The organism is Georgenia subflava, assembly GCF_009193155.1.
Lineage (GTDB): Bacteria > Actinomycetota > Actinomycetes > Actinomycetales > Actinomycetaceae > Georgenia > Georgenia subflava.
In genome coordinates this window covers 572,470-630,140 of record NZ_VUKD01000002.1, presented here as the reverse complement: position 1 = coordinate 630,140, position 57,671 = coordinate 572,470, and the positions used below count along the sequence as shown (strand labels likewise).

The window sequence follows — 57,671 nt, the reverse complement described above, 5'->3', positions numbered from 1 at the left end:
ACCGCTGCCCGCCCAGTGACACGAAGCGCGCAACTTCCCGGCGCCGAGGTGCGCCGGAACGTGCCACTGGGCGTCAGTGGTCCGCCGAGTGACACGAACCGCGCGGCTTCCGCACGGCAGACACGCCCGGAACGTGTCACTCGGCGGGCTGGGCAACGGTGTGGCAACGCGAGTGGGGACAGCGGTGCTGGCGCAGCAGCACGAAGGGACGGCGGTGCTGGGGCAGCAGCGCGTTGGCGCGGCCGGGGCTGTGTCGACAGCAGCTGGCGGCGCGCTGGGTTCGTCAGCCGGTGTTCTGCAGACCGGCCGCGACGCCCTTGAGGGTGAGGAGCAGCAGCCGCTGCTGGTCCGCCGTCTCCGCCTCGCTCAGCTCTGCCGAGCTGTCCCGCAGGGCGCGCAGCGCCCGCAGCTGCAGCAGGGAGAGCGCATCGACGTAGGGGTTGCGCAGCTGGACGGCACGGCCGAGCACCCGGTGACTCTCGAGGAGGCGGCTGTGGTCGGTGATCGCGAGGATCCACCGCGTGGTCAGGTCGAGCTCCGCCAGGACCATCTCCGCGAGCTCGGTCCGGTCGCCGAGCTCGAGGTAGCGCTCGGCGATACGGCGGTCCGTCTTCGCCAGCGACATCTCGACGTTGTCGACCATCGCCGCGAGCAGCGGCCACTCCCGGTACGCCTCCCGCAGCAGCTCGAGGTCACCGACCTCCTCCAGCGCGGACCCCAGCCCGAACCAACCGGTGAGGTTGATGCGCGCCTGGGTCCAGGCGAAGTTCCACGGGATCGCGCGGAGGTCCTCGAGGGACTCGACGCTCAGGCCGCGCCGGGCCGGGCGCGAGCCGATGGCCAGCAGCCCGATCTCCTCCTGCGGGGTCACCTCCGCGAACCACGGGGCGAACCCGTCCGCGTGGATCAGCTCGTAGAAGCGCTTCCGAGAGACGGCGTCCATCCGCGCGGCGAGCGCGGCGTATCGCTCGGCCGCGTCGGCGTTGCGCCGCTCGACCGAGGGCGCGGAGGACATCAGCGTCGCGGCGGCGACCTGCTCGATGTGACGCAGGGCGATGTCGGGGTTGCCGTACCGGGCGGAGATGACCTCGCCCTGCTCGGTGACCTTGAAGCGCAGGTCCACCGAGTGCGGCGGCTGGGCCAGGATCGCGCGGTTGGCCGGGCCGCCACCGCGCCCGAGCGCGCCGCCGCGGCCGTGGAACTGGGTCAGGCGGATGTCGTTGTCCTTCGCCCACGCGGCGATGCGCGCCTGAGCCTCGTACAGCGCCAGCGTGGCCGAGACGGGGCCGACGTCCTTGGCGGAGTCGGAGTAGCCCAGCATGACCTCGATGCGGCGCCCGGTCTGCTCGAGCCGACGCTGGACGGCCGGCAGCCGGAGCATCTCGTCGAGGATCCCGGGTGCTGCCTGGAGGTCGTCGAAGGTCTCGAAGAGCGGGATGACGTCCAGGACCGGGGCGGCCTCGGCCGAGCCGAGCGCTCGCTCGGCCAGGGTGTACACGTCGGCGAGGTTCTGTGCCGACTGGGTGAAGGAGACGATGTAGCGCCGGCAGGCCTCCACCCCGTGACGCTTCTGGACGGCGGCGATCGCCCGGAAGGTCTCCAGCACCTCCTCGGGCGGCACGGCGGGCGCCGGGACGGCGTCCGGGTCGTCGAGCCACGCGAGGGTCTGCACGTGGACCTTGGAGTGCTGGCGCACCTCGAGCTCGGAGAGGTGGAAGCCGAACGTCTCGACCTGCCAGACGAGCCGCTGCAGGTCCCCGAAGGCGGCGCGCGCGGCGCCGGCGGCCACCAGGGACTCCTGGACGCAGGCGAGGTCGTCGCGCAGCTCCGCGGCGCCGCCGTAGGCGAGGTCGGCGTCGCGACGACGCGTGGCTCCGATGCGGCCGGCGACGACGAGGAGCACCCGGCGGTGCGTCTCGCCCGGCGAGTGTGCCGCCGCCTGCTCGGTCAGCTCCTGCGAGAGCTGGCGCTGGCGGGCCCACAGGGTCGTGAGCTCGGGGCTCGGTGGCGTGAACCGGTCGTCCAGCGTCAGGCTCAGCGCGACCTCGCGGGCGACGCGCTCGAGCGCCTCGAGCACCCGCTCGGCAGACTGTGCGGCGGCCTGACGCGTGATGGTGGCCGTGACGTTGGGGTTGCCGTCGCGGTCGCCGCCGATCCAGGTGCCCAGCCGCACGAACGCCGGCGCCTTCGGGGCGCGCAGACCGCGGTCGTCACCCTGGATCCAGTCGTCCAGGCGCCGGTAGGCGGCGGCGAAGACCTCGAAGAGCGAGGAGTCGAACATCGCCAGCGAGGTGCGGACCTCGTCCAGCGGGGACGGGTTGGCCGGGCGCAGCTGCGCGGTGCGCCAGAGGTTGTCGACCTCCTCCAGGAGCCGACGCCGGTTCTCCTCCAGGGCGCCCGGTCCCATCCGGGGGTCGTCGCGCTCGTCCAGGAGCAACCCCAGGCGCCGCACCGACGAGGCGACGGCGTTGCGGCGGGCCTCGGTGGGGTGGGCGGTGAGGACCGGGTGGAACTCGAGCTCCGACAGGCGGCGCTCGGCCTCCTCGTGACCGACCTCCGCGGCCAGGTGCGTGAACGCGGCGGCGATGGAGTCCGACGGCTTCTGGTCGGCGAGGGACACCTCGCCGTCGCGGGCGCGCAGGGTGCGGACCCGGTGCTGCTCCTCGGCGAGGTTGGTCAGGTGGAAGTAGCAGGTGAAGGCCCTGGCGACCTCCTCGGCGCGCTCGGTGGAGAACCCGGCCACGAGCTCCTCGGCCTGGGCGAGCGCCTCGCCGTCGGGCTGGTCGAGCGCCGTGATGGCCAGCTCACGCAGCCGCTCGACGTCGTCGAACAGGCCGTCGCCGGCGTACTCGGTCAGCACCTGCCCCAGCAGTGCGCCGAGCAGCCGGACGTCGTCACGCATCGTGTCGGGGATCTCGTGCTTGGCCGCGCCGCGGGTGTGCTCGCGGGCAGGGGCGGAGTCGTGCTGGGGTGCATCGCTCATGGACGGCAGGCTACCCACGCCGCCGGTAGGTGAGACATCCGGACCACGTTCTGGTCGACGGGCGTCGCGAGCAGGGTCGCGAGCAGGACCGTCGAGGCGCGCGCGGGCGCGAGGCGGACAGGTACCGCCAACCCGCGGGTGCGCGTCCGGTCAGAGCGTCCAGACGGCGCCGGCGGCCGCGATGTCCACCGGCCCGCGGTACGCGCCCTGCGCCTCCGCGCGCACGACCTCGGGGTCGGTCCACGGCTGGAGGTGGGTGAGGACGAGACGACGCACCCCGCCGGACGCGGCCACCTCCCCGGCGCGCCGGCCGGTCAGGTGCACCCCGCGCACGGTGTCGCGGCCCTCCTGGAAGGCGGCCTCGCTCAGCAGCAGGTCCACGCCCGAGGCGAGCGCGACGACACCGTCGCAGGCGTCGGTGTCGCCGGTGTACGCCAGGCTGACCTCGGCCGGGCCACCGGGCCGCGAGCTCGGCCCGCTGACCCGGATGCCGTAGGCGGGGACCGGGTGGTTGACGGGGAAGGACTCGATGCGCAGCGGACCCACCTGCACGGCGGTCCCCGGCACGTGCTCGGAGAAGGTGAACTCGCCGGCGTAGTCCTCTGCCTCGTCGTCGCCGCCGACACCGCGCACCCGGGCGAGCGCGCCCGACGGCGCCAGCACCGGCAGGGGAGCGAGCCCGCCGTCGGGGTGCCACCGCCGGTAGACCTGCATGCCGATGAGGTCGACCATGTGGTCGGCGTGCAGGTGCGAGATGGCCACGAGGTCGAGCGCCGCCGGGTCCACGTGGTTCAGCAGCGCGCCCATCGCCCCCGGACCGAGGTCGAGCAGCACCGAGTACGTCCGCCGGCGGCCGCCGGGGTCGACGCCGTCGGCCTGCACGAGGTAGCACGAGGCCGGGGAGGCCGGACCGGACATCGAGCCGGAGCAGCCCACGACGGTGAGCCTCATCGGGCTCCCGCCAGCTCGTCGGCAGCGTGGACGTCGGTGACCTCGGGGCCGAGGAAGCGGCGAGCCAGCCGGGCGAACGAGTCGGGGTCGCCGGTGGCCAGGAAGCGGTGCTCCGGTGGGGCGGCGTCAGGGCCGCGGAGGAGATCGTGCGCCACCAGGGTGCGGTAGACGTCCTTGGCGGTCTCCTCGGCGGAGGAGACGAGGGTGACCTGCTCGCCCATGACGTAGGAGATCGGCCCCGTGAGCAGCGGGTAGTGCGTGCAGCCCAGGACGAGGGTGTCGACGTCGGCCTCCCGCACGGGGGCGAGGTACTCCTCGGCGGCGTCGAGCACCTCGGGGCCGGAGGTCACGCCGCGCTCGACGAGCTCGACGAACCGTGGGGCCGCCGCCATCGTGAGCTCGAGGTGCGGGGCTGCCGCGAACGCGTCCCGGTAGGCCTCGGACTCGATGGTTGCGCGGGTGCCGATGACGCCGACCCGGCCGGACCGGGTGGCGGCGACGGCGCGGCGCACGGCCGGCTGGATCACCTCGACCACGGGCACCCCGGCGTCGATGGCGTAGCGCTCGCGCGCGTCGCGCAGGACCGCCGCCGAGGCCGAGTTGCAGGCGATGACCAGGAGCTTGACGCCCGAGGTGACGAGGCGGTCCATGACCTCCAGGGCGAGCGCGCGCACCTGCGCGATGGGCTTCGGCCCGTACGGGGTGTTGGCCGTGTCGCCGAGGTAGAGGACCGACTCGCCGGGCAGCTGGTCGATCACCGCACGTGCCACGGTGAGCCCGCCCACGCCCGAGTCGAAGATGCCGATAGGTGCGTCGTCCACAGCCGTCGAGCCTAACGGCCGCGCCGCTTGCGCAACATGGCCTCGAGGAGTGACTCCTGCCACCACGTCAGGGCGGCGTACATGGTGGCGAGCGCGTCGTCGACCTCGTCGCGGTCCTCGTCCGCGTCCCGGTCGCGGCCCGGCCGGGAGCGCGCGTAGACCTCCTCGGCGTCGGCCTCGTCCTCGATGCCCAGCCGGGCGGCGAGGACCAGGCGCACGTCCGTCAGCGCGGCGAGCCACGCGCCTTCCTGGCCGGCACGGACCACGACGGCGCCCTGCGCCCCGGCCGGTACGCGCAGCTCGCGCCACACGGTCTCGAGCCGGCTCACCTTCCCGGCACGGAGCGAGGACTCGGTCAGCGCCCGCAGCTCGGCCGAGAGCTTGGGGTCGTCGTGGCTCATGGGCGGCAGCAACCGCGCCAGTGCCGGGTCGGCGGGTGCGTCCGGGACCGCGTCGGCGGCCGGCTCGAAGTCGAGCGCGGCGAGCACGGCGTCGTCGCCGTTCTGCGGGCCGTCGGCCGGGCCCGGGACCTCGGGCAGGTCGGGGCCGCCCTCCGCCGCGCCGGCTCCCGACCCCGCGTCGGTCAGCCGGGTACCGAGCAGCTCGGCGGTGTCGGCCACCAGCCGGGAGAGCACCGTGCGCTCGGCCTGCTCGAGCCTCGCGGCGAAGCCGCCGCGCACCGGGACGAAGGCGTGCACCTACTCGCCCTCCTGCTCGAGGGTCGCCCACAACCCGTAGGAGTGCATGGCCTGCACGTCGACCTCCATCTGCTCGCGGTGGCCCGAGGACACCACGGCCCGACCCCTGGTGTGCACCTGCATCATGAGCCGGGTCGCCGTCGCCTCGTCGTAGCCGAAGTAGGTCTGGAAGACGTACGTCACGTAGCTCATGAGGTTGACCGGGTCGTCCCAGACGATCGTGCGCCAGGGACGCTCGACGGCGGCCTCGGGGGCCTCGGACCGTGACTCCTGCTCCGCGGGGGCGGACGCGAGTCGCACGCTGCTCACGTCCTCCACCCTACGAGGTGCGAACCGGCGCCCGCGCCGGCGGAGATGGCGCGCCATCGCGCGCGCACTAGCGTGTGGCCATGCGGACCACCACGGCACTGCTCACCGACATGTACGAGCTGACCATGATCGAGGCCTCGCTGCGCTCGGGCACCGCCCAGCGGCGCAGCGTCTTCGAGGTCTTCGGCCGGCGGCTCCCCGCCGGCCGGCGCTACGGCGTCGTGGCCGGGATCGCCCGCGTGATCGACGCGGTGGAGCGCTTCCGCTTCGGCAGCGACGAGATCGACTACCTCTCGAGCGCCGGCGTGGTGGGCGACGAGACCCTCGACCTGCTGCGCGAGTACCGCTTCCGCGGCTCGATCAGCGGCTACGGCGAGGGCGAGTGCTTCTTCCCCGGCTCCCCCATCCTCACCGTCGAGGGCACCTTCGCCGACGCCGTCGTCCTGGAGACGGTCGTCCTGTCGATCCTCAACCACGACTGCGCGGTCGCCGCGGCCGCCTCCCGCATGACGACGGCGGCCCACGGCCGGCCGTGCCTGGAGATGGGCGCCCGGCGCACCCACGAGCAGGCCGCCGTCGCCGCGGCGCGCGCGGCCGTCGTCGGCGGCTTCGTGGGCACCTCGGTCCTCGAGGCCGGCCGTTCCTACGGCATCCGCGCGATCGGCACCGCGGCCCACTCCTTCACCCTGCTGCACGACGACGAGGAGTCCGCGTTCGCCGCGCAGGTCGCCGCCCTCGGCCCCGGCACCACCCTGCTGGTCGACACCTACGACGTGACCCGGGGCGTGGAGCGCGCGGTCGCCGCCGCACGGGCGGCCGGCGGCGAGCTCGGCGCGGTGCGGCTCGACTCCGGCGACCTCGTCGCGCAGGCGTTCACGGTCCGTGAGCAGCTGGACGCGCTCGGCGCGACGACGACGCGGATCACCGTCACCTCGGACCTGGACGAGTACGCCATCGCCGCTCTCAACGCGGCACCGGTGGACTCCTACGGCGTGGGGACGAAGCTGGTGACCGGATCGGGGCACCCGACGGCGGAGCTCGTCTACAAGCTGGTGTCGCGCGAGGGCGCCGACGGCCGGATGCAGGAGGTGGCGAAGGCGTCGGCCTCGAAGATGTCGGTGGGCGGGCTCAAGGTGGCGGGGCGGGTGCTGGACGCCGGCGGACGCGCCAGCGAGGAGCTGGTGGTGGCGTGCGGGACCCACGATGCGGGCCGTGCGGAGGTCGAGCGACAAGGTGCCCGTCCGCTCCAGCTCCCGCTGGTGCGCGACGGGGTGCCGGTCGAGGAGCACCGGGGACCGGACGCGCTGACCGCTGCGGCCGAGCGGCACCTCGCCTCGCGCGCCGAGCTGCCCTACGCCGCGTGGCGCCTGAGCGAGGGCGAGCCGGGGATCCCCACCAGGCACATCGACATCGAGGCTGACGACGACTTCCCCCGCATCTGAACGTCGACCCGCAGTCCACCGGAAACCGCCGAGGCCGTCCCCGCACACGGCAGAGGACGCACACGAAAAGAGTGCCGACCCAGCACACGGCCGAGGCCGACCCCGCACACGGCGGAGGCCCTCCCGCCCACGGCGGAGGCGGACCCCGCACACGGCAGAGGCCGTCCCCGCGCGGGGACGGCCTCTGTCGGCGGTGGGACGAGTCAGACGCGCGTGCGGCCCCTCGAGACGAAGGTCATGATCAGGGAGACCACGAGGACGATCACGCCGAGCCAGATGAGGAACGAACCGATCTCCGTCGCGACGCCCAGGATGAGCATCACGACACCGACGATGATGAGGATGAGCCAGAGGGACATGACACGTCCTTCCTGTTGAGGGCCGGAGCTTGGTGCCGGCCGGTTGCTCCGAGCGTCCCAGCGGCCCAGTCGGTCCGCATCTTGAAACGGCGACCGTAGGCCCTGGTAGCAGCCCCGTCGGACCCTCAGCCGCGCCCGACGAACCACTTGCGCAGCATCGCGATGCGCGCCTCGATCTCCTCGGTCCGGGCGAGCGCCACCTCCGGCCCGCCGCACCGGCTGCGCAGCTCGGTGTGCACCACCCCGTGCGGCTTGCCCGAGCGACGTGACCACGCCGAGACGAGCGACGAGAGCTCCTTGCGTGCGGCGGCGCGGCGGCGGTGGTCGTCGACGCCGGAGTTCGCGTGCTTCACGGCGTCGGCGCGGGCCTGCCGCTTCTGCGTCTTGATCTGCTCCGCCTGCCGGGCGCGCAGCAGCGACGTCACCTGCTCGGGCTCGAGGAGCCCGGGGAGCCCGAGGTACTCCTGCTCCTCGATCGACCCGACGGCCGCGCCGGTGCCGAACTCGCCACCGTCGAACAGGACCTTGTCGAAGGTGGCCTGCGCCTCGAGGGCCTCGAAGCCGGGCAGCAGGTCGGCGCTCGCCTGCTCGCTGCGGTTGGCCTGGGCGAGCAGGTTGTCCTCGGGCGTGAAGAAGGTCCCCTTCTCCTCGGCGGTGAGCACCCGGTCCAGCGCGTGGTCGCGCTCGATCTCGAGCTCGTTCGCCAGGCCGAGCAGGTGGCCGACCGAGGGCAGGAACACCGAGGCGGTCTCGCCGCGCCGGCGCGCCCGGACGAACCGGCCGACCGCCTGGGCGAAGAACAGGGGCGTGGCCGTCGCGGTAGCGTACACACCGACCGCGAGCCGGGGCACGTCCACACCCTCGGAGACCATCCGCACCGCGACCATCCAGCGCTGCTCCCCGGCGGCGAACTCCTCGATGCGGGCCGAGGCGCCGTCGTCGTCGGACAGGACCGTCACGGCCGGCTCGCCGGTGATCTGACCGAGGATCTTCGCGTAGGCGCGAGCGGCGCTCTGGTCGGTGGCGATGACCAGGCCGCCGGCGTCGGGGACGCTGCGCCGCACCTCGCTGAGGCGCTGGTCGGCCGCCGCGAGGACCTGCGGGACCCACTCCCCCTTGGGGTCGAGGGCGGTGCGCCACGCCTGGGCGGTCATGTCCTTGGTCAGCGGCTCGCCGAGGGTCGCGGAGACCTCGTCGCCGGCCTTGGTGCGCCAGCGCATCTGGCCGGAGTAGCTGAGGAAGATCACGGGACGGACGACGCCGTCGCGCAGGGCGTCGCCGTAGTTGTAGGAGTAGTCAGCGCGGGAGCGGCGGATCCCGTCGGAGTCCCGGGCGTACTCCACGAACGGGATCGCGGCGGTGTCCGAACGGAACGGGGTGCCGGTCAGGGACAGCCGCCGGCGGGCCGGCTCGAACGCCTCGCGCACCGCGTCGCCCCAGCTCAGGGCGTCGCCGCCGTGGTGGACCTCGTCGAGGATCACGAGCGTCGGCTCGGCGGTGGTGCGGGCGCGGTGCAGCGCGGCGTTGGCCGCCACCTGGGCGTACGTCAGCGCCACCCCGTCGAAGCCGGCGCCGTGCCGCCCCTGAGAGTTCTTGAAGCTGGGGTCGAGGTGCACGCCGACCCGGCCGGCCGCGTCGGCCCACTGGCTCTTGAGGTGCTCCGTGGGACACACGACGGCGATGCGGCGCACGACGCCGCGGGCGAGGAGCTCGGTGGCGATGCGCAGGGCGAAGGTGGTCTTGCCGGCGCCGGGGGTGGCGACGGCGAGGAAGTCACGAGGCTCGGTGGTGAGGTAGGTCTCCAGCGCCTCGGCCTGCCAGGCGCGCAGCCGCGAGGCCGTCCCCCACGCCGCGCGCGCCGGGTAGGCGGGCGGCAGCTGCTCGGCCGCGACCGTGGAGACGGCTGCGGGCCCGGCAGGGTGGGTCGGCGACGACCGGCGCTGGTGCGGGGCGGTCACTCCCCGCTTCCCGAGGCGTCGCCGCCCTTGCGGCCGAAGGGCCAGCCGCGGCCCTTGCCGGACCCGGCGCCTTCGTTCATGCCCTCGTAGATGGCCTTGCAGGTGGGGCACACGGGGTACTTCTTGGGGTCGCGACCGGGTGTCCAGACCTTGCCGCACAGGGCGATCACCGGCTGGCCGGAGACCGCCGACGCCGTGATCTTGTCCTTGCGGACGTAGTGCGCGTAACGCTCGTCGTCCCCCGGGGACACCTGCTCGCGCAGCTCCTCGCGCTCGAGCACACCGGTGCCGCCGGCGGGGCCGGACGGGGAGGCGGGCTGCTGCGGACCGGCGGGGCCGTCGGGGGTCGTCGAGCTCATGCGACCAGTCTAAGCAGACGTCGTCGGTGGTGGTCGTGCGCGACGCGGGTCAGATGCCCTGCCACGCCGGCTTGGCGGCGAAGACCTCGCGGTAGTAGTCGCCGAGCTGCAGGCGCGAGGCCGCTGCGGGGTCCACGAGCACCGTGGCGCGCGGGTGGTGCTGCATGATCGTGGCCGGCCACATGGCGCTCACCGACCCCTCCACGAGGTGATGCACCGCCTCGGCCTTGGCCGACCCGGTGGCCACGAGCACCAGGTGCCGGGCAGACATGATGGTCGCCAGGCCCTGGGTGACGCAGTGGACCGGGACCGCGTCGACGTCGTCGTCGAAGAAGCGGGCGTTGTCGAGCCGGGTCTGGGAGGTGAGCGTCTTGATCCGCGTGCGCGAGCCCAGGGAGGAGCCCGGCTCGTTGAACGCGATGTGCCCGTCCGTGCCGATCCCCAGGATCTGCAGGTCCACTCCGCCGGCGTCGGCGATGGCCTGCTCGTACGCGGCGCACGCGCCGACGAGGTCCTCGGCGTTGCCGTCCGGCCCCTGCACCGCCCCGGGCGCGAAGTCGACCCGCCCGGCGATCTCGCGGTCGATGACGTTGCGGTACCGCTCGGGATGCGCGTCCGGCAGGCCCACGTACTCGTCGAGCATGAAGGCTCGGGCGCGGGCGAAGGAGATCCGGCCGGCCTCGTGTCGGCGGACGAGCTCGTCGTAGATCGCCAGCGGGCTGGACCCGGTGGCGAGCCCGAGCACGGCGTCCGGCCGCGCCGCGAGGAGCCGCTCGATCTCGTCGGCCACCAGCGTCGCGATGGCGCCGGCGTCGGGCTGGATGACGACCTCCACGAGGTTCCCTCCTTGGTGTCCGCACGGCCGCGGGCCGGGCCGCCGCCGCTCACCCTAACGGCACGGCGACGGCGCGACGGGCCGCGTCCCACCGGAGCCGGCGGCCGCGGGCCGACCCGTGCGGACGCACGATGCGGGCAGGCAGCCGCGGGCCGACGCGTGCAGACGCACGAAGCGGGCAGGACCGGCGTCGGTCCTGCCCGCTCCGCGGTGCGCTCAGCGCATCGTCACTTGGCGACGGCCTTCTTCAGGGCCGAGCCGGCGGAGATCTTGACGCCGTAGCCGGCGGGGATCTGGATCTCCTCACCGGTGCGGGGGTTGCGGCCGGTGCGGGCGGCGCGCTCGACACGCTCCACGCTCAGCAGACCGGTGACCTTGACGGCCTCGCCCTTGCCGAGGGAGTCCACGAGGACCTCCTGGAGAGCCGACAGCGCAGCGTCGGCCTGGGTCTTGGTGAGCGAGGAACGCTCGGCGACGGCGGCGACGAGCTCGGTGCGGTTGACGGACATGAAATCCCTCTCATCGTTCGGTTCCGGGCACCTGTTGCCGGTGCCGCTGCGCCGACATTACGCACACGCGGGTGCCGTTGTCGCATCTAACGCGCCGATTTTCCGCGTGTCTGCGCGGTTCCTGCCCCGTGCGACGCCGATACGGAGTAACCACAGCCTCGTCAGTCACATCTGTCACAGTCTCTGGCGTGGCCGCGCATGTGCCCACAACGGCTGAGCTTCCTTGGTGAGGAATCGGTGCAGCTGGCGCACCGAATCCTCACCAAAGCCGCAACGGGGTCCGGTGTTCCGGGAGCGCCGGTCCTGCCACCACCGCCGGGAACGGGCAGGATGGACCGACGCGAGAGTGAGGAGGCGGACGGCATGGAGGAGCGCACGCTCGGCGGGACGGGCCGGCAGGTCTCGGTGGTCGGGCTGGGGACCTGGCAGCTCGGCACGGAGTGGGGCGAGGTCGACGAGAGCCAGGCGATGGGGGTGCTCGCCGCAGCCGTCGACTCCGGCGTCACCTTCCTCGACACCGCCGACGTCTACGGGGACGGCCGCAGCGAGCAGCTCATCGGAGCCTTCCTCGGGCAGAACCCGGGCGCCGACCTGACGGTGGCGACGAAGATGGGTCGCCGGGTCGAGCAGGTCCCCGAGAGCTACCGGCTCGAGGCCTTCCGGGCGTGGACGGACCGGTCGCGCGCCAACCTGGGGGTGGACCGGCTGGACCTGGTGCAGCTCCACTGCCCGCCGTCGGCCGTGCTGACCAGCCCGGAGGTGTCCGACGCGCTGGAGACGCTGGTCGCGGAGGAGCGCATCGCCGCCTACGGCGTGAGCGTGGAGACGTGCGACCAGGCACTGGACGCCATCGAGTCGCTGCACCCGGTGAGCGTCCAGATCGTCCTCAACGCGTTCCGGCGCAAGCCGCTGGAGCAGGTGCTGCCGGCCGCGGCCGAGGCCGGGGTGGGCATCATCGCCCGGGTGCCGGTCGCCTCGGGACTGCTCGCCGGCCGCTACACCCGCGAGAGCACGTTCGCCGAGACCGACCACCGCACGTACAACCGCCACGGCGAGAGCTTCGACATCGGCGAGACCTTCTCCGGCGTCGACTTCGCCACGGGCGTCGACGCGGCCGCGGCGTTCACCGAGATGGCCGCGGAGCTCGGGCCCGCCGGTGCGACGCCCGCGCAGGTGGCGCTGCGGTGGGTCGTCCAGCAGGAGGGTGTCACCACCGTCATCCCGGGCGCACGCTCCGCCGAGCAGGCGCGTGCCAACGCCGCGGCGGCCGAGCTGCCCGAGCTGGGCGAGGAGCTGCTGGTCGCCGTCGAGCGCCTCTACGACGAGCGGATCCGCGAGCAGGTACACGCCCGCTGGTAGCGGCGGGACGTTGCGGCGTCCCGGCACAGGTCCACGGCCGCTGGTAGCGGCAGGACGTTGCGGCGTCCCGGCACCGGTCAACGCCCGCTGGTAGCGGCGGCCCTGGCGACGTCAGCGCACCAGGGCGTCGGCGAACCAGCCGGTGATCGTCGTCGGGTGGGTGATGGCGGTGCCCACGCAGACCGCGAAGGCCCCGTGCGCCAGCGCCTCGGCGGCCTGGGCAGGGGTGTGCACCCGCCCCTCCACCATCACCGGGAGCGTGCAGGAGGCGACCAGCTGGTCGACGAGCTCGAGGTCCGGGCCGTCCGTGCGCGGCCGCTCGCCGCTGTACCCGGACAGGGTCGTGCCGAGGATGTCCACGCCGGCGTCCTGCGCGGCCAGGGCGTCGTCGAGGGAGCCGCAGTCGGCCATGACGAGGGCGTCCGCGCGCTCGCGCAGCCCGGCGACGGTCTGCGCGAGGGTGCGCCCGTCGGGCCGCGGCCGTCGGGTGCCGTCCAGGGCGACGACGTGCGCCCCCGCCTCGGCGACGGCGACGGCGTGGTCGAGCGTGGGGGTGATGAACACGCCGTCGTCACCGTCCTTCCACAGGCCGATGACGGGCACGTCGACCGTTGCGACGACCTGCCGGATGTCCGCGATGCCCTGGGCGCGCACGGCAGCCGCACCGCCGGCGACGACGGCGGCAGCCACCTGCGCCATGGTGCGCGGGTCCCGCATGGGCTCGCCCGGGTAGGCCTGGCACGAGACGACGAGCGTGCCGCGCAGGCTCTCGATGATGGGGTTCACTCTCTCCCTCTCCCCCGGCCGGCGGCCGGGACGGGCTGCTGCTCGGTGACCGCCAGGAGCTGCCAGGCCCCGCGCGCGGCGCCGACGACGGCGGCCGAGCCGCCCAGTGCCGCCGGCACGACCGGCAGGTCGGCGAGCGGCGCGATGAGCTCCGCGCGCAGGGACTCCTCCATCGCCGTCCACCACATGGGCCCGGCGCCGGCCATCCCGCCGCCGACGACGACGACGGCCGGGTCGAGGACGGTGACGACGGCGGCGGCGGCCCGGCCGACGGCGGCCGCCGACTCACGGACGGCACGCGCGGCGAGCTCGTCACCGCCTCCGGCACGGGCGACCACGTCCCGGGTGTCCGGGCTGGCCGGGTCGCCGCCCAGGGCAAGGTAGTGCCGGTGCAGGGCTGGTCCGGCACCGAGGGCCTCGAGGTGCCCCGTCCGTCCGCACGTGCAGCGCAGCCCCTCCGCACCGGGGGTGGGCACGTGGCCGATCTCTCCGGCCACGTGGTGCGCGCCACGCAGCGGCCGGCCGTCGAGGACCACTGCCCCGCCGACGCCGGTGCCGACGGCGACCATGAGGACGATGTCCCGCCCGGCGCCGGCCCCGAGCCACGCCTCGCCCGCCGCGTGGGCGTCGACGTCGTTCTCGACGAACACCGGTACCTCGCCGAGGGTGGCCGTCAGCCGGCGCCGCAGGCCGGCGGCCACGGCGGTCCCTGTCCAGCCGGTGATCGCGTCGGTGGCCGAGACGATGGTGCCGGTGGTGACGTCGACGACGCCCGCCGTGCCCACCCCCACGGCGCGGACGGCGGCCGGGGCGTCGACGGCGACCGTGCGCACGAGCTCGGCGACGGCGTCGAGGATCGCCTCGGGGCCGGCGTGCGCGGGTGTCGGCACGGTCCGCACGGGTCCGACCCGGCCCTCGGGGTCGACGACCGCGGCGGCCGTCTTGGTCCCGCCGAGGTCGACCCCCACCACCGCGCTCATGGACACATCATCGCGGCCCGGGAGCCGTACACGGCAGAGGTGCCGGGCGTCGGTGTGTCCCAGTCCCTCAGAGCCAGACGGGCGCGGCGCCCGCGTAGGGCTGGGGCGGGCCGGGGAAGCCCAGCGGCCGGCCTCCCACGCCGAGCGGCGGGGGCACGTGCTCGACGGGGCCGTACGCCGACGGCACCGTCGCGGTGCGGACGGGAGGCCGTTCGTGCTCGGCGGGTCCGGTCGGGACCGGCAGGCGGAGGAGCTCGTGGGCGACCCGGGCGAGACTGATGCGGGCCGAGGCCCCGCCGTCCTGCTCGCGCCGGGTGAGGGACCGCATGGCGGTGGCGGCCGCGAGGTAGCCGGCCGCGTGGTCGAGCGCCTGGACCGGCAGCGCACCGGGCCGCCAGCTCTCGTCGTCCGTCCCGTAGCGGTGGGCGATGCCGGTGGCCACCTGCACGATGGAGTCGAAGCCGCGCTCGCGCCCCCAGGGACCGACGGTCCCCCAGGCCGACAGCTCGACCACCACGAGGTGCGGGTGCCGCTCGCGCAGGGCGGCCGCGTCGAGGCCCAGACGCGCGAGCGCTCCGGGCCGGTAGGAGCTGAGGACCAGGTCTGCCCTCGGCAGGAGCTGCTCGATGCGGTCGCGCTCGGCCGGGTCGTGCAGGTCGGCCGCGGCGGAACGCTTCGCGAACCCGGTGTCGAGGTACTGGTCGAGCAGCTCAGGGTTGTCGGGCGGGTCGATCCGCAGCACGTCCGCACCGAGTGCGCCGAGCATGCGGGTGGCGGTCGGGCCGGCGATCACCCGGGTCAGGTCGAGCACCCGCAGCCCGGACATCGGCAGGGCGGCGCCGCGGGGCAGCGCGGCCGTGCCGCCTGCGACCCGGTCGAGGCCGTGCTGCACGAGCGGTGCCTGCGCGACGGCGTGGCCCTGCGCGTGCGCGAGCCACTCCTGCGGCGTGCGCAGGGCGGCCGCGACGCCGCCCCGTTCCCGCACCCGGGCCTCGAGCGGCTCCGCCGGCATCGCGGCGACCACGGCCGCCACGCGGTCCGGCAGGTCGGCGCCGTCGTCGTCGGGCACGTCGAGCGCCGCCAGGAGCGCGGCGCGGTGGTGGGGGTAGTTGGCGTGGAAGCGGACCCAGCGGTCCGCCGTCGGGAAGAACCGCGAGAGCGGCGCGAAGCCGACAGCGGTCCGGCCGTCGACGCGCAGGTGCCGGAAGGACTCGACCGCCGCGGCCACGTCCCGGACGTCCACCGACAGCTCGACCGGTGCCCCGCGCTCGGCCCCGAGCGCCGCCGCCGCGGCGGCGCAGCTGCGCACGGCGGCGACGACCAGGCCCTCGACATCGAGCGGGCCCGCCCACCACCGTCGCGGCCCGGTCACCGGAACCTCCGGGGCGCCGCCGGGGACCAGCTCCGGCCAGAGTTCCTGGGTGCCCATGCCGCACACGCTACGCGCCGGCCGCCGCGCAGCCGTCAGGCGGCGTCGCGACGGCGGAACACGAGCGCCCCGACCACCACGACGACCGCCGCGGAGATCAGGACGTACGCGGTGCTGTGCCCGAAGCTGAGGCTGCGTTCCACGTAGTCGCACATCGTCCCGGAGGAGTCGGTGGTGCACTCCGGCACGTAGTAGACGGTCCCGTGGTTGACCCAGCCCTCGATGTTCCTGGCCACCAGCCACGGCTGGAACCGGCCGAGGGCGCCGGCGAACATCGTCTCGACGACCACGACGTAGCCGACGACGACGCCGAGGACCGCCGCGGTGTGCCGCAGCAGGACGCCGAGCGCCGAGCCGACCATGGCGGCGAGGACGACGAGGACGAGGATCCGCAGCGCCATCGCCGCGAGGGACGACCACGCCGAGCCGTCCATCGAGCCCGCGAGACCGAAGCTGCGGGCGATCACCCAGCCGCCGGTCACCAGGATCGCGACCGCGAGCACGGCCACGGGCACGACCCCCAGCCCCGTGGCGAGCACCTTGGAGGCGTAGACCCGGAGCCGTCGCGGCTCGAACGTCAGCCAGCTGCTGATCGAACCAGTGCTCATCTCCGCCGCGGTGAACGTCGCGCCGACGAGCAGCGCTAGCGCCACCAGCAGGTAGGACTGACCGGCGAGCACCATGGGGAACGAGTCCTCCATGGGCGGGGACTCCCAGATGAACCACTCCCGCTGCGGCTCCATCTGCTCGCAGCCGAAGTCGACGTCCGTGCCGGTGAGCTCGGCCTCACGCGCCTCGTCCTCCAGGCACTGGGCGACCCACTCCTCGCCGTTCTCCTCCCAGTCGGCCAGCTGGCGCTCGTACTCGGCCTCGGCACGCTCCAGGTCCGCGGCGGACATGGGCTGCGAGGACTGCCACACCCCCACGAGGAAGAGGGCGGACACGACCAGCCCACCGATCATCGCCAGCACGACGAGCCGGCGCGAGAACAGCCGGCGCAGCTCCACGCGGGACAGTCGCATCATCGGACCGCACCGCCGTCCGGGGCGTCGCCGGTTCCCCACGGGGTGCCTGGCGGGTCCTGGGGTGGGGCAGCCACCCCGACGGCGGCCGCACCAGCGCCGGCCGTACCACTGCCGGCCGTACCACCGGCGTGCACGTCGGGGGCAGCCGCACGGGCGTCGGCGCCGCCGGCGCCCGCGCCGTCGGCGTGGCGCCCGTTGCGCGGCGCCGACGCCTCGCCGAGCCCCTCGCCGGACGTCAGGTCCAGGAACACCGACTCCAGGTCGGCCCGCACCGGGGCCAGCTCGTGGACGTACAGCTCACGCTGGGCGAGCAGGTAGGTGATCCGCGCCGGGTCGTCCGTGCCACGCACCCGCAGGATCGGCCCGTCGGCGCGCACCCGCAGGCCGGCGGCCGTGAGCACCTCGGTGGCCGCCTGCGGGTCGGCGACCCCCACCCGCACCGCGGTGATGCCTCGCTCGCCGATGACCTCGGCCACCGGGCCGGACGCCAGCAGGCGCCCACGGCCGATGATGGAGACGGTGTCCGCGACCTGCTCGACCTCGGCGAGGATGTGGCTCGAGACCAGGACGGTGCGGCCCTCGTCGCCCAGGCGGCGCATGGTGTCGCGGATCTCCCGGATTCCTGCGGGGTCGAGCCCGTTGGTCGGCTCGTCGAAGATCAGCAGGTCCGGGGACTTCAGGAGCGTCGCGGCGATCGCGAGGCGCTGCTTCATGCCGAGGGAGTAGCCCTTGTAGCGGTCACCGGCGCGCGCGGTCAGGCCGGTGGCCTCGAGCACCTCGGGCACGCTCGAGCGGGGGGCGCCGATGGCCTCGGCGAGCAGGGAGAGGTTCTTGCGTCCGGTGAACGTGGGGAAGAACTTCGGCGACTCCACGATCGCCCCGACGCGCCCGATGACCTCGGGGAGCTGCCGGGGCACCTCGTGGTCGAAGATCCTCATGGTGCCGGCGTCCGCACGGATCAGCCCGAGGAGCATCCGGATCGTGGTGGTCTTGCCCGACCCGTTGGGACCGAGGAAGCCGTGGACGCCGCCGGCGGGGACCTTCAGGTCGAGGCCCTCCACACCCACGCGCCGGCCACCGTGGCCCCGGTAGGTCTTGCGCAGGCCGGAGGTGTCGATCGCGAGCGCTGTCATGCCGGTGCTCCTGGGGCAGGCGACGGTCGGGAACCACCGACCTTGGCGGCCGGAGCGCCTCCGACCTGGCCGGATGCTATCGGGTCACCGGACCGTCCACGGCCGGAACACGCACGCCGGTGCGGGCGGCCTCGAGAACCTCCCAGGTGCCCGGCACCCCGTGCAGCTCGTGGGTGCCGCGGGGCGTCAGCATGACGCCGGAGCCCAGCACGAGGTCCCGGACGGTGCCGCTGACCAGCACCTCCCCCGCCCCGCCGAGGGCGGCGACCCGCGCCGCGACGTGCACGGCGACCCCGCGGACGGCCGTGCCGGCCCGGACGACCTCGCCGGTGTGGAGCCCCGCCCGGACGCCGAGGCGGTGGCCCGCCAGGTGGTCCGAGAGCGCCAGGGCGCAGGAGATCGCCCGGCTGGGCAGGTCGAAGACGGCGAGGAACCCGTCCCCCGCGGTGTCGATCTCGGTCCCGCCGTACCGGGCGAGCAGACGCCGGACCTCCTGGTGGTGCCAGTCCAGCAGCTCGCGCCAGCGCCGGTCGCCGAGGGCCGCGGCCTGCGCGGTGGAGCCGACGAGGTCGGTGACGAGCATGGTGGCCAGGGCCCGGTCGACGTCCGCGCCCGTGCGGGTGCCCGAGACGAAGTCCTCGATCTCGTCCATGAGGGTGTCCGTGTCACCGAAGAACGCGGCCAGGTCAGTCCCCTCGAGCTCCGTGTAGCGGGCGTCCGGGAGCGCGTCGGCGAGCCACCGCACGGCTGCGGCCGGGACCAGCGCGGTCCCGGCGCGGTGGATCAGCAGGGTCCGCGCCCGCACCCGGGGCAGGAGCGCGCGCACGTCCACGTCGAGCAGGAGCCGCAGCAGGCCGGCCGCCGTGTTGGGGGTGGCCGACATGCGCTCCCAGCGGCGCCACCACGCGGCGATGCGGGGCTCGTCGGCGACCGACGGCGCGATCCACGGCAGGAGCGCACCGGTTCCCCACGAGCCGGACTCGACCGCCGAGGCGAGGGTCTCGAGCACGGCGGGCTCGAGCCCGTCGGGGTGGCCGGGGCGCGCGACGGTGCTCGCCATCGGCTCGCCGAGGACCAGTGCCTCGACCCGCTCGGGATGGGTGGCCGCGAGCGCGAGGGCCAGCGCGGCCTTGTCGAGCCAGCCGACGACGACGGCGCGGGTGCTGCCGGCGGCATCGAGGACGGCGACGAGGTCGGGGACGAGGTCGTGGACCTCCGGTGCGCCGCCCGGCCGGTCGGACAGACCCGTGCCGCGGGCGTCGTACAGGATCAGGCGGCCGAGGCCGGCGAGGCGCTCGAGGAAGTGCACCGACTCGGGCAGCTCCCACAGCAGCTCCAGGTGGGAGACCCAGCCGATACCGACGACGACGTCGCGCTGCCCCGCCCCGACCACCTGGTAGGCGATGTCCACCTCGCCCGAACGCACGAACCGCGTCTCGCCCGGTCTCAGCACCGGTGCACCGCCCGAGTCATGGCGTCAGCGTGCCAGAGGCGGGGCCTGACGCGGCGGTGAACGGCACCAGCTCAGCCGAGGTGCCGGGCAAGCTCGGCGACGAGCGCGTCCACGTCCTCCTCTGTGGTGTCGAAGGAGGCGACCGCGCGCACGACGCCGGCCGTGCGGTCCCAGGCCAGGACAGGTGCCGCGGCCACCACGGCGGGCAGCCTCTCCGGCGGGACGGGGATGAACACGGCGTTGGCCTCGACCGGGTGGACCGGGGTGACCCCGAGCCCGCGCAGGCGGGCGGCGAGCAGGTCGGCGGCGGCGTTGGCGCGGCGGGCGTTCTCCCGCCACAGGTCGTCGCCGAGAAGGGCGAGGAGCTGGGCGGAGACGAAGCGCATCTTCGACGCCAGCTGGGTGGAGGCCTTGCGCAGCCGGTCCACCGGCTCGGCGAGCTCGGGTTGGAGCGTGACGACGGCGTCGCCGAAGAGGGTGCCGTTCTTGGTGGCGCCGAAGGAGAGCACGTCGACCCCGACGTCCGTGGTGAGCGCGCGCAGGGTGGTGCCGAGCCGGGCGGCGGCGTTGGCGAGACGGGCGCCGTCGAGGTGCACGCGCGCACCACGTGTGTGGGCGAGGTGGGTGATAGCACTGAGCTCGGCCACGGAGTAGGTGGTGCCCAGCTCGGTGCTCTGCGCCAGGGAGACCGCCGCCGGCCGCGCGTGGTGGACCGTGCCGTCGTAGCCGTCGAACACCGGCGCGATCACGTCGGTGGTGAGCTTGCCGCCGCGGGAGGCGACGGTGAGGATGCGCGTGCCGCCGACGAGCTGCGGGGCCGTGGACTCGTCGTTGACCATGTGCGACTCGTCGGTCGCGACGACGGCATCCCATCGCTGCAGGAGCGCCTGGACGGCGACGACGTTGGCGCCCGTGCCGTTGAAGACGGGGAAGATCCGCGCGTCGTCGCCGAAGACCTCGGCCGCCCGCTCGTCGAGGGCGGCCGTGAGCGGGTCCGCGCCGTAGGAGGGCACGTGCCCGGAGTTGGCGTCGGCGATGGCGGCGAGGACGGCGGGGTGGGCGCCGGACGCGTTGTCGGAGGTGAAGCCTCGTGCTCTGCTCATGGTTCCCATTCTCCGACGGTGACTGGCGTGCGGGAGCACGCGTCCGCCGTCGTGAGCGGTGTGACCTCGCCGGCCCGTGGCGGATTCCTCGGACGAACGTGGCTGTGGATGACCGCGGCGCAGTCGGGCGAGCAGCAGGACATTGGCGGGATGTGTACCGGTGACACGAGCCGGCCGAGGGAGGACCATGGCCATCATGACGGTGATGCCCCGTGAGTCGCGGGACTGGACGGTCGACGACCTCGACCGACTCCCGGACGACGGCCTGCAGTACGAGCTGCTCGACGGGTTGCTGCTGGTGACCCCGGCTCCGGTGATGGTTCACCAGCGCGCGATCGGCAACCTGTACCTCCTGCTGCGGGCGGCGTGCCCTGCGGGGTTCGAGGTGTTTTTCGCACCCGTGGACTGGCGTCCCGACCGACGCACCTCGCTCCAGCCGGACCTGCTGGTGATGCGCAACGAGGACGTGGGCGTGAAGAACGTGAGTGCCCCGATGGCGCTGGCTGTCGAGGTGCTCTCCCCGTCGACCAGGCGCAAGGACCAGGTGCTCAAGCGGTCGAAGTACGAGGACGCCGGCGTGGGGTCGTACTGGCTGGTCGACCCGGCGCAGCCCTCGATCGAGGCGCTCGACCTGGTCGACGGAGCGTTCCGCACCGCCGCCACGGCCACGGGGACCGAGGCGGCCGACATCGCCGTGCCGTTCCCTGTGCGGGTCGTCCCGCAGGAGCTCGTGCTTCCCCCGGCCTGATCCCGGGACGCAGCAAGGCCGCCCTCGCCGAGGGCGGCCTTGCTGCTGGGGTGATGGTGGAGATGGCGGGAATCGAACCCGCGTCCGACGGCGTGGAACCAGGGCTTCTCCGGGTGCAGTCTGCTGCTGATTTTCTCGGCCCCAGCGATCACGCAGACAAGTCGCTGACGGGCTCAGTTACCTAGAAGTCCCCGACACCCCGGCAACGAGGGTGGCGAGCAGTGGCTTCCTAGATGACGCCAGGAACTGAGTCGGAAGCTAGCTCAGGCTGACGGACTTCGGAACTCGCTCAGGCGGCGAGGGCGAAGTCGGTGCGCTTGGAATCGGCACCTATTGGTTTGCAGAGAGCGTTGACGAGATGACTCTGCATCCTCGACCCGCTTCTCCTGGAACGACGACCATCGTCGAAACCGATCATCCCCTGTGCAGTTGTCCCCGGTCTCGCCCTGACGGGTCCGGCCGGTTGTGTCCATGCTACGTGGTCAACCAGCCCCGTGGCACGTTCATTCCCGACGACGACGGGCGACGTGGGTCACGGGCGCGGGCGGCGCAGCGGTCATGCGCGTGGCTGGCAGCCTCGGCGCGCCCGCACGCGTCACGCGTGGCCGCTGGCCTCGGCGCACCGCGCGCCTTACGCGTGGCCGGTGGTCTCGGGGGCGAGCTCGGCATCGACCAGCTCCTTCACCCGGCCCAGCAGCTCGATGGCGCGCAGGGACTCGCGCTGCGGCACCCCGGAGACGTCCATCTGGAAGTTCTGCCGGTCGTGCCCGAGCGAGGTGTGCAGCAGCACGATCTTCTCGGCGACGGTCTCCGGCGAGCCGATGACGTAGGCGCCGTGGCGGCCGGACTGCATCTCGTAGGAGATCCGGTTGGGCAGCGCGAAGCCGCGCTCACGGGCGATCTTGGTGCCGGCGTCGAGCTGATACGGGTAGAAGAACTCCAGCGCCTCGGCGTCGGTCTCGGCCAAGAAGCCGTGCACGGAGACCTCGACGCGGCGCGTCGCCGCCGGGTGGCCGGCCTCGGCGTGGGCGCGGCGGTAGAGCTCGGCCAGCGGGGCGAACCGTCTCGGCTCGCCGCCGATGACGGCGTAGTTGATCGGCAGCCCGAGCTTGCCCGCCCGGACCGAAGACGCCGGGGACCCACCGGTGGCGACACCGATGCGCAGGTGCTCGCCGAGATCCGGCTTGTCCGTGGGGCGCGGCAGGATCTGCGCGTCCCGCAGGGGCGGGCGGTGCTTGCCGGACCAGGTGACCGGGTTGCCGGAGTCCAGTGTCAGGAGCAGGTCGAGCTTCTCCTCGTAGAGCTCGTCGTAGTCCTCCAGGCTCGCGCCGTACAGCGGGAAGGACTCGATGAAGGAGCCGCGGCCGGCGAGCAGCTCCACGCGCCCTCCGGAGTACTGGTCCATGGTGGCGAACTGCTGGAACACGCGCACGGGGTCCTCGGTGGACAGCACGGTGACCGCGGAGCCCACGTGGATCCGTTCGGTCTGGGCCAGCGCGGCGGCGATGACCGTGGCCGGCGCGGAGATCGCGTAGTCGGGCCGGTGGTGCTCCCCGATGCCCGCGTAGTCGAGGCCGACGTCCTCAGCCAGCCGCACCCGCTCGAGGATCTCGTTGATGCGACGCCCCGGCGAGGTCGGCTCGGCGGTGGGCCGGTCGTCGAGGTCGCCGAAGGTGTAGATACCCAGTTCCATGATGGTGCGAACGCACGGAGCCGTGCGGTGCTTCCCGGCCGGCTCAGGCGGACGGCTTGCGGGACGTGAGCTCGTCCAACAGGAGCGTGCCGGCGATGCCGAGCATGAACACGTCCTTCGCGATCCCGGTGCCCTCCTGGGTGGGCTTCACGCTCGAGCCCTCCTCGGTCAGGCCGGGCGTGCGGGTGTACATGTACAGCAAGGAGCTCGCGAAGCCGCCGAGACCGAGCGCGGCGAGCCAGGTCGGCACGAGCGGGACGAGCAGCGCGGCGCCGAGGGTGATCTCGGCGGTGGAGATGAGCTTGCCGAAGTCCTTGGGGGACATCTCCTTCAGCTGCGGGAACGCGTTCGCGGCCATGCCCTGCAGACCGGCCGCCGCCTCGTCCGGAAGCCCGCGCTTGCCCAGTCCGGAGTTCAGGATGAAGGCACCGGCGGCGAGTCGGGCGGGTACATGACGAAGCTTGACGGGCAGACCCATGACAGACCTCCGATTGCGTGCGTGAGTCGTCACGGTAACCCCGCCCGTTCGTGCCCGCATGCGGATGCCGAGCACCGCAGCACGCCGGGCGCCGGGGCGCCGATCCCGTGCGACGACCCGGTGGCGGACCGCGTGGGTCAGAGGCGCTCGCGCAGCCAGGCGATGTCGGCGCCCTGCTCGGTGGCGCCGCCCGGGGTCTCGACGATCGCCGCCGTCCCGGCCTCGCGGACGACGTCGACCATCGCCTCCGGCGGGAGCGTGCCGGAGCCGAGGTTGGCATGGCGGTCCGCCCCGGAGTCGAAGGCGCCCTGGCTGTCGTTGACGTGGACCAGGTCGACCCGGCCGGTGGCCTGACGCACTCGCTCGACCAGCCCGGCCAGCTGCTCCCCGCCTGCCCAGGCGTGGCAGGTGTCCAGGCACAGTCCGACGTCGGCGCCTCCGTCGGCGGCCAGCACCGACTCCCACAGCCGGGTCAGCTTCTCGACGCCGCGTGCCATCGCCTTTGTCCCGCCCGCGGTGTTCTCGATCAGCACCGGCACGGGCATCTCCAGCCCGTCGATGGCCTTGCGCCAGTTGTCGAAGCCCTTCTCGGGGTCGTCGTCCTTGAGCACGTGCCCGCCGTGGACGATCACGCCGAGGGCACCGATCTCGGCCGCGCCCGTCACGGTCTGCTGCAGCAGCTTCCGGCTCGGGATCCGGATCCGGTTGTTCGTCGTCGCCACGTTGATGACGTACGGCGCGTGCACGTACAGACCGATGCCGGCCGCAGCCGCCGCCTGCCGCAGGGCCTCGGCCCCGCCGGGGTAGGCGACCTCGGCCCCCTTCCAGCCCTGGGGGTCACCCAGGAAGATCTGGGCGAGGTCCGCGCCGCGGGCCTTCGCCTCGGCGACGGGGTCCAGCTGGTCGACGTGGGCACCGATGAGAACCATGGTCCGACCCTACCTACCAGCTCCCGCCGCCCATGCCACCGACGCCGCCGCCCACGGACCCGCTGAAGCCGGACGCGCCGCCCGCTCCGCCCGAGGCCGATGTCACGGCCGTCGTGGCGGTGTCGGCGAAGGCACCGACCGTCTCGCCGAACGTCTCGGGCCTGCTCCACAGGGCGGCGGCCGTCACCGTGCCTACGTACCAGTCCGGCTCGGGGACGTCGCGGCCGTGCCGGGCGAGCTCGGCGAAGACGCCGGCCCATCGGTCCGCGAGCCCGAAGACCATCGCGTAGGGCAGGTACCGCGAGAACAGGTCCTCCCCCTCCTCGAAGCGGATCTGCTCGGCCTCCGCGGTCGCGAGGTACTGGCGGAAGCCGAGTGCCTGGGCCAGGACCGCGGTGCCGGCGGCCGTGCGGGCCGGGGCGGCGGACGAGGCGACCATGACGACAACCCCGACGACGATCGGCGGCACCCCGAGGATGACCGGCGCATGCAGGACGAGCAGGACGATCGTGGCGACGGCGCCGAGCGCGAGCAGGCCGGCCCCCCGTCCCAGCCAGCGACGGCGCACCCGCTGCGGATCGCCGCGGAACCAGCGACGATCGGTGACGGTGCGGTACAGGTCGCGCTGAGCGGTGGACATCGTCAGGGCGTAGGTGTCGGCGAGGTCGGTCATCAGGACCGACGGGCCGTCGGCGAAGATGCGCTCGAGCAGACCTCGCTCGTACTCCTCGAGCTGGCCGAGGTCCTCGCGCAGCCGCACCAGCCGCCAGTCCTTGTCGCCGTCGCCCTGCTCGTCACCGCCGCCGCCGTCGCCCTGCTCGTCACCGCCGGCCCCGTCGCCCCGCTCGTCACCGCCGACGTCGTCGACCCTCTCGTCGTCGCCGCCGCTCACGACCTCCTCGATGCGGAGGTAGCCACGCACCGCCAGGTCCACGATGGTCGCTGCGACGTCGTGCGGGTCCGCCACCTCGTCGGCGAGGGTGCCCACCTCGCCCGGCCGGACGCCGTCGGGTGGCGTGAACCGTACTGCGACCGGGTCGCGCCGGCTGCGCCTGCCGACCTGGCCCGCGGCGCCGCCGGCCGGCACGAGTCCGGGGGTCAGCCCGAGGTAGGCCTCGTCGCGTCCCCGGCGCGAGGCGACGGCGACCGCCGCGCCGGCACCGAGCAGCGTGGCGCCCCCGGCGAGCGCGCCCGTCAGTGGCGTCAGCTGGACGGTGTTCGCGAAGGTCCGGCGCGCGACCAGCTCCCGCTCGGCGCCGGTGAACGTGCCGGCGGGCCAGCCGAGTACGACGGTCAACCCTTCGCCGGGGTCCAGCCGGTCCTGCGAGAACCGGTGGGCAGCCGCCTCCGACGCGACACTCGAGTCGCACTCGTGGGTGGATCCGGTGGCACCGACGTAGCACGCGGCGTCGATCGCGCCGGGCGGTCCGGCAACGGTGACCGAGACGTCGCTGAGGACGAGCTCGAAGCCACCGGGCGCCACGACGTTCCAGAACAGCTCGTCGGTACCGTCGACGTCGGGGTTGATCAGTCCGTCCACCGTGTAGGTGATGCGGTAGGTGTGCAGCCCGGTGATCTCGACGTCCTCGTCGCCGACGTAGAGCTGGACCGCACCGTCCTCGCGCTCGACGCGCAGGGCGTCCGGCGCCCCGGTGGTGGAGGTGGCGGTGACGTCACCGACCGTCAGCCGTCGGTAGTGGTCGGGGTCGCCGACGATCTCCTGGAGCTCGGCGAGGACGAGGAACGGTCCGTGCGCCTCCTCCTCGCCCAGGTCGAGATCGAGCTCGACCACCACGTCTGCGCTCCCACCCTCCGGGGTGAGCTCGGCGGTGACGTCCAGTCGGGAGATGCGTCCGGCCTGCTCGTCGTCGGCCCGCGCAGGGGCTGCGCTCAGGACCGCGAGGAGCAGGGCCGTCAGGACGAGGGCGAGAGCCCACGTCGTCGAGCGGACCGTGCGGACCATCTGTACTCCCCCGTCGGCGGTGCGGGCTCAGCCCCACCGAACCTATCGGACCGACGAGGACCGGATGCCGGCCGGGGCCTTTGCGGTGCCGTCACCCGCTCGGAATCGGGCTCGGGCACGGACTCGGCTCGGGCCGCGCTCGGGCTCGCGCTCGGGCTCGGCTCGGCCGCGAGGTATCCGCGCAGGCTCAGAGATGCTTGCGCAGGCTCATCGCGCGCTGCGCCTCTCGTTCGTCCTGCTTCTCCCGCAGGGTCCGGCGCTTGTCCCACTCCTGCTTGCCCCGGGCGAGGGCGATCTCGACCTTGGCCCGCCCCCTGATGAAGTACAGCTCGAGCGGCACGATCGTGTGCCCCTTCTCCCGCGACTTCACGGCGAGCTTCTCGATCTCCTCCCGGTGCAGGAGGAGCTTGCGCTTGCGCCGGGGGCCGTGGTTCGTCCACGACCCTTGGGAGTACTCGGGGATGTGGACGTTGTGCAGCCAGGCCTCGTGGTGGCGGTCGATCTCGATCCAGCCCTCGACGAGCGACGCGCGGCCCATGCGCAGCGCCTTGACCTCGGTGCCCGTCAGGGACAGGCCCGCCTCGTAGGTGGCGTCGATGTGGTAGTCGTGACGGGCCTTCTTGTTGCGCGCGACGACCTTGCGCGCGTCGGCCTCGGCCTTGGCCCGCTGCCCGGGGGTGGGCTTCTTCGCCCCAGGTGCCTTCGTGCCAGCCACCGCCACGACCTCCCTTACGTCCGCACCGGCGCACGGTGCGCACGGCGGAGCACGACCTGGTCGTGCCGACCCTCCAGCCTATGCCAGCGCCGGTGGGCGGATCGACCGGTTTTCCGGACGGCGGACACAGGCTCGGGCCGCCGCGCCGGGACGCCCGACCGGTTGCGGGCGGCTCTCGGGCGAGGAAACCTCCGGCAACCGGATGCCACCGCTATCCCGGCCGGTGCGCGGCGCACTATCTTGGCGGCATGACCTGGTTCCAGCGCGAAGCCCGATTCATCAGCCGGCCCGAGATCGAGGAGATGGTCCAGCGGACCCTGGACGAGGCCAAGGAGCGGCTCGGCATCGCCGAGCTCAAGCGCGTCCTGCTGCTCCCGCCGGACATCACCCGCGCCCACTCCGGCTCCGGCTGGATCACCGAGCGCTTCTACCAGCTGCTGGACGACGCCGGCGCGGAGGTGCACGTCATCCCGACGCTGGGGCAGCACGTGCCGCACACCCCGGAGGACAACCGCTGGATGTTCGGGTCCATCCCGGAGGAGCGGATCCACGCCCACGACTGGAAGGGCGGCGTGACGAACGTGGGCACGGTGCCCGCGGAGTACGTCAAGGAGATGACCGGCGGCGCCGTCGACTGGGAGATGCCGGTCGACCTCAACACCATGACCGTGACCGAGCAGTGGGACCTCATCGTCCACGTCGGCCACGTGGTGCCCCACGAGGTCCTGGGGTTCGCCAACCACAACAAGAACTACTTCATCGGCCTGGGCGGCAAGCGGCTGATCGGCTCCTCGCACATGGCCTCGGCGGTCTACGGCATCGAGAACAACCTGGGCAACCTGGTCACCCCGGTGCGGGCGTGCTTCAACTACGCGGAGGACCACTTCCTCGCCGACCTGCCGGACGTGTACTTCCAGGTGGTCATGGACTACGACGACGACGCCAAGCTCGCGCACACCGGTGTCTACGTCGGTGACGACCTCGAGACCTACCTCGCAGCGGCCAGGGCCAGCGGCGAGCAGAACTTCACCACCTTCGACGAGCCCGTCAAGAAGATCGTCGCCGTCATGCAGGAGGACGAGTTCCGTGCCACCTGGGTGGCGAACAAGGCCGTCTACCGCACGCGCATGGCGATGGCCGACGGCGGCGAGCTGCTCGTGATCGCACCCGGGGTGGAGCGCTTCGGCGAACAGCCCGAGGTCGACGCGCTCATCCGCAAGTACGGCTACATCAGCAAGGACGAGGTCCTCGAGCTGTACAAGACCGAGGCGGACATGCAGGACATCCCGCACGGCACCGCGCACCTCGTGCACGGCTCCTCCGAGGGCCGCTTCACCATCACGTACGCGCCCGGCAAGCTCTCCAAGGAAGAGATCGAGTCGGTCGGCTACCAGTACATGGACCTCCAGGATGCGCTGCGGCGCTACGACCCGGCCGTGATGAAGGACGGCTGGAACACCATGGACGACGGCGAGGAGGTCTTCTACATCTCCACGCCCTCGGCCGGGCTGTGGTCCACCAAGGAGAAGCTCGCCCAGCGCGCGAACCACGAGCTGCACGGCTGACCGGCCGCACCCGCACAGCGACAAGACCCCCGCCCGGTTCACACCGGGCGGGGGTCTTGTCGCTGTGCGGCTCAAAAGCCGGGCATGCCCATCGGGTCGATGGTCGAGCCGTTCTTCCACACCTCGAAGTGCACGTGGCAGCCGGTGACGTTGCCGGTGGCGCCGGTGTAGCCGATGACCTGTCCCTGGGAGACGTGCTGGCCCGGGCTCACCGCGAAGCGGGTGAGGTGGTTGTAGACGGTGATGTAGGAGCTCCCGCCCAGGACTCCGTGGTTGATCATCACCTGGTTGCCGCTGGTGCCCGTGGCCCACGGCGGCTTCGTTGAGATCACCGTCCCGCCGGCCGACGCGTGCTGCGGGTTTCCGCACGCGGAGCGCAGGTCCACCCCGTTGTGCATGAACCACCCGCCGGTGATCGGGTAGACCCGGTAGCCGTAGGAGGACGTCACGTACAGGGTGGGCACCGGCCGGCGCAGCAGCCCGTTGCTCGAGGGCGGGGCGGGGGCCGGCGGTGCGGGCCGGGCGTCGCCCCGGGACGCTGCCGCACGTTCGCGCTCGAGCCGCTGACGCTCGGCCTCGGCGGCCTTGCGGCGGCGCTCCTCCTCGGCCTTGCGGTTCGCCTCGTCGATGGCGGCGATCTCCCGGGCGAGCTCGGCGTTGTCGGCCTCGAGCTCGGCGAGCTGGCCGCTGTACTGGACCTTCTGCTCTTCGAGCTTGTCGGCGAGGACCGTCATGTCGGCCTGGATCTGCTCGATCTCTGTCTTGTGCTCCGCCGCGGCCGCCCGGGCCTCGTCGGCCGCGACGACGGCGTTGTCGGCCTCGACCTTGAGCTCGCCGATCCGCTCCGTCACCGCCACCTGACGCTCGCGCTGGTTGCGTGTGACGGCGGCAGCGGTCTGCAGGTCCTCGAGAACCTGCGTCTGCGAGCGGACCGCGGACTCCATGACGGCGTAGCTCTTGAGGAAGTCGTCGGTGGAGGACGCGTCGAGGACGACTGTGAGCGTGTTGACGGCATTGTCGCCCCGGTAGGTGCTGCGCGCCAGCTCGCCCATGGCCGAGCGGGTGGTGTCGATCTCCTGCTCCCCCTCGGCGATCGCCGTCTCCAGCGAGGCCGCCTCCGCCTCGGCGAGGTCCAGGCGGCCGGCCACCTGCTCCTGCTTGCGCTCGGCGGCGGCAAGCGCCTCCTCGGCGGCGGCGAGCGCCTCCTGGGCGATCGGCAGCTGGGTCTTGGCGTCCTCGAGCGCCAGGTACGTCTCGGCGAGCTCGGTGTCCACGCCCTCGAGGGTCGACTGCAGCTTCTCGCGCTCGGCCTTGTTCTGCTCCTGCTCACGCACGAGGTCGTCCCGCTCGTCCGCCTGCGCGACGGTCCCGACCGCCGTCAGGCTGAGCGCGACGAGCGCGGCGGCCACCGCCCCGCGGAATCTGCGGGACGTCCTGCGGGCAGGGGCGAGGTTGGTGCTCACGTCATACCTTCGTGTAGCGGCCGAGGGTCACGATCGAGCTGATGCCGGCCAGCACGATGGCCGCCAGGACGAGGAAGGGCGCCACCGACCACACGTCGGCGGTGTCGACGAACTGCACCCAGGGGGTCTCCCCCGCGAGCCAGCCCTCGATCAGGTACTTCACCCCGAGGAAGAGCCCGCCGACCGCGAGCCCGGCACCGATCAGCGCGGCGATGGCGCCCTCGAGCATGAAGGGCAGCTGGATGAAGAAGTTCGAGGCGCCGACGAGCCGCATGATGCCGGTCTCGCGGCGCCGCGACATGGCGGAGAGCCGGATGGTGGTGGTGATCAGCAGGACGGCGGTGACGATCATGACGCCCGCCAGGCCCACCGACAGCAGGGTGGTGCGGTTGAGGATCAGGAAGAGCGGCTCGAGCTGCTCGCGCTGGTCGACGACCACCTCGACACCGGGCCGGCCCTCGAGCTCGTCGGCGACGATCTGGTACTGCTCGGGGTCGACGAGCTTCACGCGGTAGGAGACCTGCATCTGCTCCACGGTGAGCGACTGGGCCCAGACGGTGTCCTCCATCTGCTCCTGGAACGCCTCGTAGGCCGCCTCCTTGGACTCGACGTAGATCTCGTCGACGTAGGGCGCCATGGCGTCGGACTCGAGCAGCGCGCCGATCTCGTCGATCTGCTCGGCGGTGGCCTCACCACCCGCGCAGGCCGGCGTCGCGGAGTTCTGCGGGCACATGAAGGCCGAGACCTCGACGCGGTCGTACCAGTCGTTCTTGAGGTTGCCGATCTGGACCTGCAGCAGGGCCGCGGCACCGACGAAGGTCAGCGACACGAAGGTGACGAGGATGACCGAGATCGTCATGGCCAGGTTGCGGGACAGACCCTGGCCGGTCTGGGACAGGACGAAGCGAAGTCGCACGGCTGCCCCCTACCGGCCCGCGCCGTAGACGCCGCGGGACTGGTCGCGCACCATGGTGCCGTTGGCGAGCTCGACGACGCGCTTGCGCATCTGGTCGACGATCTCGTCGTCGTGGGTGGCCATGACGATGGTGGTGCCGGTGCGGTTGATGCGGTCGAGCAGTCGCATGATGCCTATCGAGGTGGTGGGGTCGAGGTTGCCCGTGGGCTCGTCCGCGAGCAGCACCTGCGGCCGGTTGACCATGGCCCGGGCGATGGCCACGCGCTGCTGCTCGCCGCCGGAGAGCTCGTGCGGCAGTCGCTTCTCCTTGCCGTCCAGTCCCACGAGCTCGAGGGTCTCCGGCACCGTGGTGAGGATGTGGTGGCGCGGCTTGCCGATGACCTGCAGCGCGATCGCGACGTTCTCGAAGACGTTCTTGTTGGGCAGCAGCCGGAAGTCCTGGAACACGGTGCCGATCTGGCGGCGCAGGTGCGGGACCTTCCAGCGGGAGAGCTGGGCGAGGTCCCGGCCGAGGGCGAAGATCTGGCCCGACGTCGGGCGCTCCTCGCGCAGGACGAGCCGGAGGAAGGTGGACTTGCCGGAGCCCGAGGCACCGACGAGGAAGACGAACTCGCCGCGCTCGACCTCCATGCTCACCTGGTCCAGCGCCGGGCGCGCGCCGCGGGCGTAGACCTTGGAGACGTTCTCGAATCTGATCATCGTGGCGGCCAGTCTCGGCAATGGGGGAAGGGCAAACCTGGCCACCCCGAGGTTAGGCACGCCGGCGCCCCGGGCAGCCGCCGACACGCCGCGGGCGCGCCGCCACAACAGGTCAGTCGGCGGCGTTCTGCTCGTTCTTGCGCCAGCGGATGCCTGCGTCGATGAAGTCGTCGATCTCGCCGTCGAACACGGACGAGGGGTTGCCGGACTCGTGCTCGGTGCGCAGGTCCTTGACCATCTGGTACGGCTGCAGGACGTAGGAGCGCATCTGGTCGCCCCAGGCGCCCTTGACGTCGCCGGCGAGCGCCTTCTTGGCGGCGTTCTCCTCCTCCTGGCGGACCAGCAGCAGGCGGGACTGCAGCACGCGCAGCGCGGCCGCACGGTTCTGGATCTGGGACTTCTCGTTCTGCATCGAGACGACGATCCCGGTCGGGATGTGGGTCATCCGCACCGCGGAGTCGGTCGTGTTGACGGACTGCCCGCCGGGGCCGGAGGACCGGAAGACGTCGACCTTGATCTCGTGCTCGGGGATGTCGATGCTGTCGGTCTGCTCGATGAGCGGGATGACCTCGACGGCGGCGAAGGACGTCTGCCGCCGGCCCTGGTTGTCGAACGGCGAGATACGCACGAGGCGGTGGGTGCCGGCCTCGACGGACAGCGTGCCGTAGGCGTAGGGCGCCTTGACCTCGAAGGTGACGGACTTCAGCCCGGCCTCCTCGGCGTAGGACGTGTCGAGCACCTGGGTGGGATAGCCGTTGCGCTCCGCCCAGCGCAGGTACATGCGCATGAGCATCTCGGCGAAGTCGGCGGCGTCGACGCCGCCGGCCCCGGCGCGGATGGAGACGACGGCCTCGCGCTGGTCGTACTCGCCGGCGAGCAGGGTGCGGACCTCGAGCTCGCTGAGCGCCTTGCGGATGGCGGTCAGCTCGGCCTCGGCGTCCTCCATGAAGGCGTCCGCGTCCGCGCCGTCCTCCTCCTGGCCGAGCTCGACGAGTGCCGCGAGGTCCTCGATCCGCTCGCCCATCTTCTCCACCCGGTTGAGCTCGGCCTGGGCGTGCGAGAGCTGGGAGGTGACCACCTGGGCGGCGTCGGGGTCGTCCCAGAGGTTCGGGGCGGAGGCCTTCTCTGAGAGGTCGGCGATGGTGGCCCGTAGCGCCTCGGGGTCCGTCACGGCGCGGATGGACTCGTAGGTGGAGCGCAGGTGCTGGATCTCTTGGGAGAAGTCGGTGGCCACGATCGGCAAGGTTACGCGATCGCGCCTAGGGCTGCGTCGGCCGTCATGCTCGCCGCCCAGCGCCGACGACAAGCCGCTCCGACGCCCCCGACCTCCTGCCTGCCAGACGGGCCAGGCCCGCCAGACCGGCCAGGCCCGCCAGACCGGCCGGGCCCGCCACGCCCGGCCGGGCCCGCCACGCCCGGGACCGCGGCCCGCCCGGCCCGGCCCTCAGTCCACCCAGCCCCCGCGCCGGTAGGCCGGGGTGGCGATCGCGAGAACGGCCAGGGCAGCCAGGACGGCACCGAGGATCACCACGGCCATCGCGACGGCGTCCCCGCCCAGCACGCCGACCAGCGGGCTGACCAGACCCGCGACGCCCGCCTGGAACGCCCCGATCATCGCGGCGGCAGCACCGGCCCGCTCACCGTGCCGGGTCAGCGCGAGCGCGGAGGCGTTGGGCGGGACCACGGAGTTGACGGCGAGCAGGAGCCACAGCGGGACGAGCAGCGCGAGCAGCCCACCGACGTCGGCCACCATCAGCGCGAGCAGAGTCACCGCCATCAGGGCCGCCACCGGGATGGCGACCCGAACGACGGAGACGGGCGCGAAGCGGCGCACGAGGGAGGCGTTGACCTGTGCGCCGAGCACGAGCCCGGCACCGTTGACCGCGAACACCAGCGCGAACTGGCTCTCGGTGAGTCCGTACTCCTGCTGCAGCACGAACGGCGAACCGGCCACGTAGCTCATGAGCGCGCCCATGCCGAGGCCGGGCAGGAGGGCGAGGGCCAGGAAGCGCCCGTCGCCCAGCAGGACCCGGTATCCCCTCAGCGCCCCGACGAGTCCCTCCGGCCGCCGCCGCTCGGGCGGCAGCGTCTCGGGCATGGACCGGTGCACGACGACCATGAGGGCCAGCCCCAGGACGGCGAGCACGGCGAAGGTGGCCCGCCAGCCCCACAGGCCGGCGATGAGGCCGCCGGCGGTCGGGGCGAGCAGCGGGGCGACGCCGATGACGAGCATGAGCCGGGACATCAGGATGGAGGCGCCGGCACCGCTGTAGCGGTCGCGGATGACCGCCATCGCGCACACCGTGGCGGCGGCGTTGCCGACGCCTTGGACCACCCGCAGGACGATGAGCGGCCAGATGCCCGGCGTGAGCATGCACAGCACCGATGCGATCACGTGCAGTGCGACACCGACCATCACCGGAGCCTTGCGCCCGTACCTGTCGGAGAGCGGGCCGACGAGCAGCTGGCCGATCGCGCCGCCGAGAAGGACCCCGGTGATGGTTGCCTGTACCAGCGCGTCGGAGGTGTCCAGCTCTGCGGCGACCACCGGGAGCGAGGGCAGGTAGAGGTCGGTGGTGACGGCCGGCAGTGCCGCCATCGAGCCGAGGAGCAGCACGAACGAGAAGCGGGGGCGGGCTGTCGCCGGGAAGCTCACGCGGCAATCGTGGCACCGCTGGGTCCGGCCGCCTCCGGGGACCGGGGTGGCCCTTGGCCGAATTCCGGGCGAGTCAACCCGAAGGGGTGAGGGAGGTCACGCCGGCCGGCTGGGCGTTACGTCGGCTCCAGGCCCGCGGCGACCGCGACCATCTGCTCGAGGACCGCGAGGGTGGCGGCACGCGGCTCGTTCCGGGTCGCCCGGTGGCGAATGAATAGGCGCCGGGTGCCCAGCCCCGGCATGGCGGCCCACTGCACGTTCTCGGGCAGGTGGCGCCGTAGCGCCAGGGAGGGCAGCAGAGCGTTGCCGAGGCCGGCGGCGACCATGGACAGGGCGACGTCGAAGTCGAGGTAGCGGTGGACGGTCCGGGGGGTGAAGGACAGCTCGGTCGCGAGCCGCGCCATCGCCCGGTCGGCCGCGCCGCCGGGCTCCGGCCTGAGCCAGGTGCTGTCGACCAGGTCCAGGAGAGAGGTGGGCTCGGGGTCCGTGGCCGGGAGGACGACGACCCACGGCTCGTCGAGGAACGGCACGTCCCGCGTGCCCTGCGGAGCCGGGGGCGCGGCGATGTCGTGCTCGATGACGAGCAGGTCGAGCTCGCCGCGGCGCAGCGCGCGGCGACCGTGCTCCTCGACGACCTCGTGCACCACGAGCTCCACGCCGGGCAGGGTCTGCTCGAGCTCGGCGAGCAGGGGGACGAGGACGGCGCGGATGGCGGTCTGGAAGGCACCGACCACCACGACGCCGGAGATGTCCCCCTCCAGGGCGGCGAGCGCGCGACGGGTCTCCCCCACCTCCGACTCGATGCGCTCGGCCGTCTCGGCGAGGAGCTTGCCGGCGGGTGTCAGCGTGGCTCCGGTCGGCTGCCGGTCGAGCACCCGGACGCCGGCCTCGGCCTCCAGACGCGCTATTTGCTGAGACACGGCAGAAGGGCTGATCCGCAGCGTGTCGGCGGCCGCCAGGACACCTCCAGCCCTGCTCACGGCCAAGAGAAAACCAAGTCGGCGTGGGTCGATCTCCATGAAGCAGAACTGTATACCGGATGCTCAAACCTTCGATTGATCTTTACGAGAATCGGCCGCACGATTGTGTCTATGAACGACGTCCTGCTCACCGTGATCGCCACCCTCGGGTGGGTCGGTGTCCTCGCGCAGCTGATCGCCTACGCCCTGCTCACCCGCGGGCGCCTCGAGGCGGTCTCGGTGCGTTATCAGGGGCTGAACGTCGTCGGCGCCATGGCGGTGGGTCTGAGCTCCGCGAGCAGCGGCGCGTGGCCGTCCGCTGTCGCCAACCTCATCTGGATCGCCATCGGCGTGCTCGCGCTGCTGTCGCTGCGCCGCCTGGCCCTGGTGATGATCCTGCGCCGCCAGGTCGCCAAGCGCCGCGAGGCCATGGCGGCGGCGCGGGCCCGCGTGGCCGCCCGGCGCACCCGGGTCCTGGACCGCGAGGCCGAGACGGCGCCGCACCTCGCCGGCGAGGAGTCCGACGTGCTGCAGGGCCGTCCGCTCCAGCCGGGCTCGACCCGCCCGGCCGGCCGCTCCCCGCGGGGACCGCGCGGGCGCAACGAGAGCCGTCGCAAGGCGTCGGTCGCCGCCTGACAGCTCCGGCCGGCCTGTCGAGGGGCGACGGCTCGGCCGGCGCAGTACCGCCCGAGACCCAAGCAGCGGCTCGGCGAGCGCGGTCACCCACGGGTGCGTGCAGGCTCAGCGAGTGGGCTCCCCTGCACGCGCGTGCAGGCTCGACGAGCGCGCTCCCCCGCGAGCGCATGCAGGCTCGGCGCACCCCGTCCCGTTCAGCCGGCTCGTGCGTTCGAGGTGACCCGCAGGGTGATCCCGTCGCTCCACGGCACGAGCACCCACGGCACGAGCGCCGGCCGTGCGAGCGCCGTCAGGGTGACCTCGGCGGTCGTCCCGTCCGGCGTCCCGGTCGGTTCGGCCACCCGGAGCCGGGCGAACTCGCCGGTCACCGGCGCCGGGGCGGCAGCGAGGTAATCCTCGACCGCGGCTCTCACCGAGGCGTCCGAGAGCGGGAGCCGGGTCGGGCCGTCCGGGTCAGCCCCAGCCTCGTGGCCAGTCCCGTAGTAGGTGGCCTCGTCGACGGCATCGGCCGCGTCGGCCGCAACCGCATCGGCCAGCGCGAGGAGCCGCTTGCGCTCGATGTGGACGGCCGATGCGCTGGCGACCACCAGGACGAGCGCGATCACCAGGGACGTGAAGGCCAGCGTCAGCAGCATGATCTGCCCCTCTTCGGGGTCACGCATCCTCCGGCCCCCGCCCCACCCGTGCCGAGCCCAGCTGCGGGTCTGCCCGCTCACGGCGCCTCCCGGAACTCCGGCACCACGACGAGGTGACTCGCGCTGACCGGGACGTGCGCCGGCACCGCGTCGGTGAGGAACGACGGCACGAGAGGTAGCGGCACCTCGGTCGCCACCTCGACGAGCACCTGCGCACCGGGGGTCAGGCACGGCTCGGCGGAGCACTCGGCGCGCAGCAGGTCCGCGCCGTCGACGTCGAAGCCCTGGTCTCCGAAGGCGAGCTCGACGGCGGCCTCGGCCCCGACCGTGGCCTCTTCGAGGGACTGCGCCTGGGCCACGATCCGCCCTGCCTCGCGCGCGGCCCCCTCGGCGGCGAAGGAGGCGGCCTGGACCCTGGAGAGTGTCAGGACGAGGTAGAGGGCGGGAACGAGGAGGAGCAGGCTCACGCCGAGGAACTCCACGACGGCGCTGCCGCGGTCGCGCGTGTCGGTCAGGTCCCGGATGCGGGCTCCGATCGCCGAACGCACGCGCGGCGCACAGTGCAGGACGGCGATCACGGCACCTGGTCCACGAGCTGTTCCTCGACCACCGCGTGGCCGTTGACCGAGACGACGGCCGACGGGCCGAGCAGCCCGATCACGGGGAGCGGGGCGTGGACCTCGATGCGCACGAGAGTGAGGTCCCCGCGCTGGACGGTCCTCGCGGAGACGCGGTCGGCGTAGCGCGGCGAGATCGTCAGGCCGATCAGCTCACGAGTCCGCTCGGCGCCGTCGGCAGGGCTGGAACCGACGAGGGCCCCGAGGCGAGCCCCCTCGGAGGCTGCGTCGATGAGAGTGTTCCGCACGTGCAGGGCCAGGGTGAGCTGGACGAGCGCCATCACGAGCACCACGACCAGGATCGAGACGAGCACGAAGTCCACGACGGCGGAGCCCCGCTCGGCCTCGGCGCGGAGCGCCTGCCACCGTGGCCGCACGCGGGCGGTCAGCACCGTCTCCACAGCTGCCCGACGGGAGCGACCCACCGCCGCTCCTGGGCTCGTGGGAGGTCTCCCACCGCCGTCGGCCGTCCACCTCAGAAGGTGAGCACCCGGTTCATGGCCGTCTCGAAGACCTCGGCCAGCGCCGGCCCGGCGAGAGCCCAGATCGCGATCACCAGACCTGCTGTCATCAGCGTCACCAGCACCCAGCCCGGCACGTCTCCGCGCTCCGGGTCCTCGAGGGCGTCTGGTGGGAGGAGTCGGGCGGCGAGGAGTGTGAGCAGGGTGGTCAACATGGGTCTTTCCTCCGGAGTGCTGAGGCGGTTCGGGTTCGTCGGGACGGGACAGCCGAGGCGTCGTCGGCGCTGGTGCCGGCCGGCTCACAGGCCCACCGCCAATACGGCGAGGCCGGGGAAGATCGCGAAGATGTCGGCTGCCAATAGAAGAGGGAGTGCGGGGAACCACTGACCTGCAGCGTTGCCGGACGACGTGGGGGCGACGCCCAAGGAGTTGCCCGTGAATATGAGAGCGTGCGCGCTGGCTAGACGTGAGCCATCTCTACGTTGTATCTCGGCCACTGCTACGGGTAATCGTCTGCCGGTTCACGCTGAGGAGGCAAGTCGGTGTGGTTCCCCAGGGCCTTGGCGCGGTGACCCTGAACCGGTTTTCGTTGCGGGCCGCCGTGGCAGTCCCTGGGGCGGTCTCTGCGCCGACTCGTCGTCATTTCCGTCGCACTGTGATTGGATCTGCCGTTGGCGGTTTGAATACCTGTCTGCAGGGAGATCCGTGTCGGCTGCTGCGAGCGTGGAGCGCTTCTGGTGCCCACGCGACGGCGCTTACTCGGTCGATGATGACGGCTTCCTCCGAGACCCCGACGCGACCTGGCTCGGCACGCAGTCTGCGAACCCAGCCGCGGTGCGCGTCGATGAGTTCCGCGAGCATCGATGTCTGGTGCTGCTCGGAGAGCCCGGGGCGGGCAAGTCGACCGCGGTCGCCGCGCCGGCTCGATTGGCTGCCAGCGGGGTGCCGGTCGTGTCCTTCGACCTCGCGTCTTACGGCTCCGAGGACCGACTGGTGCGCGAAGTGTTCGACGACCCGTCGATCCTCGCCTGGTCCGTTGGGTCCTATCAGCTGTGTCTAGTCCTTGACTCGCTGGACGAGGCACGGGCTCGCGTTCCGCAGATCGGCGCGATCATTGCCGACTGTGTCCGCCGGCTCCCGTACGACCGGCTGTTCCTGCGCATCGCCTGCCGAACGGCGGACTGGCCGGCGGGCCTCGAGCAGTCGCTGACGGAGCTTTTCGGGGCGGTTCACGTCGTCGAGATCCTGCCCCTTCGCCGAGTCGATGCATCGGCGATCGCGGCCCTTTGGTGCGATCCGTCCCGACTTCTCGACGAGGTTGCGCGGGCCGGCGCCGGCCCACTCGCGGCGCGGCCTCTGACGTTGCGATTCCTTGCCCGCAGCTTCGGCCAGTCAGGGAGGCTGCCCGAGCAGGGCGCCGCATTGTACGCCGCCGGGGTCCGCTCCCTCTGTGCGGAGCAGAATGCTGCCCGCCTCGACGCTGGGCTGGGCGGTGACGTTCCGCTCGATACGCGCGTCGCGGTCGCTCGCCGCATCGCTGCGGCGACGGTCTTCGGTGGCGCTTCCGCGCTCTGGACCGGCCCTGAGATTGACGCCGGCGGCGAAGACATCGCCGTCGAGCATCTCGCCGGGGGCTCCGAACCGTCTCCCATGGGGTCGGTGGACGTCACCGTCTCCTTGGTGCTCGAGGCGGCACGGACAGGGCTTTTCACGAGCCGGGGTGGACAGCGTCTCGGCTGGGCCCATGCGACATTCGCCGACTTCCTCGCTGCCGAGTGGGTGGTCGCCAACGATCTATCGGCGGCGCAGGTACGGCCGTTGTTCCTGGGTCCCGATGGCCGGTGCTGGCCGCAGACCCGCCTGGCCGCGGCCTGGACGGTCGCGATCGCACCGGACCGGTTCGAGTTCCTCATCGCAGCCGATCCGGCGGCGTTCCAGGGCGAGGTGGAACTGCCGGGAGACAGCCTGCGTGCCGCCGTGATCGACGGGCTCTTCTCTGTTGCGAGCACGCTCACCGCAGCGCCGTGGGAACGGTCCTATCGCGCGCTTCGGCACCACGACATCGCCGCGCAGCTTCGCCCACATCTGTACGACACCGACGCTGACCGCCGCCGACTGGCGATTGAACTGGCCGATGAGTGCGCCGCCACCGAGTTGCACGACGACCTAGCTGCGATCGTCATGGACATCACCGCCGAGACGCACGACCGCGTTGCGGCCGGCTGGGCCCTGACACGGCTGCCGGATTCTCTCCGGACAGCGGTGCTGCGCCCACTCGCGCTCGGTACCGTCACGATCGGCGAAGATCCGGCGGACGACCTAAAGGGAGTCTCGCTGCTCGCGTCTTGGCCGCAGGCGATGTCCAATGCGGAGGTCTTCTCCGTGCTGACGTCGCGTCGCCAGCGAAACTATTTCGGCTCCTACGCGATGTTCCTCGACAGCTTCCGCGAAGGCATCGAAGAGGCTGACATCGACGCCGGTCTCCGGTGGATCCTCGATGATCTCGACGTCCCGGTCGATGACCACATCTTCGGTGCCCTCGCGAACCGTGTCCTGACGCTGGCCGCATCGAGAGGGGCGGATCGCCTTGTCGTTGACGCGCTCACCCAGGTCGTTCTGGCCCGGGTTAAGCACCATGGCGGTCTGCTGTTCGAGGATTTCCGCCGCGACGAACGCGAGGACCCGTTTTCCGACGCGGTGCTGCGACGGGCCGTCGCGGCCGCGGTGCTTGCGGCGGACCCGACGAACAGGGTGGCGCAGCATCAACTTTTAGGTGACGGCTTCGACTCGTTCGGCATCGTGCGCGCCGACGACCTCGCGTGGCTTGCCGAGTTGTACGCGCAGGTCGGCGGCGAGATACGGGATGCCGTGCGTTCGCTGTTCCGATGGACGTACGACGTCGGGATACCGGAACACCGTGACCTCGTGCTGGCCATGTCACCCGAGCACCCTCTTTACGTTGACCTCGTGCACGCGTGGGTGGAGCCGGTCGCGCTCGACTCGCCTGAGGCCGACGAGATGCGTCGGTCATGGAAGGCGTTCCGCCGCCCACAGCTAGCGAGCACAGACAGCATTGACGACCTCAACGAGCAGATCGCGAAGTTGCTCGTGCGGTTCGACGCGGGCGAGGCAATGGGGTTCTGGTACAGCACCCGGTTGCTGACCGTCGCGCCGGGCTCGAAGCATTTTGGTGCCGAGTTCGACCCCGATGTCGTAGGTATGCAGCGGTGGCCAACTCTGAGCGAGGGGCTGCGCGAGCGTCTCGTCGATGCTGCCGATCGCTACCTGCGGTCCCACCATTGCCAGCCCGAGGAGTGGCTCCACCAGCCGGAGATTCTCTATCACCCGGCGGAGGCTGGGTACCGGGCGATGGTCCTGCTGCTAAGAGTGGCACCCGAACGCCTTCACCGGCTCCCCACGTCCGCGTGGATCGAGTGGGCGCCGGTCCTCGCCTGCTGGTCAACGGCATCGGTGAACGGCGCCTCCTGGGACGACAAGGCGCAGCTCTTCGAGCTCGCCGGTCCAGAAGCGCATGACGTTGCACGCCGCGCCCTGCTGACGCGGGTGGGCGCCGTCGTGGCGGCCGGGAATAGACCATTCGCAGCGAACGAAGCCGGTTACCTGTGGGACGACTCCGTCGCGGCCAAGTATCTGTCGCTGGCTCGGTCCGCAGACGCAGATCCGCGGGAAGAGCTCATCACCACGCTCTCCAATCACGACCTAAACCTGCAGCGTGAGTTGCTGCTGGAGTGGTTGGAGGACCCGTCTGACGTCGACCGGCGTCAGTTGGCGGCGAGGACGCTCCTCGACCGCGATCTCGAGCGGAGCTGGCCCGCGGTCGCCGCCGCATTCGAGTCTGACCTTACGGTCGCAGAGCAGGTGTTCGGACGGTCGCTGACGGTTCGCGGCTTCGAGCGGATGGATCACGTGTCAGCGGCAGTCCTGGCCGATATCTACCTGTGGCTGCGCGCGAAGTTCCCGCCGGAGTCCGACCCGAAGTTCGACGACGTCCACTGGGTCGGACCTCGAGAGCAGATAGGACAGTGGCGCGACAAGTTGTTGAGCCGGCTGCAGGACGAAGGGTCGCCGGAGGCGGTCGCCGCAATCCGAGCGATCGTGGCGGCACTGCCGAGCGACCGGTGGCTCCTGCGTACGCTGGCGAGCGCCGAAGCAGCGCTGCTGCGCAATAGCTGGGCACCCACACGGCTGTCGCACCTGCTCCGCCTCGGGAGCAACCGGCGGGCGGTCGTCGTCAACGACGTGGCCGGTCTCACCGCGGCGGTCGTGTCCGGGCTCGAGGATGTTCAGTCACGGCTGACCGGCGCTACGCCCGAGTCGCACTACCTGTGGGACACCCACGCGGGGCGGCCGAAGTCCGAGGACGAGATCTCGGACTACCTGGCGAACGAGCTTCACCGCATCCTGATCGCCCGCGGCGTGATCGTCAATCGTGAGGTGCAGGTCCGGCGCAACCGGCCCAGCGGCATCGGCGAGCGCACCGATCTACTCGTCGACGCCGCTCCCGTTGGCGGACCCGCGACGGGCCGCCTGTCGCTACCGATCGAGGTCAAGGGGGCGTGGAATCCCGAGCTTCTGACGGCCATGCGCGACCAGCTCGTCGGGCGCTATATGCGCGATGCCGCCGCCAACGACGGGATCTTCATAGTTCTCTGGCCCGACCTGAATAGCTGGACCGACGTCACCGATTTACGTCGGGGAGCGCTGGCGTCACTCGACCGCCAGATCGTCGAGGCCAAGCTCGGCACTCAGGCGTCGGAGCTCGCGCGGAACGACGCGCAGGTGTGCGTCGTGCACCTCAGCATCGACTACCGCCGACCCAGCAGAGGCATGCCGTGACACCGTGGCGCGACACTGAGACCTCGGTAGCTGTGCGACCCGGATGGCTACTTCACAAGTGAAGGGCCCAACCCAAACGTGCCTGCCCCCTCCCCACCCGAAGGCAAACTATGACCGTGCCCTCCCGCCGCGCCGCCACAGCCATCACCGCCTTCCTGCTACTGCTAATCACCAGCTGTACAAGCATCGCCGCCACCTCCCCCACCTCGCCAGCGACCACCGCCCCGCCGGTGAGCCGGTGGGGTGACGACCTGAGCGAGCAGGAGAGCGCCTACCTCGACGCCTTCATGACCAGCAGTCTCGAACTCGTCGGCAACACCCCCGAAGGTCGTGGCTGGAAACCCCACACCGCCATCAAGCAGGGCCTCAACTACTGCGAATCTGCCGACCAGGGCGACCTCTCCGTTGGAGACTCGATGCTGGTCGACTACGCCTGGGCGATCCTGCGTGCGCAGATGAAGCACGGGGCGATCCTGTGTTCTGAGCACACCGCCCTGTTCGATGCTGCCTGGGCTGGGCTTGAAACCCTCGATCGTGACTGGATGGAGTCCGACCAGGTTGCGGCGGCACGGGCCATGGACGCGCAGATGGCCGCCCGGGATGACGGTGCCTGGATGGCTATCGAGTCGGGCAACATCTATGTCCGCGCTGCGGAGGCTGGTGAGTTTGTGTGCGAGAGGTTCACCTGTGTTGGCGCGTACGTCTACGCCGAACTCGGCTGCCCCGACGGCGTATACCTCGAGGTTTCGCTGAGCAGTAGCGGCGTCGTGATCGGCAGCGCCACTGCAACCACCGGTGGCTTGAAACCTGGTGACACCGCATTCGAGGTGCTGGAAGATCCCAGCAATAAGGCCGACGAGGTCTCCTGGAACTTCGACAAGATGCGCTGCCTGGGCTAACCGCGAGACGTCGAAGCCCCATCCGACCCGAAGGTCCGGTGCGCCTTCTCGCCCTCACACCCGCGGACCGCTAAGCCGCCCCGCTCTTGGAATTTCAAGGCTTCAAGCTGTGCCCATTCCTGCAGAGCCTCAAGCACGGGCGTCGGTGCACGCTTAACCCAAATAAGGTAGTTGTCACGTTCATTCCGTGTGCGACCGTTCGTCCAGGCGGGCGCGTTCAGAAGGTGGTCAGAGGCAACCATTGTCCATGCCCACACTGCGGCCCACCGGCACCGCGGTACGGTTGCCCGTTGAGCACCGTTTGCGACGAACTGGAAGACATCAGCAGTCACTGGTTCGGCGAACGCCTCAGTAGCAGCTGCCCGCATCGTCGGGTATGCGTCGATGCGACCGTCAGAGTTGAGTTCCTCCGAGACTCGGTCTATTGCGTTGAGGATCTCATGGAGGCGCGCGACCCCGAATCCTGCGGCGACGTGGTACCGAACTCCAAAAGCTAGAGTCCGATTTCGGAAGACGTCGTCAAAGAAGTGCGCGGTCGCCTCTGACCAGAGGCATTGCGTCCGCTCCCGGTACAAGGCAATGGAAGCGAACCTCCGCATGGCGGTCGTACTAATCGGCATATCGACCACTAGAGGCGCGAGGTGCTTTTCGAACAAATCAGCCCATAGCAGCGGCGGAACGTTGGCGGCGTTCCACAACAGCTTCGGCTGCGTTGGCCGCAGCCGCCCGTAGTCCAAACTTCTCCCGTACCGGAGTTCCTCCACCGCGGTTGCGGTGCGGCGGCTCAGTTCGGGCGTCGCCCCGTAGATCCGCAGCTTCCTCTCGGATAGCCGTGTCGTGTCTTGTCTGGCGAGGTCCACGAAGGTGACCAGCGCGCGTTCATTCGTCAATGCACTGTATGCCAAGAGCGTAGTCGCTGCCATGAGCGCTGTATCGGCGGGTGGCACGCGCGCAAGTCGGTACGTTTCCGCAGGAGGGCGGTAGAGGGCCCCTGGCACCTTCGCACGTCGTTCTCTGCGAAGCCGATCCCGTTCGGCGCACGTCGAGTCCCATGCGCCTTCGATGGCGGCTGGTACCCGTCCTGTGGCCAGTTCCCTGGGAGCTCCGGTCGGAAGGGTAAGGAGCGCGTACCTGGACAACATGGTGAGGTCGCTCCACCAGGAGCGGGACCGCGTGGCCTTGGCGTCGAGGATCCGAGCCTGCAGGTCGAGCAGGTGGGGCGGCAGCTGTAGCCCGGGCTCGACGCTCCCCAGATTCTGCATGCAGGGTTTCAGTTTCCGGTCACTGCGGTTCATGCAAAATCCCGGGACCGGAACCGTCGCAGGATAAGGGGGCCGACGATCGGAACTCATCGCGGGGAATGAACGGCGACGGCAACCGGGACAGTGTCCGAGCAAGAGTCGTCCGTGGGCAAGGCAGGCGAAAACCCAAGGGAGTGTCCAGTCCAGCATGACGACGCCGTTGGACTCGGCTAGGCATTGTGGGCAGTAGTTCGATGCGTTCGTGTATAACCAATTCTGGTTTGCGAACTGTTGGGCGTCGTTCGTGATATCCCTACCGCTTTTTGTCGATCCGGTGGCAGGCCCTCCGATCCATGTGGTTTGAAGCGACCTCCGTATGTCTGCCTCGTCGGTTCCCGTGACGGAGGCGATCCTCCTGACTTGGTTGTCGTCAAGGTAGACCCCATAGCCGCGAAGGCGCCGCGCTTTGCCTGTAGTCAGGCCGAAGTGGTCGGTCACCCATGTAGTTGGGCAGGCGTTCGCGGCCGCAATTCTGCTGATCCACGACGTGAAGCATTCTCCAACGTACAGCCGCGGCATGAGCGCGAATGTCCCTGTCATGATCGGGGATTGGCGGGCTTGGTTGCTAGAAGACTGGCGCCCCGTGGCTTCCGGCTCCGCGCGCGTGCTGGTGCACGTGATGAACTGCGCTCCGGGCGTGTTCGGTTCGTGCGGCCAGCCTGGACTTCGGCGAAGTAAGAAAGATCGACCTCGCCCATAAGCCGCTGGGTGATGCGCTCATCGTGGTTCAGGATGGAAATGCCGGCGGCTGTGCGGACGAGTTGCATTACCGCGCCGGTGACCCCGGCGGTGCGGTCGAAGATGTAGTCCGCGTGCTTGAGGAGGTCGCCAGGTGCAGAACGCATAAGCATCAGATCCCTGTCGACGGTGAGGAGAAACTCCTGCCAGTTCGACATCCCATCCTCGTCGTGAATGTTGTAGGTGTTCATCTGATGCAAGCTGAAGCGGCCTCCGGTCTGACCGAGGTTTCTCTCCAGCTCGGTGTAGCCATCGGTAAAGATCTTAAGTTCGTCGATGCCGATCGCTGCGGCCGCGAACATCGTGCTGGGAGAGCGGTCGGTGAGAGCCTTGAGCACTTCGGACGTTTCGGCGGGGCCCCGGACGGCGTGACTGATCTCGTGCAGCTGATCGACGAGGACGACAGCGGTTTGGCAGTCCTTGATGTACCTACAGACGAGCGCGATGGTCGCGTCTATATCGCCGCGACTTTTGTTGGGCAGTTCGGGGTTGTAGAAGCGTATGAGGTTACGCACCGTGGCGCCGACGGATATCCCGACCGCGGCGTAGGCGACTGGCAGGTACTCTCCGGTGCTGTCCCCGTCGTGGCTCGGGACGCGAGGAGGTGCGGCGGCCGGGTCGTCCGGTAGTGGGAGACTTCTTTGCTTTCGCAGCGCCAGCTCCACGCGACGGCCCCAGCTCATCATCGCTGTGGACTTTCCGACGAACGCCTCTCCGGAGATGACGACCCCGCAGCGGGCGGTCGAACTTGCGCCCGCTAACTCCGCATAGCACGTGGACAAGGCCCTGTGCGCGTTAAGCAGCTGGGGAGTCTTCAGGTTCGTGAGCCCGTGCGTGTAGGCGAAGCGCATGCCGTCGTACCTCTCGCGCTCGTCGTCCGTCATGGCCTCGTAGCGGTCCCTCGAAAACCGGGGCGGTTGAATGTTTAGTCCTTGCACGTACTGCCGCCAGCCGTACTTCGTCATGGCGCTGTGCCGGTGCGGGGCGCCACTCACAAGCCCTGTGATTCTTTCGAGGTCGTAGGCGCTCACCTCGAGCCCGCCCGTCCGATCGGAGACGTGCTCGCAGGGGTTTCGTGGACGGCGGCGAAGAAGGCGTCAGGGGACATCCGGTACACGGCATCATCCGAGGTGTTTGCACCGTCTTCGTCTTCTTCCCCCTTGCGCTCGGGCTTCGGCCGTCCCCCTTCGCCGGTGCCAGATTCAGTCTCTTGGTGGCGCCCCGCATCAAGCTCGGCGGCGTTCCCGTCTGCGGTGGCGGGCGCCCATCCACCTTCGGGGGCGAGTGCGGGCCGGTCTCCCTCAACTCGTTCCTGGGAGGGACCGAGCCTCCCACTGGCCGTGCCCTCGCCCGGCTCTAGGAAGACCCTTCGCCCCGACTCGACCATCAGCGCCCCCTCGACATCGACCCGGTGGGCGAAAGCCAGCCGAACACGATCGCGTCCAATGGCAGCGACCTTCGCTTCGCGTCCGTCCTCGGGCTGCCCACGGGAGATGCGGCGGAGATAGCTGCGCATCTGCTCCAGGACGAGTGCCTCCGTCCCCGACCGGCGCAACTTGTAGCCGGCATCAGACACTCTTTTCTTGACCCATTCCAGTTCGATATCTGCGAAGGGCTGGAGCCAGGCCCCGCTCTTGCACGGGACGCGCGTCCATGCGCCGTGAGCGGGGTCGAGGTAGTCGGGTTCAAAGAACCAGAGTCCGGAGAGGTCCCGTGGGTCGTACCTGATCGGCCACTTACCGGCGTGATCGGGGTAAGGGCTCAACTGTTCCCGGTAGGGCTCAAGCTGCTCGGAGTCGTAGTGCAAGCCAAAGATCTCGACCCCTTGCTTGGTCACTTGTCGCGCCGCACCAGGCAACAGCTCGATTGCGAGCGTGGGCGAGGCTGGCACGGCATAGAAGCCGGTGATAGCGATGGCGCGGTCGTATGCCTCATTCGGGGTAAGAACGCGCGATGTGCCGGGACGCAGCGGGAGACCATTGTGGGGAGTGTTGTGGTACTGCACCGCCACCCAACAGGCAAAGGCATCACCGATCTCTTCCGGTAGCAGGTACGCCTCATCCTCCACATTGGCCGTCGTTCCACGGTCGGAAACAGAGGCACCGGAGTAACCCGGCAGGTACTGGATCAGGCCCGTCTTGACAGTGCCGAAGAATCGCTCCACGTGAGGCTTGTCGGTCGGTCTCCCCTTGCGTGCGAAATGCAGGTCGATACCCAGGCGGACACACGCCGCGTACATCACGTCGGAGACGTAGATCGACCCGTTGTCGAGGGAGATTCTGCTCGGACTGCCAAACGGGACGCCCGCGAGAGGTCCCCTAGCGGCGTCGCCGAGAACGAGGGATTCTGGTATGCCGTATCGCCACCGCGCTTGTTCTCCCCACTCTGGACGCCAGCGCTTGGGCATCAGCATGTCGTAGAGCAGAAGCGCCGCGTCCAAGCCCTTGGGATCTTTGGTGGTGATGCGCCAGGCAACGACCAGTCGTGTGTATACGTCCAAGGCAACCGTCAACCACACCGAGATCGGAGAACCATCTACCGGGCTGAGCGCAAGTACGTCCAACGGGGTCGAGTCGATCTCGACGACCTCGAACGGTCGCGAGACCACCAGACTGTGGAACGGGGTCGGCGGTCGCGAACGATTGCTCCGCAGGGTCTTCTTCGCCAGGTGGCGGTGGAACTCTTCATCTAGCGTCTTGATGTGGCGCATCATCGAACGCTCACTGACATGCGGGACTTTGTCGCCGTAGCGTTCATTAAGCGTCTCGTTTATCTCATTGACGAGTGACTTGCTCGTATGTCTAGAACGTTGGGTTTCACGGTCGAGCACTTGCCAAATCACTTCAGCAACCTCGCGGGGGCAATTGCCCAGTGGCTGATGTATGCGCACTGACCGCCGGTCAACCAATCCCGACGGACCCAATTCTCGGAACTCCTTCAGCCACCGGAAAATACTTGATGCCCCTTTCCCCTCGCGGGCGGCCAATGTCAAGACGCGTTCAGTCAGCGGCCGCCCCGTGCCCGGGCCGACCTCCGGGTCGGGGGTTTCGTCCTCTCGGGCGAGCCCGTCTGGGTATCCCGTCAGCAGGAGGTACACACAGCGGAGCTTCGGCGCTGCCGTCCGTGCTGCTGCGTGAGGGGAGACTGTGAACGGTTCAAATGATGGGCCAGACGACGCTTCATCGCGGCCGTCTGCCGACCCGTCTCGAATGGTTGCGTGGAGGAGGACTTCATTGAGGTCGATGCGCGCCAGTTTGACGTCTGAGCGGCACAGTAGGAACGCTTGTTCCATGCCCACAACGATCCAGTCACGACCGTCGTAATCGAGTCGAGTACCGATCCCAATGAGTTGCTTCGGGCCAAGTGGTCGTGGCCTCGCCGTCACAGCCATGGGCGCCTCTCTCGGACCGTGGGGCGACGTTGGTGCCGTCTTGCCGGGACCGATAACCGCACGGTAGGCCCAGCGCCACCCGCGGTGGGTCTACAGGCGCACGACGCGCCATTCCGTTGTCCCACTGACGACACTGGCGGGCTGGCTGAGTACGTCATACCGCACCTTCGGCCGAGCTGACTGGCATGGCAGCGCTGAACGGTTGCTCCATGGGAACCTTCAGCATCCTGACCAAGATCCCGTGGAAGAAGCAGGGCAGTACGAGAGCGGCGTGTACGCCGCTCGATAACGCAACGGCATCGACCAGGGTCCGCCACGCCATCGGTCCGGCTGCCAGGACGGTCACTGCCGTGGTGAGGACCTGCTCGGCGTGGGGTGGGCGTGCCCGGTAACCGGAGATGAAGAGCAGGTTCTGCCGGTAGTGTCCAGAGGGTTCCGTGATGAGGCGGTATTTCCATCCGATCGCGTCGCATAGGCCTCCGGTGGCATCGAACACCTCGCGCGATCGCTCTCCCGCCGGCCGGTAGACCCGGTGAACATCGATCACCACTCGACTGCCGTCGGCCATGGTGACAAAGAAGTCCGGGACGTGCCGGACCACGGATGACTCCCCTATGGCCGAAACGGCCATGTGCAGGCGGAAGGGCTGCGTGGCGATCGAGAGTAGCCCTCCCTCGAAGTCGAGCTGGTGGACGACCAGCATCTCCAGGCCGCTCTCGCACTCCACCAACTGCCTGGTGCTGTCACACCAGGCGATCCCCGGCCTGTTGATCTTCCACGACTCCGCGCTAGGCGTCCTCGCTGGCGCGAGTGCATCCGGCCGCAACCCGCGTGCCATTGCGCGGGTCAGAGGAACTGGCCCCAACTTCCCGCGATCCCAGTCCTCCCACTCGATCGCGGGCAGTCGCGATTCTGCGCTCGTTAAGCGAGCGGCCTTGGCACCCACACCGTACTCCCGACCGACCACCGCGCCCTTATCGCGACGGGCGTCGGCAGGTAATGCACCTCGCCCCGCTGCCGTGGGAAGACGGTGCCGGAACCGTCGCCTCGGAGCTGGCACCAGCCGCGGTCGTGAATGCACATTGGTCTATGGAACATCACTGCTCCCTCCCATGGACCGCCTCTTCGCGACGGTTGGCTCAGGAACTCCAGCGTCGCACGGCCCACTGTCCCGCCCGCCGTCTCACGAAGGCGTCAAATAGCACGAGAACACACCGCTCTTGGCGTCTCACGAGACGTCGCATCCCCATACCGCGGCAGTTTCTCGTCGCTGAATCCACGTGCCTTCGAGGGCTGCTACGCACTACAGGTGCCAAACATGAGATGGCAAGTTGAAGCCAGCACTTCACACCGTTTGACTTAGGCACAGCGGCGAGCTGGCCCGTACTCGCGGTCACCTGCACCTCGTGAAGAAGCGGACTGCCTGCTCGAGGACTCCCACGTCCGTCGTGAGGAGCGTCCCGACCTCTTCGGTCTCGTCCCAGATTTGAAGCCGGTAGATGGGCGCGTCCGTAAGGTCTAGAGAGGGACCGTGGACGCCAACTTGCACCCAGCGTCGAGTGCGTTCGCCGTGCAGGCGAGCGTCAGCGGGGAACCGCGCGTACGGTCCGAGGGTGGCGAGCGTCGCTCGTAGCCCAGGCGCACTCGACTCGACTGCTGTCACCACGCGGTTGATCGTTGCGAGGGCGTGGTCTCGAGCGGGGCCGACCACCCTTCGTCGGCGAGCAGTGCTGTGCTTGTGGCGGGCATGAAGGGCATGCGAAGAGATGTGGTACCCCAGCAACTTGCGATAAGCGGTGGATCGGGGCCATCCCACCACCTGGCCCGCCTTTTCTACCGGCCACCCCTTGAGCGCGATCAACATCGCCACCGCCTGCGCCTTGTGAAACTCTACATCCTCGGCGTTAGCGCCGATGGCGCCGTTCGGATGAGCAAGAGCAACCTGGTCCTGAGCTGCCATCTGAGAGAGCCGTACCAGCCCTTCACCGAACGGGTCGATCTCGTCGACGATCGACCGTAATGAGACCCCCCGCTCTCGAAGGCTGTGTATGGCGGTCGCGATCTCCGGGAATGTCGCTCCGAGACGGTCACCACGCCAGACATAGACGGTGCTGCCGGGAGGAACCCGACGCAGCAGGTTCTGCCATTCGTGCCGGCCCGACGGCCAATCGCCGTCGTCATCGACAAACATCTCTTGGACTAACCCTCTGAGAGCCTTGAGCTGTGGCTCAGCCGGAACAACGCTGTCTACCCGCACGTAGCCCCATCGCGTGTGCATGACAACAGCGTAGAGATGGGCGGCACTGTGCGCCCTTGTTGGATGCCGCTACCTGCTCGGGCGCGCCGGTGTCAGTTAGTCTTCGGCGGGCCGCGACAGCCACATCGCAATCTCCAAAGCCTTGGCGTCGCGGACGTGGGCCCGTACGGCACGGCCCTAGCGTCGTGCCTTCGCTTGTCGAGTGCGCATGTGTAGCCGTGCTGGCCGGCGAGGTCGCCAATGGCATCTCCACCGACCTCGCAGCCCTACTGGGTGTTGAAGAAGACGATCGGCGTCTAGCCCTCCTCCCGTGAGCACTCGAGCATCTAGTCCACCAGGGAGGCGTCCAGCTCTATCCAGCCTCTGCTTTCAAGGTTCGCGTCGTCGCGCGCGGCGCGAGCAACTGCCGTACGTCCTTTCACGGGTGCCTCTGTCATGCCGTCTTCTTGAGCTCGTCAGTGAGCCACCGGCGGTACTGGATCCGCTTCAGAATCGCCATCAGGCTGTCGCGGCTGGCATCCTTGAACAGCACCTCCATGGCCTCGCCGTAGCTCTTCTGCGCCTCGAGGGCAGAGTCGAGGAACGAGCCGAGCACCTCGTCGTCGGCGCCGTAGAAGTCAGAGTCGGTGTTGTGCTTGGCCTTCTCCACGAGGTCATCGTTGCGCTTGGACTTCAGCAGCGTATGCTCGATCGCCGCGATGCGGTCCTCCTCGGCCAGGTCGGTGCCGGCGAAGATGGTGTTGATGTGATCGAGGATCTCCTCCCACCCAGCGCCGTCCGACTCGCGGAGCTGGCCGCCGCCGAGGGCCGTAAGCGGGTTCAGCGGGGTGGTCTCGGACTTCTCCAGCTCGATGGTCGCGGCACCGTCGGTGGAGATGCGGTGGTGGGTCATCACGACCGCGGAGAGGTCCACCCCGACGAAGCGGGCCTCGACGCGGATGGTCTGGGCGAGGGCGCGGTAGAAGATCGCGCGCTTCTCCAGGTCGGTGTCGGCGTAATCGACGATCTGGGACAGGAACTCATACGCCTTGACGTAGCTGTTCAGGTCCGAACGGAACATCTCCAGCCGGTCGAGCTCCTCGGTGTCCTCGTCCAACTGGGCATCGCGCCAGGCGTCTTGGAAGCGGTGCCGGGCTGGCGAGACGGCAGAGGCGAGGGCGTCGTTGCTGCCCTGAGCGATGGTCGCGACAGCGGCTGCCTCGATCTCCTCGTCGGTGTACATCCCGGACTGGTCCAGCTTAGTGGCCACCTGGTGGACAAGATTGGGGTCAGTGCTCTCCAACAGGGAAGCGCCGCGGTAGTACGGCTCGAACGAAGCGAGGATCTCGTCGGGGTTGTTGACGAAGTCGAGAACGTAGACCTTGTCTTTGCCGGGGTGGGTTCGGTTTAGCCTGGAGAGGGTCTGGACGGCCATGACGCCGGAGAGTCGCTTGTCGACGTACATCGCGCACAGGAGGGGCTGGTCGAAGCCGACCTGATACTTGTTGGCGACGATGAGCACCTGGTATTCGGGACCGTTGAACGCGTCGGCGACCTTCCGGCCGCGCAGGCCCGGGTTCATGGTCGTCTCGGTCACCGGCTCCGGGGCGGTCTCAGGGTCTTCGACAGTGCCTGAGAACGCGACCAGCGCCTTGAGGCCGTAGCCCTTCTCGGTGATGTAGGCCTCGAGGGCCTTCTGGTACCGGACCGCCTCCTTGCGGGAGGAGGTCACGACCATGGCTTTGGCATGCCCGTCGAGCAGGTGGGCGATGTTGACTCGGTAGTGCTCGACGATGATCTTGACCTTCTGGCTGATGTTGTACGGGTGCAGCCTCACCCACTGCATCAGAGACTGCAGTGCCCGGGACTTGTCGACCTTCTCGGAGTCGTAGTCCTGGCCGTCATGGACGAGCTTGAAGGCGACCTTGTAGGGCGTGTAGTTCTTCAGGACGTCGAGGATGAAGCCCTCGTCGATGGCCTGGCTCATGGAGTACCGGTGGAACGACTGCGGCTTGCCGTGGGCGTCAGGCCGGCCGAAGAGCTCCATCGTCTTGCCCTTGGGGGTGGCGGTGAAGGCGAGGTAAGAGATGTTCTTCGCCGCGGCCCGCTGGGTCATCTCCGCGGCCAGGATCGCCTCGGTGTCGACCTCCCCGCCGTCTGCCAGGGCGTCGAACTCCTCGGGGGAGAGGACGTCACGGAGCTTGGCGGCGGTCTGCCCGGTCTGGGAAGAGTGCGCCTCATCGGCGATGACTGCGAAGTTGCGGCCCACCAGCGCCTTGGACCTGCGGATAGCTTCCAGCGCGAAGGGGAACGTCTGGATCGTCACCACCACGATCGGGGTGCGTGAAGTGAGAGCCTCGACGAGCTGTGTCGATTTCGCAGCATGCGGGCTGTCTTCGTCGCCGACGGAGACGACCTGGGAGCGCTTGTGCTCGATCTGGAACATCGCCTGCGCCATCTGGTAGTCGAGCACTGTGCGATCCGTGACGACGATGACGGAGTCGAACACCTTGTTGTTGTCCGCATCGTGCAGCGCGGCGAGGCGGTGCGCGGTCCAGGCGATGGTGTCGGTCTTCCCCGAGCCGGCAGAGTGCTCGATCAGGTACCGGCTCCCGGCGCCCTCCTCGCGGGCGGCCGCGACCAGCTTCTCGACGGCCTGGAGTTGGTGAAACCGCGGGTAGCGGATGGAGACGGAGGTCTTCGGCTTGCCGGTGACCGGGTCGGTCTTCCGCTCTTTCTTGACCATCATGTACTTCGTCACGATGGTCAGCCAGGTGTCCCGATCCAGGATGTCCCGCCAGAAGTAGGCCGTGTCCGAGCCGGTCAGGTCCGGCGGATTGCCAGCCTTGTCCTGGTAGCCCTTATTGAACGGCAGGAAGACAGTCTTGTCGCCAGCGAGCTTTGTCGTCATCGAGACCACGTTGTTGGTAAGGACGAAGTGGACCAGCGCACGGGCGCCGAAGGTCAGCAGCGGCTCGTTGCGATCCTTGCCCGGGTCCGTGGGCTGACGGGATTGGGCGTACTGCACCTCGCCCTGGGCGACGGACTGGGTGAAGTCGGTCTTGATCTCGATAGTGGCGACCGGGATGCCGTTGACGAACAGCACCAGGTCGATGGACCGGTTCGGGCGCGCGACGGAGTAATGCACCTGCCGCATCACGCGCAGGCGAACCTTGGCGTAGCGGTCAAGCGTAGCTGGGTTCATCGTGTCGGCTGGCTTGGCCTGGCACATCTCGAACTTCGCCGAGACGTGCTTGACCGAGGTGCGCAGCACCGCCAACGTGCCCCCACCGTTGTCCAGCGGGGTGTCCAGGACGCCGGTGATGGTGTCCAACAGCCGCTCGAAGTCCTTTCCCTGCTTCGCCGGCGGGTCGGCCGGGCGCACGACCTTCTCGAACGTCTCGCGCTGGGTGTCCTCCAGCCAGCCGCGGATGTCTGCGGGGAAGATTGCCCGAACCTTGTCGTATCCGGTGTCATCAGGCGAGTACAGCCACCCTTGGTGGGCTAGGTACTCGGCCATCTCCGTCTCGAACGTCGCCTCCTTATGGGCCGAGGTCATGCGTGAGCTCCCTCCAGGTCGCGCTCGACCTGCTCGATCCCGGAACGAACGTCGAGCCGACCCGTTACCGCTGCGCTGATCAGCGCAGCCCGGCGCTCCTTCATCAGCGCAATGGACTCCTGCGCCTTCGCGATCATCGCGTCAATGCGCGCCGTCGTGACATCTAGATGGGCGACGATTTCAAGCTGCTCAGAGTGCGAGGGCACAGGAAGCCGGAGCGAACGGATCTTCTCCTGGTTGATATTTGGCTGACCGCCACCTGAGGCCAGATAGATGAGGTGATCCCGCACAGCGAGCAGGGAGTAATAAACGAACGCCGGTGAGACACCACCCTGCGGTTCGGCAAGTGCGCAGCACGCCTGGTTCACGCAAGCAGTCACGCCAAGTACGCCGAGCCGGCCGATCGTGGCGCCATACATGGCAATGATTAGCGTGCCAGGGGCGTACAGACGGAGCACAGATGAGCCGAGTAACGTCTCTCTCGAAACGGACCGTTCGGTTGAGGTGATCACGGATTCGCGAAGCTCTCCAGTCGTGACCCAGTAGTGGTCGCCATCGTCAAGGAGGTCCTCATTCGCTGGCGTCGTACCGCTACCGATCGTGCGGAAGAGCAGGGAGATCCGACGCATCGCCCAATCACCGGGGATATCGCCGGACCAGAGTTCGCCTGAGTCCTTGAGGGTTCGATTCGGACGCAAGCCCTTCGTGACGGCATACAGGACAGCAGCCTTGCGACGCTCCGTCAGCAGCGCGACGAGTCGCAGCTGTGAGCCGACCATCGCGTCGATCTGCCCGATCTCCCGATCTAAGAAGTCGGCGATCGTGCGCTGCTCCTCAACGGCGGGGAACGGCGCCCTGACCTCGGCCACTTTCTCTGCCGTGAAATGCGGAATTGTCGCTGTGTTGACGAGCAGTTCGGTCTCTCCGGAGGCGAGGGACCTCTGAAGCACGTAGTTGACGAACCGGCCCGCGGCCTTGTCGGCGCCTGCGCGAACGCGGTTGATGGAGTTTTGAAAGCCCCATCCGGGACGATCCGATTGCAGGACGGCGCTGCGACCGTAACCGGCACCGCCTTCAACGACCACGACGTCGCCAGAGCACAGGTCGAGTTCCGCGAGCTCGTCCGGGCGGAACCACATGGTCTTGTCGTCGACGTCAATGATGCGGCCGTCCGGTTGAACGTGTGCCGCCCTGAGGTACGAAGCTTCGACATCGCCCTCGTTCGCAGGCTGGGGCTGGACCATCTTGCCGAGCTTGATCGAAGCCACACGCTTGAGCGGGAGTACTGGCCACCCGTCGGGGCAGGGGCCGCTCATGCCTTGACCTCCGCGAAGAGGTCCTCGATCTCGCCGATAACGCGCTGGATGTCGGCGTCGATCTCGGCGAGCGGACGGGGCGGGACGTACTTGTAGAAGTGGCGCGTGAAGGGGATTTCATAGCCGATCCTGGTCTTCTCGCGGTCGATCCAAGCTGCGGGGACATGCGGCTTGACCTCGCGGTTGAAGTAGGCGTCGATGTCCTGGTCGAGGGGAACGTTCTCGGTGTCGCGCAGCGACGGGTCGGGCTCGATGCGTCCCCGCGCACCGGTGACGGTCTCAGCCTCCCGATCGGGCTCGGAGAGGGCCTGGATTAGGGCTTTGCGAACCGCCGGCTTGAGCGTGACGCCTGCGGCACCGAGCGCGGGGCCGAGAACCTGCTCGAAGGCGGCTTGGTTGGTCCAGACCGGCGTGGCGTCGACCGAGCCGAGGGCGGCCCTAAGCGCGGTCAGGGTGCCGCCGTCGAGCTTGGCGATCGCCCTGGCTGTGAGGGCCTTGTCGATCCGGGACGGGTGGGCGGAGAAGTTCAGTCGCAGCGGGCGCTCGACCGTGATGGTCCGGTAGCCGAAGTCCTCGTTTCGGTAGACCTTGGAGAACTTGGGGTCTGCGTCCTCGAACGCGCCGTAGAGCCGCACGATCGTGGCGATGTCGTCCTCGGAGAGCATCCGGCGCTTGGCGCCGAGGGACTTTCGCATCTTCACCCACATCGACGTGGCGTCGATCAGCTGGACCTTGCCCTCACGCTCGGACGGCTTCCGGTTGGTGAGCACCCAGACGTAGGTGGAGATACCCGTGTTGTAGAACATCTCGGTCGGCAGGCCGATTATCGCCTCGACGAGGTCGTTCTCCAGCAGCCACCGGCGGATCTCCGACGGCCCGGAGCCGGCACCGCCGGTGAAGAGAGGGGAGCCGTTGAGGACAATGGCTGCACGGCCGCCGCCCTCGGCCTTGGGCCGCATCTTCGCGACCAGGTGCAGCAGGAAGAGCATCGAGCCATCCGATACGGGCGGCAGGCCGGGCGCGAAGCGGCCGAACTCGCCGCGGGCCTGCTCGGCGCGTACGGCCTTCTCCTGGACCTTCCAGTCCACGCCGAAGGGCGGGTTGGACAGGCAGTAGGTGAAGGTGCGGCTCTCGTGGCCGTCGTTGACGAGGGTGTCGCCGTTGATGATGTTGTTGACGTTCTGGCCCTTGATGAGCATGTCCGCCTTGGCCATCGCATAGGACTCGGGGTTGAGTTCCTGTCCGGCGAGGGTCAGCTTGGCGTCGGGGTTGAAGTTGCGCAGCCACTCATCTGCCACGGACAGCATGCCGCCCGTTCCGGCAGTGGGGTCGTAAACCTGGCGCAGGACGTGCGGCTGGCTCAGGGCCTCGTCGTCGGCGGTGAAGAGCAGTTCGACCATGAGCTTGATGACCTCGCGCGGGGTGAAGTGCTCACCCGCGGTCTCTTTGCTCGACTCCATGAACCGTCGGATGAGTTCCTCGAAGAGCGTGCCCATCTCGGTGTTGGTGACCCGGTCCGGGTGGACGTCGAGGTCGGCGAAACGCTTGGTCACCATCGCGAGCAGGTCAAAGCCGTCGAGGTCGCGAATAGTGTCGTAGAAGTCGAACTTCTCGAAGATCTCGCGCGTCTCCGGGTCGAACCCGTCGAGGTAGTCCTTCAGGTTCGCCGCCAGCTGCGCGGGGTCGCCGAGGTTGCGCAGTGAGTACTGCGAGGTGTTGTAGAACTGCTGACCCGCAGCCTTGCGCAGC

Annotated in this window: 47 protein-coding genes, 1 other RNA gene and 1 pseudogene (1 of these 49 running past the window's edge); 7 read left to right on the top strand and 42 right to left on the bottom strand. The window is 70.1% G+C overall.

Annotated features, from left to right (window positions below):
- Positions 1 to 283: 283 nt before the first annotated feature.
- The 5 genes from GD748_RS09370 to clpS all read right to left on the bottom strand — a co-directional run bounded on the left by GD748_RS09370 (position 284) and on the right by clpS (position 5,762).
- Positions 284 to 2,983 carry a phosphoenolpyruvate carboxylase gene (locus GD748_RS09370; RefSeq protein WP_152194895.1) on the bottom strand — a complete coding sequence of 900 codons (2,700 nt, stop codon included), beginning with the start codon at positions 2,981 to 2,983 and terminating at the stop codon, positions 284 to 286.
- A 150-nt stretch (positions 2,984 to 3,133) separates the two neighbouring features.
- A complete protein-coding gene (locus GD748_RS09365) occupies positions 3,134 to 3,934 on the bottom strand; it encodes an MBL fold metallo-hydrolase (protein ID WP_152194894.1) in 801 nt (266 codons plus the stop codon).
- Positions 3,931 to 4,755, bottom strand: a complete 825-nt coding sequence (murI, locus tag GD748_RS09360) for a glutamate racemase (protein WP_152194893.1) — start codon at positions 4,753 to 4,755, stop codon at positions 3,931 to 3,933. Before murI ends, GD748_RS09365 begins: the two co-directional genes overlap by 4 nt.
- Before the next feature lie 11 nt (positions 4,756 to 4,766).
- A complete protein-coding gene (locus GD748_RS09355) occupies positions 4,767 to 5,453 on the bottom strand; it encodes a DUF2017 family protein (RefSeq protein WP_152194892.1) in 687 nt (228 codons plus the stop codon).
- On the bottom strand, positions 5,454 to 5,762 hold the full coding sequence (clpS, locus tag GD748_RS09350; RefSeq protein WP_226921043.1) for an ATP-dependent Clp protease adapter ClpS: 309 nt from the start codon (positions 5,760 to 5,762) through the stop codon (positions 5,454 to 5,456).
- A gap of 80 nt (positions 5,763 to 5,842) precedes the next feature.
- Between clpS and GD748_RS09345 the strand changes: the two genes are divergently transcribed.
- On the top strand, positions 5,843 to 7,204 hold the full coding sequence (locus tag GD748_RS09345; RefSeq protein ID WP_152194890.1) for a nicotinate phosphoribosyltransferase: 1,362 nt from the start codon (positions 5,843 to 5,845) through the stop codon (positions 7,202 to 7,204).
- A gap of 203 nt (positions 7,205 to 7,407) precedes the next feature.
- Here GD748_RS09345 and GD748_RS19490 read toward each other — a convergent pair whose 3' ends face one another.
- From GD748_RS19490 to GD748_RS09325, 5 genes are all read right to left on the bottom strand, one after another.
- Entirely contained in the window at positions 7,408 to 7,563 is a 156-nt protein-coding gene (locus GD748_RS19490; RefSeq protein WP_193312895.1) for a hypothetical protein, read from the bottom strand.
- A 125-nt stretch (positions 7,564 to 7,688) separates the two neighbouring features.
- Complete coding sequence (locus GD748_RS09340; RefSeq protein ID WP_152194889.1) at positions 7,689 to 9,521, bottom strand: DEAD/DEAH box helicase; 1,833 nt, start codon at positions 9,519 to 9,521, stop codon at positions 7,689 to 7,691.
- Complete coding sequence (locus GD748_RS09335) at positions 9,518 to 9,880, bottom strand: DUF3039 domain-containing protein (protein WP_152194888.1); 363 nt, start codon at positions 9,878 to 9,880, stop codon at positions 9,518 to 9,520. The genes GD748_RS09340 and GD748_RS09335 overlap by 4 nt, the downstream gene beginning before the upstream one ends.
- A gap of 49 nt (positions 9,881 to 9,929) precedes the next feature.
- Positions 9,930 to 10,715: a glucosamine-6-phosphate deaminase gene (gene nagB / locus GD748_RS09330; RefSeq protein WP_152194887.1), complete on the bottom strand. Its 786-nt coding sequence runs from the start codon at positions 10,713 to 10,715 to the stop codon at positions 9,930 to 9,932.
- 227 nt (positions 10,716 to 10,942) lie between these two features.
- The gene (locus GD748_RS09325; RefSeq protein ID WP_152194886.1) at positions 10,943 to 11,224 is read right to left on the bottom strand and encodes an HU family DNA-binding protein; all 282 of its coding nucleotides are present in this window, start codon (positions 11,222 to 11,224) and stop codon (positions 10,943 to 10,945) included.
- Between the two features lie 363 nt (positions 11,225 to 11,587).
- On the opposite strand from GD748_RS09325, the gene GD748_RS09320 reads away from it, so the two are divergent.
- Complete coding sequence (locus tag GD748_RS09320) at positions 11,588 to 12,583, top strand: aldo/keto reductase (RefSeq protein ID WP_152195084.1); 996 nt, start codon at positions 11,588 to 11,590, stop codon at positions 12,581 to 12,583.
- 111 nt (positions 12,584 to 12,694) lie between these two features.
- Here the strand turns inward: GD748_RS09320 and GD748_RS09315 are convergent, their stop codons facing one another.
- From GD748_RS09315 to GD748_RS09285, 7 genes are all read right to left on the bottom strand, one after another.
- Positions 12,695 to 13,369 (bottom strand): N-acetylmannosamine-6-phosphate 2-epimerase, encoded by a 675-nt coding sequence (locus GD748_RS09315; RefSeq protein WP_152194885.1) that lies wholly within the window; start codon positions 13,367 to 13,369, stop codon positions 12,695 to 12,697.
- A complete protein-coding gene (locus GD748_RS09310) occupies positions 13,366 to 14,349 on the bottom strand; it encodes an ROK family protein (RefSeq protein WP_152194884.1) in 984 nt (327 codons plus the stop codon). Before GD748_RS09310 ends, GD748_RS09315 begins: the two co-directional genes overlap by 4 nt.
- Positions 14,350 to 14,416: 67 nt before the next feature.
- Positions 14,417 to 15,778 (bottom strand): CoA transferase, encoded by a 1,362-nt coding sequence (locus GD748_RS09305; protein ID WP_152194883.1) that lies wholly within the window; start codon positions 15,776 to 15,778, stop codon positions 14,417 to 14,419.
- 35 nt (positions 15,779 to 15,813) lie between these two features.
- Complete coding sequence (locus tag GD748_RS09300) at positions 15,814 to 16,803, bottom strand: ABC transporter permease subunit (RefSeq protein ID WP_152194882.1); 990 nt, start codon at positions 16,801 to 16,803, stop codon at positions 15,814 to 15,816.
- A complete protein-coding gene (locus GD748_RS09295; protein WP_152194881.1) occupies positions 16,800 to 17,936 on the bottom strand; it encodes an ABC transporter ATP-binding protein in 1,137 nt (378 codons plus the stop codon). Before GD748_RS09295 ends, GD748_RS09300 begins: the two co-directional genes overlap by 4 nt.
- A gap of 76 nt (positions 17,937 to 18,012) precedes the next feature.
- The gene (locus GD748_RS09290; protein ID WP_193312894.1) at positions 18,013 to 19,362 is read right to left on the bottom strand and encodes an adenylate/guanylate cyclase domain-containing protein; all 1,350 of its coding nucleotides are present in this window, start codon (positions 19,360 to 19,362) and stop codon (positions 18,013 to 18,015) included.
- Positions 19,363 to 19,460: 98 nt separating this feature from the next.
- Positions 19,461 to 20,492 carry a threonine aldolase family protein gene (locus tag GD748_RS09285; protein WP_226921041.1) on the bottom strand — a complete coding sequence of 344 codons (1,032 nt, stop codon included), beginning with the start codon at positions 20,490 to 20,492 and terminating at the stop codon, positions 19,461 to 19,463.
- 196 nt (positions 20,493 to 20,688) lie between these two features.
- On the opposite strand from GD748_RS09285, the gene GD748_RS09280 reads away from it, so the two are divergent.
- Positions 20,689 to 21,240 (top strand): Uma2 family endonuclease, encoded by a 552-nt coding sequence (locus GD748_RS09280; protein WP_152195083.1) that lies wholly within the window; start codon positions 20,689 to 20,691, stop codon positions 21,238 to 21,240.
- Between the two features lie 54 nt (positions 21,241 to 21,294).
- Here GD748_RS09280 and ssrA read toward each other — a convergent pair.
- From ssrA to smpB, 6 genes are all read right to left on the bottom strand, one after another.
- Positions 21,295 to 21,662, bottom strand: a transfer-messenger RNA (tmRNA) gene (gene ssrA, locus GD748_RS09275).
- A 209-nt stretch (positions 21,663 to 21,871) separates the two neighbouring features.
- Positions 21,872 to 22,933: an LLM class flavin-dependent oxidoreductase gene (locus GD748_RS09270; RefSeq protein ID WP_152194878.1), complete on the bottom strand. Its 1,062-nt coding sequence runs from the start codon at positions 22,931 to 22,933 to the stop codon at positions 21,872 to 21,874.
- A gap of 43 nt (positions 22,934 to 22,976) precedes the next feature.
- On the bottom strand, positions 22,977 to 23,411 hold the full coding sequence (locus GD748_RS09265; protein ID WP_152194877.1) for a hypothetical protein: 435 nt from the start codon (positions 23,409 to 23,411) through the stop codon (positions 22,977 to 22,979).
- Between the two features lie 137 nt (positions 23,412 to 23,548).
- Positions 23,549 to 24,340 (bottom strand): deoxyribonuclease IV, encoded by a 792-nt coding sequence (locus GD748_RS09260; RefSeq protein ID WP_152194876.1) that lies wholly within the window; start codon positions 24,338 to 24,340, stop codon positions 23,549 to 23,551.
- 13 nt (positions 24,341 to 24,353) lie between these two features.
- Positions 24,354 to 26,303 (bottom strand): DUF2207 domain-containing protein, encoded by a 1,950-nt coding sequence (locus GD748_RS09255; protein WP_152194875.1) that lies wholly within the window; start codon positions 26,301 to 26,303, stop codon positions 24,354 to 24,356.
- A 187-nt stretch (positions 26,304 to 26,490) separates the two neighbouring features.
- On the bottom strand, positions 26,491 to 27,018 hold the full coding sequence (gene smpB, locus GD748_RS09250; protein ID WP_152194874.1) for an SsrA-binding protein SmpB: 528 nt from the start codon (positions 27,016 to 27,018) through the stop codon (positions 26,491 to 26,493).
- 248 nt (positions 27,019 to 27,266) lie between these two features.
- On the opposite strand from smpB, the gene GD748_RS09245 reads away from it, so the two are divergent.
- Entirely contained in the window at positions 27,267 to 28,583 is a 1,317-nt protein-coding gene (locus GD748_RS09245) for a lactate racemase domain-containing protein (protein ID WP_152194873.1), read from the top strand.
- Positions 28,584 to 28,654: 71 nt separating this feature from the next.
- On the opposite strand, the gene GD748_RS09240 is transcribed toward GD748_RS09245, so the two are convergent.
- The 6 genes from GD748_RS09240 to GD748_RS09215 all read right to left on the bottom strand — a co-directional run bounded on the left by GD748_RS09240 (position 28,655) and on the right by GD748_RS09215 (position 35,336).
- Positions 28,655 to 30,046, bottom strand: a complete 1,392-nt coding sequence (locus GD748_RS09240; protein WP_152194872.1) for a M23 family metallopeptidase — start codon at positions 30,044 to 30,046, stop codon at positions 28,655 to 28,657.
- A gap of 1 nt (position 30,047) precedes the next feature.
- Positions 30,048 to 30,962 carry a permease-like cell division protein FtsX gene (ftsX, locus tag GD748_RS09235; RefSeq protein WP_152194871.1) on the bottom strand — a complete coding sequence of 305 codons (915 nt, stop codon included), beginning with the start codon at positions 30,960 to 30,962 and terminating at the stop codon, positions 30,048 to 30,050.
- A 9-nt stretch (positions 30,963 to 30,971) separates the two neighbouring features.
- Positions 30,972 to 31,661 carry a cell division ATP-binding protein FtsE gene (ftsE, locus tag GD748_RS09230; RefSeq protein WP_152194870.1) on the bottom strand — a complete coding sequence of 230 codons (690 nt, stop codon included), beginning with the start codon at positions 31,659 to 31,661 and terminating at the stop codon, positions 30,972 to 30,974.
- Positions 31,662 to 31,773: 112 nt separating this feature from the next.
- Entirely contained in the window at positions 31,774 to 32,895 is a 1,122-nt protein-coding gene (gene prfB, locus GD748_RS09225; protein WP_152194869.1) for a peptide chain release factor 2, read from the bottom strand.
- 210 nt (positions 32,896 to 33,105) lie between these two features.
- The gene (locus tag GD748_RS09220) at positions 33,106 to 34,317 is read right to left on the bottom strand and encodes a multidrug effflux MFS transporter (RefSeq protein WP_226921037.1); all 1,212 of its coding nucleotides are present in this window, start codon (positions 34,315 to 34,317) and stop codon (positions 33,106 to 33,108) included.
- A gap of 116 nt (positions 34,318 to 34,433) precedes the next feature.
- Positions 34,434 to 35,336: a LysR family transcriptional regulator gene (locus GD748_RS09215; RefSeq protein WP_152194868.1), complete on the bottom strand. Its 903-nt coding sequence runs from the start codon at positions 35,334 to 35,336 to the stop codon at positions 34,434 to 34,436.
- A gap of 72 nt (positions 35,337 to 35,408) precedes the next feature.
- Here GD748_RS09215 and GD748_RS09210 point away from each other — a divergent pair, with 72 nt between their 5' ends.
- Positions 35,409 to 35,912, top strand: a complete 504-nt coding sequence (locus GD748_RS09210) for a CBU_0592 family membrane protein (protein ID WP_152194867.1) — start codon at positions 35,409 to 35,411, stop codon at positions 35,910 to 35,912.
- Positions 35,913 to 36,106: 194 nt separating this feature from the next.
- On the opposite strand, the gene GD748_RS09205 is transcribed toward GD748_RS09210, so the two are convergent.
- The 4 genes from GD748_RS09205 to GD748_RS09190 are packed head-to-tail and all read right to left on the bottom strand — an operon-like array spanning position 36,107 to position 37,840.
- Complete coding sequence (locus GD748_RS09205; RefSeq protein ID WP_226921034.1) at positions 36,107 to 36,574, bottom strand: hypothetical protein; 468 nt, start codon at positions 36,572 to 36,574, stop codon at positions 36,107 to 36,109.
- 50 nt (positions 36,575 to 36,624) lie between these two features.
- On the bottom strand, positions 36,625 to 37,125 hold the full coding sequence (locus GD748_RS09200; protein WP_319593306.1) for a pilus assembly protein: 501 nt from the start codon (positions 37,123 to 37,125) through the stop codon (positions 36,625 to 36,627).
- On the bottom strand, positions 37,122 to 37,589 hold the full coding sequence (locus GD748_RS09195) for a TadE/TadG family type IV pilus assembly protein (RefSeq protein WP_319593305.1): 468 nt from the start codon (positions 37,587 to 37,589) through the stop codon (positions 37,122 to 37,124). Before GD748_RS09195 ends, GD748_RS09200 begins: the two co-directional genes overlap by 4 nt.
- A gap of 50 nt (positions 37,590 to 37,639) precedes the next feature.
- Positions 37,640 to 37,840, bottom strand: coding sequence for a hypothetical protein (locus tag GD748_RS09190; protein ID WP_152194866.1), 201 nt, complete (start codon positions 37,838 to 37,840; stop codon positions 37,640 to 37,642).
- Between the two features lie 508 nt (positions 37,841 to 38,348).
- On the opposite strand from GD748_RS09190, the gene GD748_RS09185 reads away from it, so the two are divergent.
- Together GD748_RS09185 and GD748_RS09180 are read left to right on the top strand one after the other, a co-directional pair.
- Positions 38,349 to 42,482: an NACHT domain-containing protein gene (locus GD748_RS09185; RefSeq protein WP_152815268.1), complete on the top strand. Its 4,134-nt coding sequence runs from the start codon at positions 38,349 to 38,351 to the stop codon at positions 42,480 to 42,482.
- Between the two features lie 110 nt (positions 42,483 to 42,592).
- On the top strand, positions 42,593 to 43,381 hold the full coding sequence (locus GD748_RS09180) for a hypothetical protein (RefSeq protein ID WP_152194864.1): 789 nt from the start codon (positions 42,593 to 42,595) through the stop codon (positions 43,379 to 43,381).
- On the opposite strand, the gene GD748_RS09175 is transcribed toward GD748_RS09180, so the two are convergent.
- The 9 genes and pseudogenes from GD748_RS09175 to GD748_RS09140 form a co-directional block, all read right to left on the bottom strand.
- Positions 43,378 to 44,676, bottom strand: a complete 1,299-nt coding sequence (locus tag GD748_RS09175) for a hypothetical protein (RefSeq protein WP_226921127.1) — start codon at positions 44,674 to 44,676, stop codon at positions 43,378 to 43,380. The two genes, GD748_RS09180 and GD748_RS09175, sit on opposite strands and share 4 nt — an antisense overlap.
- A 111-nt stretch (positions 44,677 to 44,787) precedes the next feature.
- Positions 44,788 to 45,201 (bottom strand): annotated as a pseudogene (locus GD748_RS20255) (TniQ family protein); the annotation flags it as partial.
- A 17-nt stretch (positions 45,202 to 45,218) separates the two neighbouring features.
- Positions 45,219 to 46,304: a hypothetical protein gene (locus GD748_RS09170; protein WP_193721602.1), complete on the bottom strand. Its 1,086-nt coding sequence runs from the start codon at positions 46,302 to 46,304 to the stop codon at positions 45,219 to 45,221.
- A gap of 143 nt (positions 46,305 to 46,447) precedes the next feature.
- Entirely contained in the window at positions 46,448 to 48,712 is a 2,265-nt protein-coding gene (locus GD748_RS09165) for a Mu transposase C-terminal domain-containing protein (protein WP_193312893.1), read from the bottom strand.
- Between the two features lie 253 nt (positions 48,713 to 48,965).
- Positions 48,966 to 49,649, bottom strand: a complete 684-nt coding sequence (locus GD748_RS09160; protein ID WP_226921115.1) for a TnsA-like heteromeric transposase endonuclease subunit — start codon at positions 49,647 to 49,649, stop codon at positions 48,966 to 48,968.
- Between the two features lie 555 nt (positions 49,650 to 50,204).
- Positions 50,205 to 51,089, bottom strand: coding sequence for a recombinase family protein (locus GD748_RS09155; RefSeq protein WP_152194859.1), 885 nt, complete (start codon positions 51,087 to 51,089; stop codon positions 50,205 to 50,207).
- Between the two features lie 412 nt (positions 51,090 to 51,501).
- On the bottom strand, positions 51,502 to 54,606 hold the full coding sequence (locus tag GD748_RS09150) for a type I restriction endonuclease subunit R (RefSeq protein WP_152194858.1): 3,105 nt from the start codon (positions 54,604 to 54,606) through the stop codon (positions 51,502 to 51,504).
- Complete coding sequence (locus GD748_RS09145; protein ID WP_193312892.1) at positions 54,603 to 55,874, bottom strand: restriction endonuclease subunit S; 1,272 nt, start codon at positions 55,872 to 55,874, stop codon at positions 54,603 to 54,605. Before GD748_RS09145 ends, GD748_RS09150 begins: the two co-directional genes overlap by 4 nt.
- Before the next feature lie 44 nt (positions 55,875 to 55,918).
- Positions 55,919 to 57,671: the 3' portion of a type I restriction-modification system subunit M gene (locus GD748_RS09140; RefSeq protein WP_152194856.1), read on the bottom strand. The gene runs 200 nt beyond the window's last position; the window shows 1,753 of its 1,953 coding nt (coding positions 201–1,953); its start codon lies off the right edge, out of view; its stop codon occupies positions 55,919 to 55,921.

Coding starts and splice junctions, on each gene's coding strand:
- GD748_RS09325 (WP_152194886.1), bottom strand. CDS start 11,224: ATGTCCGTCAACCGCACCGAGCTCGTCGCCGCCGTCGCCGAGCGTTCC.
- GD748_RS09165 (WP_193312893.1), bottom strand. CDS start 48,712: ATGGAACAAGCGTTCCTACTGTGCCGCTCAGACGTCAAACTGGCGCGC.
- GD748_RS09215 (WP_152194868.1), bottom strand. CDS start 35,336: ATGGAGATCGACCCACGCCGACTTGGTTTTCTCTTGGCCGTGAGCAGG.
- GD748_RS09160 (WP_226921115.1), bottom strand. CDS start 49,649: ATGGCACGCGGGTTGCGGCCGGATGCACTCGCGCCAGCGAGGACGCCT.
- GD748_RS09295 (WP_152194881.1), bottom strand. CDS start 17,936: ATGACAGCGCTCGCGATCGACACCTCCGGCCTGCGCAAGACCTACCGG.
- GD748_RS09310 (WP_152194884.1), bottom strand. CDS start 14,349: ATGAGCGCGGTGGTGGGGGTCGACCTCGGCGGGACCAAGACGGCCGCC.
- GD748_RS09320 (WP_152195084.1), top strand. CDS start 11,588: ATGGAGGAGCGCACGCTCGGCGGGACGGGCCGGCAGGTCTCGGTGGTC.
- GD748_RS09365 (WP_152194894.1), bottom strand. CDS start 3,934: ATGAGGCTCACCGTCGTGGGCTGCTCCGGCTCGATGTCCGGTCCGGCC.
- GD748_RS09370 (WP_152194895.1), bottom strand. CDS start 2,983: ATGAGCGATGCACCCCAGCACGACTCCGCCCCTGCCCGCGAGCACACC.
- ftsE (WP_152194870.1), bottom strand. CDS start 31,661: ATGATCAGATTCGAGAACGTCTCCAAGGTCTACGCCCGCGGCGCGCGC.
- GD748_RS09205 (WP_226921034.1), bottom strand. CDS start 36,574: ATGCGTGACCCCGAAGAGGGGCAGATCATGCTGCTGACGCTGGCCTTC.
- GD748_RS09265 (WP_152194877.1), bottom strand. CDS start 23,411: ATGGGTCTGCCCGTCAAGCTTCGTCATGTACCCGCCCGACTCGCCGCC.
- GD748_RS19490 (WP_193312895.1), bottom strand. CDS start 7,563: ATGTCCCTCTGGCTCATCCTCATCATCGTCGGTGTCGTGATGCTCATC.
- GD748_RS09190 (WP_152194866.1), bottom strand. CDS start 37,840: ATGTTGACCACCCTGCTCACACTCCTCGCCGCCCGACTCCTCCCACCA.
- GD748_RS09255 (WP_152194875.1), bottom strand. CDS start 26,303: ATGGTCCGCACGGTCCGCTCGACGACGTGGGCTCTCGCCCTCGTCCTG.
- GD748_RS09305 (WP_152194883.1), bottom strand. CDS start 15,778: ATGGGCACCCAGGAACTCTGGCCGGAGCTGGTCCCCGGCGGCGCCCCG.
- GD748_RS09210 (WP_152194867.1), top strand. CDS start 35,409: ATGAACGACGTCCTGCTCACCGTGATCGCCACCCTCGGGTGGGTCGGT.
- GD748_RS09300 (WP_152194882.1), bottom strand. CDS start 16,803: ATGATGCGACTGTCCCGCGTGGAGCTGCGCCGGCTGTTCTCGCGCCGG.
- GD748_RS09335 (WP_152194888.1), bottom strand. CDS start 9,880: ATGAGCTCGACGACCCCCGACGGCCCCGCCGGTCCGCAGCAGCCCGCC.
- GD748_RS09280 (WP_152195083.1), top strand. CDS start 20,689: ATGACGGTGATGCCCCGTGAGTCGCGGGACTGGACGGTCGACGACCTC.
- GD748_RS09260 (WP_152194876.1), bottom strand. CDS start 24,340: ATGGTTCTCATCGGTGCCCACGTCGACCAGCTGGACCCCGTCGCCGAG.
- GD748_RS09175 (WP_226921127.1), bottom strand. CDS start 44,676: ATGAACCGCAGTGACCGGAAACTGAAACCCTGCATGCAGAATCTGGGG.
- GD748_RS09270 (WP_152194878.1), bottom strand. CDS start 22,933: ATGGAACTGGGTATCTACACCTTCGGCGACCTCGACGACCGGCCCACC.
- GD748_RS09170 (WP_193721602.1), bottom strand. CDS start 46,304: ATGACGGACGACGAGCGCGAGAGGTACGACGGCATGCGCTTCGCCTAC.
- GD748_RS09345 (WP_152194890.1), top strand. CDS start 5,843: ATGCGGACCACCACGGCACTGCTCACCGACATGTACGAGCTGACCATG.
- GD748_RS09245 (WP_152194873.1), top strand. CDS start 27,267: ATGACCTGGTTCCAGCGCGAAGCCCGATTCATCAGCCGGCCCGAGATC.
- GD748_RS09155 (WP_152194859.1), bottom strand. CDS start 51,089: ATGCACACGCGATGGGGCTACGTGCGGGTAGACAGCGTTGTTCCGGCT.
- GD748_RS09285 (WP_226921041.1), bottom strand. CDS start 20,492: ATGAGCAGAGCACGAGGCTTCACCTCCGACAACGCGTCCGGCGCCCAC.
- GD748_RS09150 (WP_152194858.1), bottom strand. CDS start 54,606: ATGACCTCGGCCCATAAGGAGGCGACGTTCGAGACGGAGATGGCCGAG.
- GD748_RS09180 (WP_152194864.1), top strand. CDS start 42,593: ATGACCGTGCCCTCCCGCCGCGCCGCCACAGCCATCACCGCCTTCCTG.